At 69.7% G+C, this 56,201-nt stretch carries 59 protein-coding genes (2 of these 59 only partly in view); 46 read left to right on the top strand and 13 right to left on the bottom strand.

The genetic code is table 11. From position 1 onward, the window contains the following. Together ABD401_RS08385 and ABD401_RS08380 are read left to right on the top strand one after the other, a co-directional pair. On the top strand, positions 1-533 hold part of the coding region annotated (locus ABD401_RS08385; RefSeq protein WP_344603533.1) for an ABC transporter substrate-binding protein (this coding region is incomplete at its 5' end). The annotated region extends 758 nt beyond the left edge of the window; 533 of 1,291 annotated nt are visible. Between the two features lie 76 nt (positions 534-609). Then, positions 610-1,380, top strand: coding sequence for an SDR family NAD(P)-dependent oxidoreductase (locus ABD401_RS08380; protein WP_344603531.1), 771 nt, complete (start codon positions 610-612; stop codon positions 1,378-1,380). Positions 1,381-1,409: 29 nt separating this feature from the next. Here the strand turns inward: ABD401_RS08380 and ABD401_RS08375 are convergent, their stop codons facing one another. Then, a complete protein-coding gene (locus ABD401_RS08375; RefSeq protein ID WP_344603529.1) occupies positions 1,410-2,411 on the bottom strand; it encodes a Rieske 2Fe-2S domain-containing protein in 1,002 nt (333 codons plus the stop codon). 136 nt (positions 2,412-2,547) lie between these two features. On the opposite strand from ABD401_RS08375, the gene ABD401_RS08370 reads away from it, so the two are divergent. The 9 genes from ABD401_RS08370 to ABD401_RS08330 are packed head-to-tail and all read left to right on the top strand — an operon-like array spanning position 2,548 to position 10,601. Then, on the top strand, positions 2,548-3,711 hold the full coding sequence (locus ABD401_RS08370; protein WP_344603527.1) for an acyl-CoA dehydrogenase family protein: 1,164 nt from the start codon (positions 2,548-2,550) through the stop codon (positions 3,709-3,711). 11 nt (positions 3,712-3,722) lie between these two features. After that, positions 3,723-4,547, top strand: a complete 825-nt coding sequence (locus tag ABD401_RS08365; RefSeq protein WP_344603525.1) for a mycofactocin-coupled SDR family oxidoreductase — start codon at positions 3,723-3,725, stop codon at positions 4,545-4,547. A gap of 13 nt (positions 4,548-4,560) precedes the next feature. After that, positions 4,561-4,755 carry a ferredoxin gene (locus ABD401_RS08360; RefSeq protein WP_344603523.1) on the top strand — a complete coding sequence of 65 codons (195 nt, stop codon included), beginning with the start codon at positions 4,561-4,563 and terminating at the stop codon, positions 4,753-4,755. Then, positions 4,748-5,986 (top strand): cytochrome P450, encoded by a 1,239-nt coding sequence (locus ABD401_RS08355; protein ID WP_344603522.1) that lies wholly within the window; start codon positions 4,748-4,750, stop codon positions 5,984-5,986. Before ABD401_RS08360 ends, ABD401_RS08355 begins: the two co-directional genes overlap by 8 nt. A 41-nt stretch (positions 5,987-6,027) precedes the next feature. Continuing rightward, the gene (locus tag ABD401_RS08350) at positions 6,028-6,417 is read left to right on the top strand and encodes an SCP2 sterol-binding domain-containing protein (RefSeq protein WP_344603520.1); all 390 of its coding nucleotides are present in this window, start codon (positions 6,028-6,030) and stop codon (positions 6,415-6,417) included. After that, the gene (locus ABD401_RS08345; protein ID WP_344603518.1) at positions 6,414-7,919 is read left to right on the top strand and encodes an aldehyde dehydrogenase family protein; all 1,506 of its coding nucleotides are present in this window, start codon (positions 6,414-6,416) and stop codon (positions 7,917-7,919) included. Before ABD401_RS08350 ends, ABD401_RS08345 begins: the two co-directional genes overlap by 4 nt. Before the next feature lie 50 nt (positions 7,920-7,969). Next, complete coding sequence (locus ABD401_RS08340; protein WP_344603516.1) at positions 7,970-8,809, top strand: Rieske 2Fe-2S domain-containing protein; 840 nt, start codon at positions 7,970-7,972, stop codon at positions 8,807-8,809. Then, the gene (locus ABD401_RS08335) at positions 8,806-9,696 is read left to right on the top strand and encodes a Rieske 2Fe-2S domain-containing protein (RefSeq protein WP_344603514.1); all 891 of its coding nucleotides are present in this window, start codon (positions 8,806-8,808) and stop codon (positions 9,694-9,696) included. The genes ABD401_RS08340 and ABD401_RS08335 overlap by 4 nt, the downstream gene beginning before the upstream one ends. After that, positions 9,693-10,601, top strand: coding sequence for a pentapeptide repeat-containing protein (locus ABD401_RS08330; protein ID WP_344603512.1), 909 nt, complete (start codon positions 9,693-9,695; stop codon positions 10,599-10,601). Before ABD401_RS08335 ends, ABD401_RS08330 begins: the two co-directional genes overlap by 4 nt. Here ABD401_RS08330 and ABD401_RS08325 read toward each other — a convergent pair. Next, a complete protein-coding gene (locus tag ABD401_RS08325; protein ID WP_344603510.1) occupies positions 10,585-11,019 on the bottom strand; it encodes a Zn-ribbon domain-containing OB-fold protein in 435 nt (144 codons plus the stop codon). The two genes, ABD401_RS08330 and ABD401_RS08325, sit on opposite strands and share 17 nt — an antisense overlap. Next, positions 11,016-12,152: a thiolase C-terminal domain-containing protein gene (locus ABD401_RS08320; RefSeq protein ID WP_344603508.1), complete on the bottom strand. Its 1,137-nt coding sequence runs from the start codon at positions 12,150-12,152 to the stop codon at positions 11,016-11,018. The genes ABD401_RS08325 and ABD401_RS08320 overlap by 4 nt, the downstream gene beginning before the upstream one ends. 124 nt (positions 12,153-12,276) lie before the next feature. Here ABD401_RS08320 and ABD401_RS08315 point away from each other — a divergent pair, with 124 nt between their 5' ends. Next, a complete protein-coding gene (locus ABD401_RS08315) occupies positions 12,277-13,077 on the top strand; it encodes a FadR/GntR family transcriptional regulator (RefSeq protein WP_344603506.1) in 801 nt (266 codons plus the stop codon). 58 nt (positions 13,078-13,135) lie between these two features. Then, entirely contained in the window at positions 13,136-13,924 is a 789-nt protein-coding gene (locus tag ABD401_RS08310; protein ID WP_344603504.1) for an enoyl-CoA hydratase/isomerase family protein, read from the top strand. Between the two features lie 6 nt (positions 13,925-13,930). On the opposite strand, the gene ABD401_RS08305 is transcribed toward ABD401_RS08310, so the two are convergent. Continuing rightward, a complete protein-coding gene (locus ABD401_RS08305; protein ID WP_344603549.1) occupies positions 13,931-15,346 on the bottom strand; it encodes an NAD-dependent succinate-semialdehyde dehydrogenase in 1,416 nt (471 codons plus the stop codon). 63 nt (positions 15,347-15,409) lie between these two features. After that, positions 15,410-16,162 carry a FadR/GntR family transcriptional regulator gene (locus ABD401_RS08300; protein WP_344603502.1) on the bottom strand — a complete coding sequence of 251 codons (753 nt, stop codon included), beginning with the start codon at positions 16,160-16,162 and terminating at the stop codon, positions 15,410-15,412. A 95-nt stretch (positions 16,163-16,257) separates the two neighbouring features. Here ABD401_RS08300 and ABD401_RS08295 point away from each other — a divergent pair, with 95 nt between their 5' ends. From ABD401_RS08295 to ABD401_RS08280, 4 genes are read left to right on the top strand one after another with little or no spacing between them, the layout of a single operon-like run. Continuing rightward, a complete protein-coding gene (locus tag ABD401_RS08295) occupies positions 16,258-17,934 on the top strand; it encodes an AMP-binding protein (protein ID WP_344603500.1) in 1,677 nt (558 codons plus the stop codon). After that, on the top strand, positions 17,934-18,707 hold the full coding sequence (locus ABD401_RS08290) for an SDR family NAD(P)-dependent oxidoreductase (RefSeq protein WP_344603498.1): 774 nt from the start codon (positions 17,934-17,936) through the stop codon (positions 18,705-18,707). The genes ABD401_RS08295 and ABD401_RS08290 overlap by 1 nt, the downstream gene beginning before the upstream one ends. A gap of 56 nt (positions 18,708-18,763) precedes the next feature. Continuing rightward, on the top strand, positions 18,764-19,903 hold the full coding sequence (locus ABD401_RS08285) for an acyl-CoA dehydrogenase family protein (protein WP_344603496.1): 1,140 nt from the start codon (positions 18,764-18,766) through the stop codon (positions 19,901-19,903). Positions 19,904-19,911: 8 nt separating this feature from the next. Continuing rightward, positions 19,912-20,886 carry an acyl-CoA dehydrogenase family protein gene (locus tag ABD401_RS08280; RefSeq protein ID WP_344603494.1) on the top strand — a complete coding sequence of 325 codons (975 nt, stop codon included), beginning with the start codon at positions 19,912-19,914 and terminating at the stop codon, positions 20,884-20,886. A gap of 46 nt (positions 20,887-20,932) precedes the next feature. Here the strand turns inward: ABD401_RS08280 and ABD401_RS08275 are convergent, their stop codons facing one another. After that, positions 20,933-21,733 carry an SDR family NAD(P)-dependent oxidoreductase gene (locus ABD401_RS08275; protein WP_344603492.1) on the bottom strand — a complete coding sequence of 267 codons (801 nt, stop codon included), beginning with the start codon at positions 21,731-21,733 and terminating at the stop codon, positions 20,933-20,935. Positions 21,734-21,810: 77 nt separating this feature from the next. Here ABD401_RS08275 and ABD401_RS08270 point away from each other — a divergent pair, with 77 nt between their 5' ends. From ABD401_RS08270 to ABD401_RS08220, 11 genes are all read left to right on the top strand, one after another. Next, a complete protein-coding gene (locus tag ABD401_RS08270; protein ID WP_425566085.1) occupies positions 21,811-22,953 on the top strand; it encodes an acyl-CoA dehydrogenase family protein in 1,143 nt (380 codons plus the stop codon). Next, complete coding sequence (locus ABD401_RS08265) at positions 22,953-23,888, top strand: acyl-CoA dehydrogenase family protein (RefSeq protein WP_344603488.1); 936 nt, start codon at positions 22,953-22,955, stop codon at positions 23,886-23,888. The genes ABD401_RS08270 and ABD401_RS08265 overlap by 1 nt, the downstream gene beginning before the upstream one ends. Then, complete coding sequence (locus tag ABD401_RS08260) at positions 23,885-25,099, top strand: acyl-CoA dehydrogenase family protein (RefSeq protein ID WP_344603486.1); 1,215 nt, start codon at positions 23,885-23,887, stop codon at positions 25,097-25,099. Before ABD401_RS08265 ends, ABD401_RS08260 begins: the two co-directional genes overlap by 4 nt. Next, positions 25,096-25,890 carry an enoyl-CoA hydratase-related protein gene (locus ABD401_RS08255; RefSeq protein WP_344603484.1) on the top strand — a complete coding sequence of 265 codons (795 nt, stop codon included), beginning with the start codon at positions 25,096-25,098 and terminating at the stop codon, positions 25,888-25,890. Before ABD401_RS08260 ends, ABD401_RS08255 begins: the two co-directional genes overlap by 4 nt. A 68-nt stretch (positions 25,891-25,958) precedes the next feature. Next, positions 25,959-27,512 (top strand): AMP-binding protein, encoded by a 1,554-nt coding sequence (locus ABD401_RS08250; protein ID WP_344603483.1) that lies wholly within the window; start codon positions 25,959-25,961, stop codon positions 27,510-27,512. Beyond that, on the top strand, positions 27,512-28,576 hold the full coding sequence (locus ABD401_RS08245) for an acyl-CoA dehydrogenase family protein (protein WP_344603482.1): 1,065 nt from the start codon (positions 27,512-27,514) through the stop codon (positions 28,574-28,576). The genes ABD401_RS08250 and ABD401_RS08245 overlap by 1 nt, the downstream gene beginning before the upstream one ends. Further along, positions 28,573-29,433 carry an acyl-CoA thioesterase gene (locus ABD401_RS08240; protein WP_344603480.1) on the top strand — a complete coding sequence of 287 codons (861 nt, stop codon included), beginning with the start codon at positions 28,573-28,575 and terminating at the stop codon, positions 29,431-29,433. Before ABD401_RS08245 ends, ABD401_RS08240 begins: the two co-directional genes overlap by 4 nt. A gap of 37 nt (positions 29,434-29,470) precedes the next feature. Continuing rightward, positions 29,471-30,259 carry an enoyl-CoA hydratase/isomerase family protein gene (locus ABD401_RS08235; RefSeq protein WP_344603478.1) on the top strand — a complete coding sequence of 263 codons (789 nt, stop codon included), beginning with the start codon at positions 29,471-29,473 and terminating at the stop codon, positions 30,257-30,259. Between the two features lie 494 nt (positions 30,260-30,753). After that, complete coding sequence (locus ABD401_RS08230) at positions 30,754-31,329, top strand: type IV toxin-antitoxin system AbiEi family antitoxin domain-containing protein (RefSeq protein WP_344603476.1); 576 nt, start codon at positions 30,754-30,756, stop codon at positions 31,327-31,329. Continuing rightward, entirely contained in the window at positions 31,316-32,161 is an 846-nt protein-coding gene (locus ABD401_RS08225; RefSeq protein ID WP_344603474.1) for a nucleotidyl transferase AbiEii/AbiGii toxin family protein, read from the top strand. Before ABD401_RS08230 ends, ABD401_RS08225 begins: the two co-directional genes overlap by 14 nt. Positions 32,162-32,416: 255 nt before the next feature. Continuing rightward, on the top strand, positions 32,417-33,658 hold the full coding sequence (locus tag ABD401_RS08220) for an NAD(P)/FAD-dependent oxidoreductase (RefSeq protein ID WP_344603472.1): 1,242 nt from the start codon (positions 32,417-32,419) through the stop codon (positions 33,656-33,658). Between the two features lie 7 nt (positions 33,659-33,665). Here ABD401_RS08220 and ABD401_RS08215 read toward each other — a convergent pair whose 3' ends face one another. Then, positions 33,666-35,198 carry a PucR family transcriptional regulator gene (locus tag ABD401_RS08215; protein ID WP_344603470.1) on the bottom strand — a complete coding sequence of 511 codons (1,533 nt, stop codon included), beginning with the start codon at positions 35,196-35,198 and terminating at the stop codon, positions 33,666-33,668. Positions 35,199-35,298: 100 nt separating this feature from the next. After that, a complete protein-coding gene (locus tag ABD401_RS08210; RefSeq protein WP_019874824.1) occupies positions 35,299-35,499 on the bottom strand; it encodes a cold-shock protein in 201 nt (66 codons plus the stop codon). A 260-nt stretch (positions 35,500-35,759) separates the two neighbouring features. On the opposite strand from ABD401_RS08210, the gene ABD401_RS08205 reads away from it, so the two are divergent. Next, positions 35,760-36,569, top strand: a complete 810-nt coding sequence (locus tag ABD401_RS08205; RefSeq protein ID WP_344603467.1) for a type 1 glutamine amidotransferase — start codon at positions 35,760-35,762, stop codon at positions 36,567-36,569. On the opposite strand, the gene hypB is transcribed toward ABD401_RS08205, so the two are convergent. The 3 genes from hypB to ABD401_RS08190 are packed head-to-tail and all read right to left on the bottom strand — an operon-like array spanning position 36,487 to position 38,736. After that, positions 36,487-37,320: a hydrogenase nickel incorporation protein HypB gene (hypB, locus tag ABD401_RS08200; protein WP_344603547.1), complete on the bottom strand. Its 834-nt coding sequence runs from the start codon at positions 37,318-37,320 to the stop codon at positions 36,487-36,489. The genes ABD401_RS08205 and hypB overlap by 83 nt on opposite strands. Position 37,321: 1 nt before the next feature. Further along, on the bottom strand, positions 37,322-37,663 hold the full coding sequence (locus ABD401_RS08195; RefSeq protein ID WP_344603465.1) for a hydrogenase maturation nickel metallochaperone HypA: 342 nt from the start codon (positions 37,661-37,663) through the stop codon (positions 37,322-37,324). Positions 37,664-37,680: 17 nt separating this feature from the next. Continuing rightward, entirely contained in the window at positions 37,681-38,736 is a 1,056-nt protein-coding gene (locus ABD401_RS08190) for an AraC family transcriptional regulator (protein ID WP_344603463.1), read from the bottom strand. A 193-nt stretch (positions 38,737-38,929) separates the two neighbouring features. Here ABD401_RS08190 and ABD401_RS08185 point away from each other — a divergent pair, with 193 nt between their 5' ends. From ABD401_RS08185 to ABD401_RS08105, 17 genes are all read left to right on the top strand, one after another. Next, the gene (locus ABD401_RS08185) at positions 38,930-39,838 is read left to right on the top strand and encodes a DUF1641 domain-containing protein (RefSeq protein ID WP_344603461.1); all 909 of its coding nucleotides are present in this window, start codon (positions 38,930-38,932) and stop codon (positions 39,836-39,838) included. Positions 39,839-39,900: 62 nt separating this feature from the next. After that, positions 39,901-40,872, top strand: coding sequence for an NADH-quinone oxidoreductase subunit B family protein (locus ABD401_RS08180; protein WP_344603459.1), 972 nt, complete (start codon positions 39,901-39,903; stop codon positions 40,870-40,872). 91 nt (positions 40,873-40,963) lie between these two features. Beyond that, entirely contained in the window at positions 40,964-42,571 is a 1,608-nt protein-coding gene (locus ABD401_RS08175) for a nickel-dependent hydrogenase large subunit (protein WP_344603457.1), read from the top strand. Between the two features lie 3 nt (positions 42,572-42,574). After that, on the top strand, positions 42,575-43,408 hold the full coding sequence (locus ABD401_RS08170) for a hydrogenase maturation protease (RefSeq protein WP_344603455.1): 834 nt from the start codon (positions 42,575-42,577) through the stop codon (positions 43,406-43,408). A gap of 9 nt (positions 43,409-43,417) precedes the next feature. After that, positions 43,418-43,681, top strand: coding sequence for a hypothetical protein (locus tag ABD401_RS08165; protein WP_344603453.1), 264 nt, complete (start codon positions 43,418-43,420; stop codon positions 43,679-43,681). Positions 43,682-43,708: 27 nt separating this feature from the next. Then, on the top strand, positions 43,709-44,929 hold the full coding sequence (locus ABD401_RS08160) for a tetratricopeptide repeat protein (protein WP_344603451.1): 1,221 nt from the start codon (positions 43,709-43,711) through the stop codon (positions 44,927-44,929). Beyond that, complete coding sequence (locus ABD401_RS08155) at positions 44,926-45,831, top strand: NifU family protein (protein WP_344603449.1); 906 nt, start codon at positions 44,926-44,928, stop codon at positions 45,829-45,831. Before ABD401_RS08160 ends, ABD401_RS08155 begins: the two co-directional genes overlap by 4 nt. Continuing rightward, positions 45,831-47,018: an NHL repeat-containing protein gene (locus ABD401_RS08150; RefSeq protein WP_344603447.1), complete on the top strand. Its 1,188-nt coding sequence runs from the start codon at positions 45,831-45,833 to the stop codon at positions 47,016-47,018. The genes ABD401_RS08155 and ABD401_RS08150 overlap by 1 nt, the downstream gene beginning before the upstream one ends. Beyond that, positions 47,015-49,375, top strand: a complete 2,361-nt coding sequence (gene hypF, locus ABD401_RS08145) for a carbamoyltransferase HypF (protein WP_344603445.1) — start codon at positions 47,015-47,017, stop codon at positions 49,373-49,375. The genes ABD401_RS08150 and hypF overlap by 4 nt, the downstream gene beginning before the upstream one ends. Before the next feature lies 1 nt (position 49,376). Continuing rightward, on the top strand, positions 49,377-49,622 hold the full coding sequence (locus tag ABD401_RS08140) for a HypC/HybG/HupF family hydrogenase formation chaperone (protein ID WP_344603443.1): 246 nt from the start codon (positions 49,377-49,379) through the stop codon (positions 49,620-49,622). Beyond that, a complete protein-coding gene (locus ABD401_RS08135) occupies positions 49,619-50,341 on the top strand; it encodes a HypC/HybG/HupF family hydrogenase formation chaperone (RefSeq protein WP_344603441.1) in 723 nt (240 codons plus the stop codon). The genes ABD401_RS08140 and ABD401_RS08135 overlap by 4 nt, the downstream gene beginning before the upstream one ends. After that, positions 50,338-51,012 (top strand): D-sedoheptulose-7-phosphate isomerase, encoded by a 675-nt coding sequence (locus ABD401_RS08130; protein ID WP_344603439.1) that lies wholly within the window; start codon positions 50,338-50,340, stop codon positions 51,010-51,012. The genes ABD401_RS08135 and ABD401_RS08130 overlap by 4 nt, the downstream gene beginning before the upstream one ends. Beyond that, positions 51,012-52,109, top strand: coding sequence for a hydrogenase expression/formation protein HypE (gene hypE / locus ABD401_RS08125; RefSeq protein ID WP_344603437.1), 1,098 nt, complete (start codon positions 51,012-51,014; stop codon positions 52,107-52,109). Before ABD401_RS08130 ends, hypE begins: the two co-directional genes overlap by 1 nt. A 51-nt stretch (positions 52,110-52,160) precedes the next feature. After that, on the top strand, positions 52,161-52,469 hold the full coding sequence (locus ABD401_RS08120) for a HypC/HybG/HupF family hydrogenase formation chaperone (protein ID WP_344603435.1): 309 nt from the start codon (positions 52,161-52,163) through the stop codon (positions 52,467-52,469). Next, positions 52,466-53,599 (top strand): hydrogenase formation protein HypD, encoded by a 1,134-nt coding sequence (gene hypD, locus ABD401_RS08115; protein ID WP_344603433.1) that lies wholly within the window; start codon positions 52,466-52,468, stop codon positions 53,597-53,599. The genes ABD401_RS08120 and hypD overlap by 4 nt, the downstream gene beginning before the upstream one ends. Beyond that, on the top strand, positions 53,586-54,350 hold the full coding sequence (locus ABD401_RS08110) for a DUF6390 family protein (protein WP_344603431.1): 765 nt from the start codon (positions 53,586-53,588) through the stop codon (positions 54,348-54,350). Before hypD ends, ABD401_RS08110 begins: the two co-directional genes overlap by 14 nt. Then, a complete protein-coding gene (locus ABD401_RS08105; RefSeq protein ID WP_344603429.1) occupies positions 54,347-55,195 on the top strand; it encodes a hypothetical protein in 849 nt (282 codons plus the stop codon). The genes ABD401_RS08110 and ABD401_RS08105 overlap by 4 nt, the downstream gene beginning before the upstream one ends. Before the next feature lie 4 nt (positions 55,196-55,199). Here the strand turns inward: ABD401_RS08105 and ABD401_RS08100 are convergent, their stop codons facing one another. Together ABD401_RS08100 and rpe are read right to left on the bottom strand one after the other, a co-directional pair. After that, positions 55,200-55,418 (bottom strand): hypothetical protein, encoded by a 219-nt coding sequence (locus ABD401_RS08100; RefSeq protein WP_344603427.1) that lies wholly within the window; start codon positions 55,416-55,418, stop codon positions 55,200-55,202. Between the two features lie 130 nt (positions 55,419-55,548). Then, on the bottom strand, positions 55,549-56,201 hold the 3' portion of the coding sequence (gene rpe / locus ABD401_RS08095) for a ribulose-phosphate 3-epimerase (protein WP_344603425.1). It continues 31 nt past the right edge of the window; 653 of the gene's 684 nt are visible here — the last part of the coding sequence; the start codon falls outside the window, past its right edge — the gene reads right to left on this strand; the stop codon is at positions 55,549-55,551.

The following is a 56,201-nucleotide window of genomic DNA, read 5'->3' as shown; positions in this document are numbered from 1 at the left end:
TCGATGTCATCTTCCTGTCCCTGGACGGGTCAGGGGCCGCCCGGGCCGCACGATCCTGCAAGGCGCTCGGATTCACCGGTACGACTGCAACGTCCGCGTTGGCCGTGAGCGATGCCGCCGCCAACGACCCGAACCTGCGCGAACTCGGCATGTACCTCGGCAACGGGAACGCTCCCTTCCTTTCCACGGACTCGGTTGGCGGCAAGGAATTCCGGGAGGCCTACCTGCGGCTGGCGCCGGATTCCCCGCTCGACCAGAACACGATGTCGGGCTGGGCCTCCGGCAAGTTGCTCGAGAAGGCCCTCGAGAAGGTGAGCGACCAGGCACGCAGTGGGCCGGTCACCGTCGACATGGTGCTGTCCGGCCTCTGGCAGATCAAAAACGAGAAGCTCGACGGAATCGCTCCCCCGATCACCTTCAACAAGGGCGCGCCGCCGTCCAACAACGACTGCGCGTACCTGCTCGGCGTCACGACGAAGGGATATGTCGCCCCGGTGGGCAGCAAGGTCGAGTGCTTCAAGGGCTTGACCTGAAAAGTTCTGACCTACCCACGTGCCGCCGCGCCGAGGCAAGTCGTGGCGGTCGACCCGTTCAGGAGAAGAGTTTCGGATGAACATCGCAGGCAAAGCAGCCCTCGTGACCGGTGGCGTCGGAGGACTTGGCGAAGCGACCGTGCGCCGGCTGGTGGGCGAAGGCGCCCGGGTCGTCATTGCTGACCTCTCCGACGAGAAGGGGGCCAAGCTCGCGGCCGACCTCGGTGGCGCGGCGGTGTACGTGCGCACCGATGTCACGGACGAAGCGTCGGCGGCGGAGGCGGTCGAGGCGGCGGCGGAACTGGGGGAGCTTCGTCTGGTGGTGAACACCCATGGCGGCCCCGTCGCGGGGATGAGGGTGCTCGCCAAGGACGGCACGCCCATGCCGCAGGAATTGTTCGACCGGACCATCTCCATCTACCTGTCCGGAACGTTTCAGATGCTTCGCCTGGGCGCAGCCGCAATGGCAGTGCTCGAGCCCGATGACTCCGGCGTCCGTGGTCTGGTGGTGAACACCGCGAGCATTGCGGCATTCGAGGGGCAGGTCGGGCAGAGCGACTACAGCGCCGCCAAGGCGGGTGTTCACGGCCTGACGCTGGTGGCAGCGCGCGACCTCGCCGCGGTCGGCATCCGCGTCGTCACCATCGCGCCGGGTACGTTCTTCACCCCGGCCTTCCAGATGTCCGAGGCCGAAGCGCAGGAACGCTGGGGGAACTCGGTTCCGTTCCCGAAGCGGATGGGACGTACCTCTGAGTACGCCGATCTGGTCGCTTTTCTCGCAGCCAATGATTACGTGAACGGTGAGACCATCCGCATCGACGGCGCCCAGCGGTTCGGCCTCAAGTAGCGCGCCGGCCCCAGCCGGGCGCCTCCCCCTTAGCGGGAGGCCGCCCGCTGGGGCCGCGGCTCGTGCGGATAGAACTGAGCGCACCAGCGCCGAAACTGGACGTACTGCCGCTCCTGGCTCCGAAAGGCCGGCTGTTCCATGTAGGCCTGGTTCTCCCAGATGCTGCGATCCACATTTGGTCCGAGAACCTCGTCTCGCTGCGCTCGGATCAGGGCCGCAGCGATCGAGTCCGGACGGTCGCCGGTGTCGTCGGGCGCGCGTTCGACCCAGGCGCTCAACCGGACGTCCATCATCGTGTGGTCGATCGGAGTGGGGCAGATGTAGTGCACGAACTTCCGGATGCTCGTCATGCTCGTACGCATGACGCCGAAGCCCCACGCGGTGTTGTGGAACACCGCGTGAACCGGCCCGCGCGGGGAGGGGAAGTTTCCCTCGTACCCGACCTCGAGTCGTGGCGACGAGTCGTCCCACTCGGTGATCGTCGGGATGTCGAGCCAGCGGTGTGCGTAGCGGACGTGCACGACGTCGGCAATGTTTTCCGCCATCACCTGGGGCTGACACGACATCAGGTCCAAAACGGCCCCGTGGGGCCAGGCGGGGTAGTAGTCGGGGGAGGTCGCCTCTTCGCCGCCCTCCACCGACCAGGATGGCGGATCGCCGTTCTCGTCGTACCAGGCGAGGACCAGGCCGGAGATCTCGACGGCGGGGAACGAACGTAGCGCTCCCACGTCGACGGCGGCGCCGGTGTCGTCGCGCGCGGTCCCGTCCGGCTGCCACTGCCAGCCGTCGAGGATGCACCGGATCGACTCCCCTTCGACCTGGCCCCAGCGGGTCAGGTCGAGGCCCCGACGCCCCTCGTGGGCCTCCATGAGGTGCACCGCGCCCGACTCTGACCGCCAGACGACGAGGTCTCGACCCCAGTACCGGCGTGCTGCGAGTTGTCCCGGTTCCAGCTCGGGTGACCAGGCGACTTGGAACCAGCCCGTCGGGAAGGTCCGACGGTTCCAGCCGGCGATAGCTCGATGGCGCATCGGGGCGTCCTTAAGAGTCGATTTATTTTACTATATGTGCGTGGGGAGCGAGCGAGCAAGGCCGCTGGACACAAGCTGCCCGCGCCATCTACGGTCTAATCAGTTAACTCTTACTACTAGTTCGAGGGTCCACATCATGCAGCGCGGAATTTTCGATCCTTCGCACGATGACTTCCGCGCCACCTGCCGGGAGTTCTTCGAGCGGGACTGTGTGCCGTACGTCGACGAGTGGGAGCGTGCGGGGCAGGTCAGCCGCGAGGCCTGGCGGGCCGCGGGGAAGCAGGGGCTGCTCGCCTGGGAGGCTCCAGAGGAGTACGGCGGGCTCGGCCTGGTCGACTTCCGCTTCAACGCGGTCCTGATCGAGGAGTTCTGGGCCACGGGCACGGTGGGCATCGGGCTGGGCCTGCAGAACGAGATCCTCCTGCCGTACCTGCTCGACCTGACGACCCCGGAGCAGAAAGCACGATGGCTGCCGGGATTCGTCGCCGGCGAGCTGATCGGCGCGATCGCCATCTCCGAACCGGGTGCCGGCTCGGACGTCCGCGCGGTACGGACCTCAGCCCGTCGCGACGGCGACCACTACGTCATCAACGGGTCGAAGACGTTCATCAGCAACGGTCTGCTGGCGGACCTCGTGCTGGTGGTCTGCCGCACGTCCGAGATGGACGGCCACCGAGGCCTCAGCCTGATCGTCGTGGAAAGCGGTACCGAGGGCTTCACTCGTGGCCGACAGCTGGACAAGATCGGCCAGCACTCCCAGGACACGGCCGAGCTCTCCTTCGTCGACGTCCGCGTGCCGGTGGAGAACCTGATCGGGACCGAGGATCGGGGCTTCTACCACCTGATGGCCAACCTGCCCCGCGAACGTCTCGGTATCGCGCTGCAGGCCGCGGGGGCGGCGGAGCGGGCGTTCGCGCTCACGACGCAGTACGCCGGCGATCGCGAGGCGTTCGGGCGGCCGGTCGGTACGTTCCAGGCCAACCGGCATGCCCTGGCGGAGATCCGGATCAAGCTCGACGTCCTGCGTGCCTATCTCGACCGTTGCATCCTCGCTGTCAACGCCGGCGACCTGACCGCCGAGGAGGCGGCCGGCGCGAAGTGGTGGGCGACGGAAACCCAGTGGGAGATCGTCGACCGCTGTCTGCAGATGCACGGCGGCTACGGCTACGTGAACGAGTACGAGATCGCGCGCATCTGGCGGGATTCGCGGGTCTCGCGGATCTATGGCGGGACCAATGAGGTCATGAAAGAGATCGTGGGCCGGTCGCTCGGGTTCGCCGACCCGGTCGCCACGGCGTAGAGAGGGCTGCGGTGTACGGGTTGGAAGGCAAGGTCGCATTCATCACGGGTGTGGCCCGTGGGCAGGGCCGTTCCCATGCGGTGGCGTTGGCCGAGCAGGGCGTGGACATCATCGGCGTCGATGTGTGTCGGCAACTGGACACGGTTAGTTATCCGATGGCGACTCCGGACGACCTCGCGGAGACGGTCGCCCTGGTGGAGAAGCTGGACCGCCGGATCATCGCCGTGGAGGGCGATGTCCGGGATTACGACCAGCTCGACGCCGCGGTGCGCGCTGGGGTGGCCGAACTGGGGCGGCTGGACATCGTCCTGGCCAACGCCGGTGTCATGGCGCACGGTGTGCCCCCGATCGAGAACTCGCGCGAGGCTTGGCGCGACTCCATCGACATCATGCTGACCGGTGTCTGGAACACCCTTCAGGTGACAGTCCCTCACCTCATTGCCGGCGGCCGCGGGGGATCGATTGTCGTCACCAGTTCCTCCGCCGGCCTCCGCGCCTCGGGGACGGACATGGGCGGGGGTACCGACGGCTACTTCGCCTCGAAGTTCGGGGTCGTGGGTCTGGTGAAGGCCTACGCGAATGCGCTGGGCAAGCACGGCATCCGCGTGAACTCGATCCATCCGACAGGAGTGGCCACCCCGATGGTCGTGAACGAGTTCTTCCCGGAGTTCATCGCGGCGAATCCCGAGCTCGGGGAACAAGCGGTCAACGCGCTCCCGGTGCCGGTCATCGAATCGATCGACGTCAGCCGAGCGGTGCTGTACCTGGTATCGGACCACGGCCGGTACGTCACCGGGATCCAGATGCCCGTCGACGCCGGGCTGACGTCCCGTTGAGGGGCCACGAGCGATGAAGGTCGTCATTGACGCTCGGCGGTGCAGTGGACACGGCCTGTGCTTGTCCCATGCACCCGAGATTTTCGAGCACGACGACGCGGGTATGGCCGTCGTCCGGCCGGGTTCCGGGAACGATCTCGCCGCGGCCCGAGAGGCGGAGCAGAACTGTCCTGAACGCGCGATCACCGTGGAGGTGTCGGATGACTGAAAGTGTCGCCGAAATGAACGTCGGGTCCGACGATCCCGAGATCTCTCAGTTCCACTACTGGAACGAGGACGTCCAGGGCGGTGCGGACGCCCTCTTCGACCGGATGCGCGAGCGCTGCCCGGTCGCGAAGAGTGAACGTTACGGCGGCTTCTGGATGCTGTCGAAGTACGACGACGTCTTCCGTGCCTATCAGGAGCCGGAGCTGTTCTCGTCGTACCCGAACCCGATCCCGGCCAACGGAATCGGCAGCGCTCGCCCGGTGATTCCGGTCGAGATCGACCCTCCGGACCACGCGAAGTACCGGGAGATTCTCGCCCCGCTTTTCACGGTCAGGCGGGTGCGTCCCCTGGAGGCCAAGATTCAGGAACATGCCGAAGCGCTCGTCGCCGAGATTGCTGCGAAGGGCTCCTGCGACTACGTCAAGGATTTCGCGCAGGTGCTCCCCACGCGGGTGTTCCTGGACATGATGGGATGGCCGCTCGAGGACGCGCCCCGGTTCCTTGAGTGGACCGAGAAGCTGATGCGTCAGCCTTCCGACGATCCGGAGGAGTCGGCGCGCATCAAGGAGGCGACGGCTCTCGAACTCGTCTCGTACTTCGCCGAGGAGCTGGACCGCAGGGAGGAGCTGGGTCCGCCCAACACCTCTGAGGGCCGCGATTTCATCGACTGGCTTCGCAGCGCCTCGTTCGGTGACGAACGGCCTCTGAGCACGTTCGAGATTCTCGACTGCATCTTCATCGTGCTCATCGCCGGCCTCGACACGGTTCAAGGCGTCCTGAGCATGAGTATGGAGTTCCTGGCCACCCACGAGGACTACCGGCGGGAGATCGTCGAGCACCCGGAACGGATCGATTCCGCCGTCGAGGAGCTACTCCGCTGGTTTGCCCCGGTGCTTCCGGGTCGCCGGTTGACGCGTGACGTGACAATCCGCGGGGTCGACATGAGCGAGGGCGACCGAGTCCTGCTGATGATGAGTTCCGCGTGTCGCGACGAGGACCAGTTCCCGAACGCGGGCTCAATCGACTTCTCCCGGAATCCCAACCGTCACATCGCTTTCGGGGCTGGAGCACATCGCTGCCTGGGCTCCCACGTCGCGCGCCTAGAACTCCGGATCGCTCTGCGCGAGTGGCATCGGCTGATGCCCAATTACCGAATTCAGCCCGGCACCACGCCCGTCCGTCATCTGTCGGCGGTCCGTGGTCACACGGAACTTCTCCTGGAAACGGTCTGAGGTTCACGTCGGCAACTGAACACTGAACGAAGGAGGTACTCATGGCGCAGTTCGGCACCGTCGAGGTGTACGAGGAAATGGCGCGGGCGCTGAACGCCGATCCCGAGTGGACCGGGATGCAAGGCGTCGACATCACCTACACCATGGTCTACGACTACGGATCCCCCGTGGACAAGGCGTTCTTCGTCCGCTACGAGAAGGGTCGTGTCAGCGAAGTTCGCGAACTCGAGTCGCGTGGCGACATCCAGGCCGACTTCGTCATCAGTGGGGACGGCGAGGTCTGGCGGGGGGTGCTGACCAAGACGATCGACCCGACCATCGCCTTGACGCGTGGTCAGTTGAGCGTCAAGGGGAAGATGTCGACGCTGCTCAAGAACATGAGCGCGTTCAAGTACATCATCGACACGATGACGACGATCGAGCTGACATGAGCTCGACCCGCGCCTTGAACTACATCGACGGCGAATGGGTGGACGGTGGCAGCGGAGACTGGATTCCCGTTGTCGATCCGTCCCACCTGACGCCGATCGCCGAGGTTCCCGACAGCGATGTCGAGACCGTCGCGGCGGCCGTGGCAGCGGCTCGCCGAGCGTTCGACGAAGGCCCCTGGCCCCGTCTGAGTGCGGCCGCCCGAGGCGACGTCGTGCTGCGACTCGCGGCCGAGTTGGAGGCCCGCCTGCCGGTGCTCGACGAGCTGATCCCGCGCGAGGCCGGCTGCCCGGCGCGGTTGTCCGGCCTCATGCAGACCGGTACCCCCATCGGGATGGTCCGTGACATGGCGGAGTGGGCGGGCCTGCTGGAGGAGGTCAAGTCCGGACCGATCGTGACTGCTCCGGCCGTCGGTCAGAGTGACGTGCTGCGCGAGCCGGTCGGCGTCTGCGCCGGCTTCGTCCCCTTCAACTTCCCCCTGCTGATGACCATCTGGAAGGTCGTTCCGCCGATCCTGATGGGGAACACGGTGGTCATCAAGTCTTCGCCGCTGACGCCGCTCGCCAGCGTCGAGTTCGTCCGTGCCTGCGAGGCAGCGGGCGTGCCGGCCGGGGTCGTCAACCTGGTGCACGGGGACCAGGAGGCGGGCAAGGCGCTGGTCGCGCATCCGGGTGTCGACCACATCAGCTTCACGGGCAGCACGGAGGTCGGATCGCGTGTCATGGCGGCGGCGGCGCCCACCGTCAAGCGGCTGACGTTGGAGCTCGGGGGCAAGTCCCCGAGTCTGGTGCTGCCGGACGGCGACCTGGAACTGGCCGTCCGTGGCACGTTGTTCGCCGCGTTCATGCACGCCGGGCAGGCCTGCGTCGCGACCACCCGGCTCCTGGTGCCCTCCGGTCTCTACGACGTAGCAGTAGACCTGGTCCGCAAGCGCACGGAGGCGCTGAAGCTCGGCCCCGCCGAGGACTTCGCGACCGACGTCGGCCCGCTGATCTCCGAGCAGCAGTGCCTCCGCGTGGAGGCGATGGTGGAGCGAGCGGTGAGCGAGGGCGCGAAGGTCCTCACCGGGGGCCGGCGCGCCGTCGTCGACGGAGCGGACGGGTGGTTCTTCGAACCGACGGTGCTCACCGACGTGACGCCCGACATGGAGATCGCCCAGGAGGAGGTCTTCGGTCCGGTGCTTGTCGTGCTGCCCTACGACACCGTCGAGGAGGGTGTCGCCCTGGCCAACAACACGAGGTACGGACTCGGAGCGGTCGTCTGGGGTTCGACGCTCGCGGCCCGCGCCGTGGCGCGCCGGATCCAGGCCGGGACGGTGTGGATCAACACGTACGGAGTTCTGGCGCCGGCGCCCTACGGGGGTTACAAGCAGAGCGGATTCGGCCGCGAGTGGGGTCCGGAAGGGATGCTCGAGTACACCCAGATGAAGCACGTCTACACGAGCCTGGACGAGAACGACCTCGACTGCCGGCCGTACGGATTGGTCGGTTCCGAATGGCCGTGATGGGTGCGCCGGCTCCCGTCGACCCGGTGACTCCCCAGGCGGAGGTCCCGGTGAGGCGCTCGGCAAGCAACTGGATCGCGGCGGCCTGGTCGGACGACGTCGTCGCGGGAGCCCTCGTCCCGACGCGGGTGGAGGGGATGGATCTGCTGCTGTATCGCGACGCCGACGGGCATGTCCGCGCGGCCGACCGCCGGTGCCCCCGACGGGGGTACCCCCTGACGGACGGCTCGGTGGAGCCGACCGGCATCCGGTCCTCGGTCGACGGCTGGTTGTGGTCGTTCGACGGCTCGGCCACGGAGCCGAGCGGTGTCGTCCACCGATCCGAACCAGGGCTGGTTCTCCGCCACCACGCTGTCACGGAGGTGCACGGACTTGTGCTCGTGTGCGGCGGGGAACGGGTGCCTCCGGACGTTCCGCGCCTCCCGTCGCCCGAAGCATGGATCTCCCGGCCGACCACGCGGGCCGTGGCCAGCCATCCGCTGGCGGTGCTCGAGTCCCTCGCGGACCCCTGCACCTTGAGTTACGTCCTCGGGGTCGGGGTGACCGGAGAACCTCGCGTGCCGGTGGCGACCGACGACGTTCTGCACCTTCAGTTCGCGGTTGATCGACGACCGGAGTGCACCGTTGACGTCCGCGCGTTCGGCACGCTGCTGATGTCGGTCTCGGCGACCGGCCACAACAGCGGCGGGGCCTTGATCGGGACGACTCCGACCGGAGCCGACGAGTCGCTGGAGCTCCGGACCTGTGCCTGGGGTGGTGGTGCCGACTGGGCCGGGATGGCGGGGCGGCTCGCGGAGGTGGTCGCGGCCGTTCGCCGGGACCAGGAGCGGGTCGTTCCGGCCCGGCGATCGGGTCTCGCTGTCGTTCGTACCTGGATCGGGCGCGCATGACCACGGTGGCGAGTGGAGGCGCGGTACTGCGCGGGTGGTTGCCGGTCTCCGTGCTGTCCGAGTTGCCCGTCGGTGGAGTGATTCCCCTCCGCGTCCAGGGCAAGGAACTGGTCCTGTGGCGTGGTGAGTCCGGTGAGCTGCATGCGTTGGACGCCTTCTGTCAGCACCTCGGAGCGCACCTCGGCTACAACGGGCGCGTCTGTGGTGAGGACGTGCGGTGCTTCTACCACGGGTGGGCGTGGTCGCCGGCCGGCGAGAACACCGACATCCCCTACGACAGCCGTACGCACCGCGGCCGGCGGATCCGTCCCTGGACCGTCGCGGAGCAGGGTGGGCTGGTCTTCCTGTGGTACTCCGGTTCGGCCGACCAGCCGCAACCGCAGCGGCCGGCGCCGGACCTTCCGAACGACGCGACTCGGGCCTGGGTCACGCGCGAGCTCGTCGCCGACCCGCGGCTGATCCTCGAAGCGCTGGTCGATCCGGCGCTGTTGAGATTCCTCGCCGGCGGCGAGATCGATCTCGCCGGGGTTCCGACCAGCTCGGACACCCGCTTCGAGGTCGAGTACCGACGCGACGACGGTGCGGCGGTCCGGACGGCTGTCCTCGACGTGGCCACCGGTGTCGTCGTCGGGCCGGGTTGGTCACTCACGGTCGCCATCCTCCCGGTGGTCGACGACACGGTGCGGATCCTGACGGCGATCACCGGTGATGCGCGTGCGTCGGACCGCGCGATGGATCGAATCCTCGGCCTGGTCGCGGACATGGCCTACCAACCCCTGCCTGGCGGGTCGGGGGAGGAGCCGCTGCGGTCATTCCGGGCCTGGCGTGCGGACCTGGAGTCCTCGCCGATCGGGGAGTCCGGCGATCGGGTCTCCACGACGGCATGAGCGCGGATCTGCGGGGGGTTGATCTGCGGCGCGCGGATCTGCGCGGCGCCGACCTGGTGGGCGCGAACCTGCGGGACGCTGATCTCAGTGGCGCCTTGCTGGCCGGTGCTGACCTGACCAAGGCGGATCTCCGGAACGCCTGTGCGCACGGGGAGGGCATCGCAGCGTCCGGAGCGGTGTTCCGCGACGCCGACCTGCGAGGAGCGGAACTCTCCTTCTCCGACCTCAGCAACGCCGACCTGAGTGGGTGCAATCTGCAGGGGGCCGACCTGGCGTCGGCCAGCCTGACCGACGCGGTGCTGCGCGTGGCCTCCGTGGGGTGGGCATCGGTTCTGAATGATCGTCAGGAACTGAGGACGGTCAACCTTTCGGGCGCCGACCTGCGGCGCGCGGATCTGACCGGCGCCTCCCTGGTCGGTGCCGTACTGGACGGTGCCGACGCCGCACACGTCACGGCTGCGAACGCTCGGCTGTCCAACGTCAGTGCGTGGGGAGCCCGGTTCGTCGGTGCCGATCTGACGGGGGCTGATCTGCTCGAGGCCACTTTCAACGGCGCTGACCTGGGCGCAGCGGACCTCGGGGGTGCCCTTCTGGTGGGCGTCGTCTTTCGGGGGTGCACGTTCGCGCGGTCCCGCTTCGACGACGCCCGGTTCGGTGGGGTCGTGGTGTTGCGGTCGGATCTGGGCGAGGCGCGGGGGTTGGAGCGCGTCGTCGTCCTGGCGCCCAGTGCGATGGACGAGTGGAGCCGGCAACGCCTGCCCCGTCGGGTCGATGCCGCCGCGCTGCTGGGCGAACGCGCCGACGTGGGGTCGACCCTGGATCAGGAGATGGCAGGGTGCGGCAACGCTCGCCGGGCGCTGCCTCTGCTGGCGATGCTGGCGGACGACGTCAAGCCGGCAGGATGACCGGAGCGACGAAGTCGCCGGCCGCGGTCGGTTCCAGGCCGATCGTCACGGGCATGCCGACCTGCGGGCGTAGGTCGGTCGCCGTCCGCAGCACCCCGGTGATGCGGATCGACGGCGCCTCCTCCAGTTCGGCCACGCCGACCAGGTAGGGCACGTCGGGTCCCGGCACGGCCTGCCGGTTCACCGCGATCCAGGTGTGGAGGGTGCCCCGACCGCTCACCGGGGCGAACTCCACCGGACCCATGCAGGTCCGGCAGCGCTCCAGCGGCGCGTGAATCCATTGACGGCAGTCCAGGCACCGACACACGGCGAGCACGCCCTGCGCGGTGGCGGCCCAGAACCCCCGGGTGTCCGGGTCCGGGATCGGCAACGGCCAGAGCGGCCCCCGGTCGGTCGACTGGTCCAAGGTGCTGGTCACGCCGCCTCCCGGCTGTAGATCAGGGCCCCGCCGAACGGCCCCGCGCCCGCGCTGACCAGGGCGACCGACGCGTCCTGGACCTGACGTTCGCCGGCTTCGCGGCGGAGCTGCAGGACTGCTTCGTAGTGGTGGTTCATGCCGTGGATGTACCCCTCGGAGAGCAAGCCGCCGTGCGGATTGACCACGACGTCCCCGCCGTGAGTGCCGCGTCCTTCGCTCAGGAAGGCGCCAGCTTGCCCGCGTTCGCAGAATTCGTAGTCCTCAAGCGTTGCCAGCACCGTGTAGGTGAAGCAGTCGTACATGCAGGCGACGTCGACGTCGGCCGGCGTGAATCCCGTCCGCTGCCACAGGCGAGGGCCGGCCGAGCGGGAGTACATCGACGTCATGTCGTCCCACGTCGTCCACCCCGAACCGCTCCAGGAACCGGAACCACCTCGGTACCAGATCGGCGTGTGCCGGCAGCCGCGGGCGAGCTCGGCACCGGCGAGGACGACGGCCACCGCGCCGTCGACCTCGAAGGCGCAGTCGTTGACCCGGAAGGGGTCGCACACCCACCGACTCGCGAGGTAGTCGTCGACGGTCAGTGGCTCGCGCATCGCGGCGTGCGGATTAGCCTGGGCATGCGTTCGTTGGGTGACGGCCACCGCGGCCAGGTCGAGTTCGGTGCTGCCGTAGGTGTGTTGGTAGCGGCGCGCCCAGGAGGCGACGAACTGTGGAGGCACCAGGAATGCTGACGGAGCGTCGAACTGATGCTTGCCGGTGACCTCGAGCTGCTTGGCCACGGTCCCGAACCGGTAGCCGGACCGGCCGTTCAGCGAACGGAAGGCCACCACCGCTCGGCAGCGGCCCGACTCGATCGCGGCGACGGCGTCCTGGACGACCTGCGCGGCCATGTCACCGCCGCCGAACAGGGTCGGCGCCCACTCGACCTCGTCGCGGCCGGCGGCCCAGGCCACCTCGCCCGACATCGTCGAGTCGTTGTACTGGAAGCTCGCCCAGCCGTCGACGTCGGCCACGGTGAGCCCCGCGTCGGAGATCGCGGCGCGGCAGGCCTCGACGGCCATCGCCTGGGTCGTGCGGCCCGACGCGCGGGTGAAGGAGGTTCGTCCGATACCCACCACAGCGACCGACATCGAACTCCTTCTAGGACGTTTTCTATTTAGATAATTATACGGTATCGTCGGCCAGGACGCGCAACCGTCCGGCGCCGGTGAACCCCGGCGGCCGGGCCGCCAGGCGACCGAGGAAGCGGTGCAAGTGGGCACAGTCGAAGAGGACGTGACGACGCCGACGGCGGCGGCGGAGCCGAGCCAGGACGAACGGCGTGTGCGCCTGCCCAAGATGGCGGAGCTGGTCGCGCTCGACCTGCGCCGGCGCATCATCCGCAACGAGTTGGCGGAGGGCGAGGCGCTGCCGGGGGAAGCGGCCCTGATGTCGCAGTACGGGGTGTCCCGTCCGACCCTGCGGGAAGCGCTTCGGGTGTTGGAGTCCGAGTCCCTGATCGTCATCCAGCGGGGCGCGCGCGGTGGGGCTCGGGTCTGCGCTCCCCGGCGCGAGGTCGCGGCTCGGTACGCCGGCCTGCTGCTGCAGTACCAGGGGACCACGCTGGCCGACGTCTGCGAGGTACGAAGTCTTCTGGAGGTGCCGTGCGTCCGCATGCTCGCTCGACGGGGCCGGGCGGACGACATCGCCCAGTTGCGCGGGGCGCTGGAGGCGGCGGAGGAAGCCGGGCTCACCGCGGAGGAACGCGCGCGCCGGCACAACGACTTCCACCAGCTCCTGCTGAGCCTGACCGGCAACAGCACGCTGGTTCTGCTCGGACAGCTGGTCCAGGAGATCATCGACCAGGCCGGCGTCTCCCGGGCGCAGGGGGAGAGCGGCCCGGACGCCGAGCTCGCTGCGCGCACGGCCGCGGAGGCGCACCGGCGACTCATCGAGCTCATCGACGTCGGCGACGCCGGAACGGCGGAAGCCTTGTGGGACAAGCACCTCGCGGACGGGGCCGCCCACGCGTTCGGTGCGGCTGGAGAGGAAAAGTTGCTCGACATCCTGACGTGAGCCCGTGATCCTCGGGGCGCGTCCGGACTGTCCTGCCCGTCAGATCGGTCGGTAGTACTTGTACGCACAGTTCGAGCCCGAACTCCTCGTGGAGGATCGGGGCAACGGCATTCGCCTGGTCGTGCTCAATCGGCCCGACGCCTTCAACGCCAGCAACGAGCGTCTGCACGACGCACTCATCGAGGTCTGGTCGCCGCTCGGCGCCGATCCCGAGGCCCGTGCCGTCGTGCTGACCGGAGCCGGGCACGCCTTCAGCGCCGGCGGCGACATGCATCACCTGGCCGCCTGCCGGACCGATGTGCACATGCGGCGCAAGGAGATCGAGAACGCGCGCCGCCTGGTGCTGGCGATGGTCGATTTCCCGCTGCCGATCGTCGCCGCGGTGAACGGCCCGGCGGTCGGTCTGGGCTGCAGCCTGGCGGCGCTCTCGGACATCGTCCTGATCGCCGAGGGCACCTACATGGCCGACCCCCACGTCTCGGCCGGCCTCACGGCCGCGGACGGAGGGGCCCCGGCGTGGCCGTTGCTCATGAGCCTGCTCCGCGCGAAGGAGTATCTCCTGACAGGTGATCGCATCCCGGCCGCGGAGGCCGTCGCGATCGGACTCGCGAACCGTACGGTTCCCGGCGCGGACCTGTTGCCGGAGGCCCTCGCCCTCGCGGGACGGCTGGCGGCGCAGCCGGCGCATGCGGTGCGGACGACGAAGAAGGCCCTGAACATGCATCTCTCGCGGGCCATGACCGGGGTCCTTGAGTACGCCCTCGCGGAGGAGTTCGCCTCCTTCGACACCGACGATCACGAACGGATCGTCCGCCGGTTCCTGACGAAGAGCGGTTCGGCCGGCTGACTTCCGTCAGACCGCGATGTACTTCGTCTCCAGGAACTCGTGGACGCCGTCGAGTCCTCCCTCGCGGCCGAGTCCGCTCTGCTTCACGCCGCCGAACGGAGCCGCCGGGTCCGACAGGGTTCCGCGGTTGACGGCGACCATGCCGGACGAGAGCCGCTCGGCCACGCGTAACCCGGCGCCGATGTCGGAGGCGTAGACGTAGCCGGCAAGCCCGAACTCCGTGCCGTTCGCGAGAGCGACCGCCTCGTCCTCGTCGGACACGGTGACGATCGGTGCCACCGGACCGAAGATCTCGACGCCGAGAATCGAGGCGTCACGGGGCACCTCGTCGAGCACGGTCGCCGGATAGAACGCTCCCGGACCCTCCGGCGTCCGGGCACCCGCCCGTGGGCGAGCGCCTTCGGCGATCGCCTGCTCGACGAGGGCTGCGACCTTGTCGCGCTCGCCCGGCGACGCGAGCGCGCCCAGCTGCGAGTCCCCGGCCAGCCCCGGGCCGCAACGCAGCTTCGCCATCGCCGCGCTGAGGTTCGCGGTGAACTCCGCGGCGAGCGACTCGTGGACGTAGAACCGGTTGGCCGCGGTGCAGGCCGCACCGCCGTTACGCAGCTTCGCGATCAGTGCGCCGTCGACCGCCGCCCGCACGTCCGCACCTTCCAGGACGAGGAATGGCGCGTTGCCGCCGAGTTCCATCGAGCAGCGCAGCACCTGTGACGCCGCCTCGCGGAGGAGGTGCGAGCCCACCCCGGTGGAGCCGGTGAAGGAGAGGTGGCGCACCCGCGCATCGCGGAGCATGGCGCGGACCGGCGGCCCGGCGGGCGAGGCGAGAACCACGTTGACGACGCCCGCGGGGACGCCGGCCTCCTCCAGGACGGCCGCGATGGCCAGCGCTGTCAGAGGTGTCTCCAGTGCCGGCTTCAGAACCACCGTGCACCCGGCGGCGAGTGCCGGCGCGATCTTTCGCGTGACCATGGCGGCGGGGAAGTTCCACGGTGTGACGAGCAGGGAAACACCGATGGGGTCGTGGGTCACCACGATGTGCTTGTCGCCGGACGGTGCCAGGCGGTAGTCGCCGCGGATGCGGGTCGCTTCCTCGGAGAACCACCGGAAGAACTCGGCAGCGTAGGTCACCTCGGCCTGCGCATCGGCCAATACCTTGCCGTTCTCCCTCGTGATCAGTTCGGCCAGGGCGCGACCGCGCTGGGTCATCAGCTCGAACGCGCGCCGGAGAAGCTCGGCCCGGTCCCGGGGTGGGGTCGCGGCCCAGGGTGCGGCCGCGTCGGCGGCAGCCTCCACCGCGAGCGTGATGTCAGCATCGCCGGCCAGGGACACGCTCGCGATGGGAGCCCCGGTCGCCGGATCCAGGACCGGGACGCGATCGGGCGACTCCACCCAGGTACCACCGATGAAGAGATCGGTAGGGATGTGCACTCCGCGGTGCTCCTTCGAGACGGGTGGATCTGACTGGACATCAGTGATGCCCGAACTTCAGAAGGTCCACTCCACGCGGCGATCGAACCACTCCGGAAGGTTCTCGTTCACCCAGGAGCGGTACTGGGTCAGGTGGCGGCGGCTGGTGCGTCGCGCCGCTTCGGCGTCCTGCTTCTCGACGGCCGTGAGCAGGCGCTGGTGCGCGCGCACCACGGCGGCTGCTGTCGCCGAGTCGTTCGCGGCGTTCTCGGGATGCAGATTGCTCCAGATGCGCCGGAACGTCAGGCCGGTCATGAACAGCAGGGGGTTCTGGCTGCACTCGCCCAGTAACACGTGGAAGCGGTCGTAGGGATCCTGGAAGTTGCTGAGCTTCGTGGTCGCAGCCTTCATGTCCTTCACGGCTGCGGCGAGAGCGCGGACCTGCTCCGGCTTGCGATGCTCCGCGGCGGCAGCGGCGATCTCGGGCTCGATCGCGATCCGCGCGTCCATCACGACGCCGAACCGGACCTTCATGAACTGCAGGAGCATCGTTGTCGAGCTCGCGTAGTCCTCGGGCCCCACGTTCCCGACCACGGGGCCGCCACCGCGGCCGCGTCGGATCTCGAGCACGCCCTGAGCCTCGAGGAGGCGCAGCGCCTCGCGCAGGGTGGTCCGAGCGACGCCCAGCCACTCGATCATGTCCCGCTCGATGGGCAGGCTGTCGCCGGGCTGCAGGTGATTGGTGTCGATGTAGTCGAGCAACGCCTTCGCGGTGCTCACCGCGACTCTCGGTCGGGGCGCGCCCTCGGAGCTCTCGTCTGGTGCGGTCACAGTGCGACCTCCTCCTGACGATCAGATTAGCGCTCTTGCGTCCGTACCCCGCCATAAAATATGTTCATATTAATATCACAGAGGAGAGCGGGTACATGACGGACTGGTCGAACACGGCTTTGTTGAGCATCCCGACCGTGCTGCGCGAGCAGGTGGTGCGCACGCCGGCGAAGACGGCCCTTGTGCTGAACGGCGAATCGATCAGCTACCAGGCGCTGCTCGAGCGATCGGTGGCCGCGGCCCGTGGTCTCCAGGAGCTCGGCGTCGGCTTCGGTGACTCCGTCGGGGTGCTCTCCCCGAACACGCCGGAGATGATCTACACGTGGATCGGCGCCTCGATGCTCGGCGCCGTGTACGTGCCGGTGAACGTCGAGTACAAGGGCACCTTCCTCATCCACCAGTGGACGACGGCCGCGGTCGGTGTCGCGGTTGTGGACAGCTCGTGCATCCCGGAAGTGGCGGCCGTGGCGACGCGCCTGCCGGACCTGAAGCACGTGGTCGTCGTGAATCGGGGTACGGATCGGGTCGACCTCGGCCGCGCGGATCTGCAGGTGCACGACTCCGCCGAACTGATGACCCCCGCCCGCTTCGACGGAGATCTGACTGCGGTGCCCGGCGTGGCCGACCCGCCGGGCGACGCGATCGCCGCGGTCATCTTCACGGCGGGCACCACCGGTCCGTCCAAGGGCGTGGCGATGAGCCACAACTACATGGTCCGGTCGGCTCGTCAGGTGTTCGACCTCCGTGGTTGTACGCAGGATTCGGTCGTCTACGGCGCTCTTCCCTTGTTCCACCTCGCGGCGATCAGTGTCGTCGTCCTGGGGCCGATCCTCGCCGGTGCCACCGCTGTCCTGGACGCTCGATTCTCGCCCAACAACTTCTGGAGCCGAGTACGGGAAACGGGTGCGGATCAGACGATCCTGCTCGGCGCCATGAGCACGATGCTGTGGAACCGGCCGGAGGATCCCGGCGACGCGGACAACCCGCTCAAGGTGGCACTCATCGCTCCGATGCCTCCGGCGCTCCACCGCCAGTTCGAGCAGCGATTCGGACTGACGGTACTTCAGATGTACGCACAGTCCGAGGTCTACCCGCTCACGGTGGCTTCGGCCCACGACCCCGCGCCCCCCGGCTACTCCGGCCGACCGAACCCACTCCTCACCGTCAGGTTGTTCGACGAGAACGACAACGAGGTGCCGCCGGGGCAGGTCGGTGAGGTCTGTGTACGACCCAACCAACCGCACGTCATGTTCGAGGGCTACTTCAAGAACCCGGAGGCGACCGCGGCGACGTGGCGCAACCTGTGGATGCACACGGGCGACCTGGGCCGGTTCAACGAGGAGGGCTTCTTCGAGTTCGTCGACCGGAAGAAGGACTACCTCCGCCGCCGTGGGGAGAACATCTCGAGCTTCGAGGTGGAGCACGCGGTGATGCAGTTCGAGGGCGTCGCCGAGGTCGCGGTCGTCGCGGCACCCAGCGAGCTGACGGAGGACGACGTCATCGCCTGCGTCGTGCCGGTGCCGGGGGTGTCGATCGACCCGGTCGCGCTCATGGACCACTGCGTCGCGGAGATTCCCTACTTCGCAATCCCGCGTTACCTCTGGATCCTCGACGAGCTCCCTCGGAACCCCGTCGGACGGGTGGAGAAGTACAAGCTGCGCGAGCGCTTCGCTCTTCGCCAAGGCGTCGACGGTCTCTGGGACCGCGAGGCGGCGGGGTTCGTCATCGAGCGCCGTACGTTCACGCCGGCGAAGGTCGGGGGTGGGTCCTGATGACTCGACCTGAGAACTGGGCACCGGACATGTCCGGTCTCGGCTTCGACCGGGACGCGGTGCTGGTCGTCACGGGTGCCGCCAGTGGCATCGGCCGAGCGGCGGCGGTCACGGCGGCCCGGGCGGGTGTGCACGTCGCGGCCTGGGACGTGGACAAGGACGGATGCGAGTCCGTCGTCGAGGAGATCACGGCGGCGGGCGGTCGTGCCCACCTGGCGATCGTGGACGTGGCGGACACCGCGGCGGTGGAAGGAGCTTGGCGGCAGGCGGCCGAAGCGGGACCTTGTCGCTACCTGTTCAACAACGCGGGGCCGGCCAGCGTGACCGACGCGCCGATCATCGACAGCGTCTCGCGGGCGATCGGGGCCATGATCAACGTGACCGAGTCCTGGCTCACGGTGTGCCCGGAGGACGCGGAGAGCGTGGTGTTCACCTCGTCGATCGTGGGCACCTGGTGGGGCGGGAGCTCGTTGGTCCAGTCCTTCTATCCGGTGGCCAAGGGCGCGATCGCCTCGTACTCGCGCCATCTGGCGGTCCGCGAAGGGGGTCGGCCGAGGGCCAACACCATCGCTCCTTCCTACACCCTGACGCCGCGCACGGAGTCGTGGATCAACCTCCCTGGCTACCAGGAGCAGATTCGGCGCAATCCGATGAACCGTCCCGCCCTGGCGCAGGAGCCGGCGAACGTGGCGTGCTTCCTCCTCTCACCCGCAGCATCCTTCGTCAACGGCACGCTGATCGCCGTCGACGGCGGGCTCGTCGCCGCGTCATGACCATGAGTGAAGTGCCGCCGAGAACGCGCCCCACCCCGGCGCAGGAGCCGGAGAAGTTGAACGAAGTCGGTACCGACGAGCTGCGGGAGTGGTTCCGGGAGTGGCTCGCGGCGAACGCGGATCGGCTGATTCCCTACCGCGAGCCGGAACCGGCGTCGTACGAGGAGGCGGACGAACTCCACGTCGGTCTCCTGCTCCTGCTGGCGGAGGCCGGCTGGTCACTGATCGGCTGGCCGGAGTCGATCGGTGGGCTCGGCGGCAACCTGGTGCTGCGCGGCGTCGTGTACGACGAGTTGGCGGCGGCCGGCTATGTGCTGCCCGAGCGCTGCTACCCCGTGGAGATCCTCGGACCGACGCTCCTCCGCTATGCGCCGGACCTGGCCGTGAGCTACCTTCCGGGTCTGATCACCGGTGCCGAGATGTGGTGTCAGGGCTTCTCGGAACCGGAGGCCGGGAGTGATCTCGCATCGCTGCGCTGCCGGGCGACCGAGCGTCCCGGGGGATGGGTCGTCAACGGCCAGAAGCTCTGGACCAGCAACGCCCAGATGTCGACGAAGTGCGTCCTGCTGGTCAGGACCGGGACGCCCGAAAGTCGGCATCGCGGCCTGACCATGTTGCTGGTCGACATGAACACCCCAGGCATCACCGTGAATCCCATCCGTAGTGCCGCCGGTGCGAACCACCTGTGCGAGGTCTTCCTCGACGACGTGGAGGTGCCCGCGGACCGGCTGATCGGCGAGGTCGGCAAGGGCTGGGAGGTGGCGATGTACCTGCTGCAGTTCGAACGCGGCATGTACGCCTGGATGCGCCAAGCCGTTCTTCACCACCGGGTCGAGTTGGTCCGCCATCAGATGCCCGGTCCCCCCGGTGATCTGGAGGCGGCGGTGCTGGGTGAGATGTACGCGGCGGTCAGTACCCTTCGTGCCCGCACCGCGAGCACGTTGAGCCGCCTGGCGGCCGGCGCGCGGCTCGGCCCTGAGGCATCGATCGACAAGCTGCTGCTGTCCCGCGCGGAACAGTGCGTGACCGACGGTGCACGACGGCTGCTCCATCCCGCCGTGGAGACGGGATCCGGTGAGTGGGCGGCCTACTGGCGGTCCGCGTGGTACTTCGCGCGGGCGGCCACCATCCTCGGCGGCGTCGCCGAGGTTCAACGATCAATCGTTGCCCAGCAGTTGCTCGGGCTCCCACGGTAGGACTGCGGATGGACACCGAGACGACCCTCTTCCTGCGAGAGCGGCTGCGTGAACTCACACGGACTGCCGAGGCGCGATCAGACATCGGTGCGGCTCTGGAGGATCTCGGGTGGGACGACGTCGTTGCCGAGGATCCGACGGAGGCGGCTGAGCTGTTGTTCGACGAGCTCGGGCGGGCCCGGACGGGTCTCGAGGCCGTCGACGACGCGGTTCGACGTGTGCTGGACCTGCCGGCGACGTCGAAGGTGATCTGGCCCGACGCGTGGTCGCCGTCGGGCGACTCGTTCGCGGCTTCCCGCGAGGGTGACGTCCTCACGGTCGCGGGTGTCGCGTTCGGGACGGTCGGAGACCACCTCCTGTTCCTGCCTGCCCTCTTCGGGTGCTCGTCCGCGGGAGCTCTCCTGCCGGTGGAGTCCGGACGGCTGGACTGCCGGCCGCGGGATGCCTGGTCCGACGAGGTCGGCCTCACGACGGTCCGTGGAGAGCTCGACGCGGCCGGCATCGCAGCCGCCGGCCCCGACGGATCGCGATGGGTCGACGCCCTCGCCTACGCCCGGACTGCCGTCGCGCAGATGATGGTCGGGGCGGCTCGAGAGATGCTGGACATCGCCGTCCAGCACGTGACCACACGGCACCAGTTCGGCCGTGCGATCGGGGCGAACCAGTGCGTCCAGCACGGCCTGGCCAACGCGTACGTGGAGATCGAAGGCGCAGCAGCGCTCACGGCCACAGCGTGGCGGACGGCCGATCTGTGGTCAGCGGATTTGGCGAAGCTGGCCGCCGGTCGCTGCGCGGCCGAGGTGACAGCCGCCTGCCAGCAGGTCCTCGGTGCCACGGGGATGACGTGGGAGTTTCCGTTCCACCACTTCGTCCGCTACACGGGGACCCTCGACGTCGTGCTGGGGTCGCACCATCAGCTGCAGCCGCAGCTGGGCCGGCTCGCGTCGTCGGTGCCGGCGCTGCCCCGCGTCTCGTCGTTCTGACCGGAGTGCTCGGCGTCGGCGTTCCCGCCGACGCCGAGCACCGGCGTCAGTGCCGGACCTTCTTCAGGTACGACAGGTAACCGACCGAGACTCGGCTGCCACCGTTGACCGGGATGATTGCTCCGGACACCCACGCCGACTCGTCGGAGGCCAGGTACACGCACAGCGGGCCGATGTCGTCGACAACTCCGAGGCGGCCGGCCGGGATCAGTTCGATCTGTCGCTGACGGCGCTCGGCCGAGTACATGACGCCGTCGGGCGTCTCGTCGAGTTCGGTGAGGACCAGGCCGGGGGCGACTGCGTTCACGCGGATGCCGAGATGCCCCCACTCGACGGCCATGGTCATCGTGAGGTTCTCCAGAGCCGCTTTGGACGCCCCGTACTGGCCGGTGTTCGGATTGGGTTGCGAACCGCTGCGGGAACTGATGTTGATGATCGATCCGCCCTTGGGCATGGCGCGGCACGCCGCCTGGGACGCGAAGAAGGCGCTCTTCAGGTTCAGGTCGACGACGCGGTCCCACCGGTCCTCGGTGATGCTGAGCAGTGGCCCGACGTCGGAGGGCATGGCACTGCCGGCGTTGTTGACCCAACAGTCCAGCCGTCCGTGCCAGGTCAGCACGGATTCGATGATCCGATCCGGTGCCGACAGATCCCGGAGATCAGCCTGCAGGTAACGGGCTTCCCCGCCGCGGTCGTGGATCTCCTCGACGGTGCGGCGGAGAGCGACGGTGTCGCGACCGACGATGACAACGGTCGCCCCTGCGTCGGCGAGCGCTCGGGCGATGCCGCGCCCGATTCCCTTGCCACCGCCCGTGACGACCGCGACCTTGCCGTCCAACTCGAACATCGGCTTCCTCGTGGTTGTGGACCGTTTTCAGCTCCGCTAAAATATCATCATATTTAGCGCGGGTGGTAGGAGATTCTTTGGACTTCACGTTCCCTTCGGACGCACGACAGTTGCGAGAGCGGATCCGCGGCGTCATCTCGGACTGCGTTCCCGAGGACTTCACGGGCGCCTTCACCGGGCGCGCTTCCGACCACCAGGTGGCCCAGCAGTTCTGTAAAGTGATGGCTAGTCAGCAGTTGCTCTGCATGGCCTGGCCGGCGGAGTACGGCGGTCAGGACGCCTCGGTCTGGGCGCAAACCGTCGTCCGGGAGGAGATGTGGGCGCACTTCGAGCCGCGGGGCGCCCAGTATATGGGTGTGAACTGGGTCGGCCCGGCGCTGATGCTTCACGGCACGAAGGAGCAGAAGAAGGAGCACCTGCCTCGCATCGCGCAGGGTGATGTCATCTGGTGTCAGGGCTTCTCAGAACCTGATGCAGGCTCAGACCTGTTCGCGCTGCGGACGCACGCCCGCGCTCGCGACGGCGGGTGGGTCATCGAGGGCCAGAAGGTCTGGACCTCCTACGCGGACATCGCGGAGTGGTGCTTCCTGCTTGCGCGCACCTCCCGGGACCCCGGGAACAAGCGTTCCGGGATCTCGGTGTTCCTGGTTCCGATGTCCGCGCCCGGCGTCTCGGTGCGGCCCCTCAAGTCTCTGGTCGGTCCCCGTCATCTCAACGAGCTGTTCTTCGACGAGGTCGTCGTGGGGCCGGAGAACTTGCTCGGCACCCTCGATGAGGGCTGGCGGATCGTGCTCGACGTCCTCGCCTACGAGCGGTTCGGCATCGCGCGGTACGCGAAGTGCGACCGCCTGCTCTGGGAGGCGCGCCGGCGTACCGGCGAGCAGTGGGACTCGCTTCCCGGGTCCTTGCGGTCGCGGTGGGTCGCCGCTCTCGTGCACACGCGGGAGGCCCAGTTGTTGGCGTACCGGGTCGTGTCCGAGATCGAACGAGGCAACCGGTCACCCGAGGTCGCGGCGGCGTACCGCATCGCCGTCACCCAACTCGATCAGGAGGTCGGCGAAGTGGTCGGCGAGATGTGCGGTCCGGGGGTACTGGCGCCGGTCGGTTCGTTCGAGCGATCGGTCGAGGATCATTGGCGCTACGCACAGGCGGCAACGGTGTCGTCGGGCACCATCGAGATGCAGCGGCGGACGCTTTCCCGCGGACTGTTGGGCGAGTGATGGACACCAAACTTCCCCGCAGCGCCGTCGAGTTCGAGCGCGTGGTGGTCGATGCCATCACGAGCCTGGGTGGCAATCTGACCGAGCGGTGCGCGCAGGACCCGACGTTGCGTGAGCACCTGGTGGCGCCGATGCTGTCCGCCCTCGGCGTCTTTGACGTCGACCCACGCGAAGACCTGGAGCAGTTGGCGGTGGCGGCGGCGGTCTGCCGGGCGGCCGGGGCCACCGCCCTGCCCTACCCGGTAACCGGGGCACTGAGCGGGCCCGGCGGCGCCGGCGCGACGGTGCTCCATCCGAGGTCGCCGGTGATGGATCACGGCGACCTCATGGGGGGATGGACGGCGCTGCTGCCCGACGGGACCGCTCGGCTGGTCCGGGACGCGGTGGCGGACTCGTCGTCGCTGTCGAGCCCCTTCGCCTGTCATCTGGTCCTGGGCGACCAGGTGACGGCGGACCCCTCGACGATTCCGTACCACCTGCTGTTCCAGTCCTGGACGGTGCTCGGCGCCATGCGGGCGGCCACGGACGCCTCCGTCACGCACTGCCGTGACCGGGTGCAGTTCGGCCGCCGGTTGGCGGACTTCCAGGCCGTGCAGTTCAAGTTGGCCGACATGGAGGTGGCCGTTGCGGGACTCGACGAACTCGCCCGGTTCTCCTTGTTCCGCCTGGCGTCGGACCCCCAGGCCGCGCTCCCTGACGTCCTCAGCCTCCGCCTGAGGATGATCGAGAGCTCGGAGACCGTCTTCCGTGCTGCCCATCAATTGCACGGGGCCGGCGGGTTCTGCGACGAGACGCCCCTGTCCTGGATCTCGCGATGCACCCTCTTGCACCGGCGCGTCCCGACGGCGCTCGCCGAGACGGTCGACTGGCTGGGCGAGTCCATCGAGGTCCACGGCTTCGACGGACTCTTCGCCCCCGCCCGGGTCGAGGCGTGAGCCGGCGAGGGCGGTCCGGCCTCGCCGGCGAGGTGCTGGCGTCGGACGAGGACGAGTCGGTCACCGACATCCGGCAAGCGGCCCGCGAGTGGATCGAAGGCGCCTTCGTCGGCGAGTTCGAGGCGCTTCGCGGACGCGGCGGGCCGACCGACCTCGATTCCTGGGACCTCAGCGTCCGTTGGGAGCAAGCGGTCGCCCAGGCCGGATGGTCGTGCATCGACTGGCCTCCGGCGTACGGCGGTCGGGGCGCGACGATCAACGAGCTGTTCGCGTTCCGGGAGGAGTGTTATCGAGCGGGCGTACCCGATCGTGTCGGGTTCGTCGCGGAAGACCTCCTCGCGCCGACCATGATGCGTTTCGGGACCGCAGCGCAGTGCGAGCGATTCCTGCCGGGCATCCGTGCGAGGACGGAGTTCTGGTGCCAGGGCTACTCCGAGCCGGAGGCCGGCTCGGACCTGGCCAACATCTCCACCCGCGCACGGCTGGTGGGAGGGCGCTGGCAGATCGACGGTCAGAAGACGTGGACGAGCCTGGCCGAGAAGGCCGACTGGTGCTTCGCCCTCTGCCGCACGCAGCCCGGCTCGCAGCGACACCAGGGTCTGTCCTACCTGCTCATCCCCATGCGGCAACCGGGGATCACCGTTCGCCCGATCCGGCAGCTGACCGGGACGGCCGAGTTCGCCGAGGTCTTCTTCGACGGCGCGGTCACCGACGAGCACAACGTGGTCGGTCCGGTCGACGAGGGCTGGCGCGTGGCAATGTCGACACTGGGCCACGAGCGGGACTGGTTCCTGTCCCGCTATCCGCGCTTCGAGCGGGATTTCGAACTGGTGCGAGAGGTCGTGCGCAGCGCGCCGGCCGGGGCCGAATCGGGCCGGCCCGCGCGGCTCGCCGCCCTGTTCTCCGAACTCCTCGCGTTCCGTGCCGTCGGTCTGACGACCCTGGACCTGGCGAGGGCGGGCGAAGGCCCCGGCGCCCTCACGGCGATCACGAAGGCGTACTCGAGTCGTTGGCACGAGCGGCTGGGGGATCTGGCCATGGACGCCCTCGGCAGCCGGGCCCTGAGCGCGCACCCCGAAGGCACGGTCGAGGAGGCGTTGCAGCGGATCTTCCTCTACAGCCGAGGCGAGACCATCTTCGCCGGCACGACGGAGATCCAGCTCGACCTGATCGCGAAGCGCTACCTGGGTCTGTCGGGGGGCCGGTCGTGACCGCGACGCCGGTGGCGGTGGAGATCCGCGACCACATCGCGACCGTGACGGTCTCCCGTCCGCCGGTGAACGCCGTCGACCGCGCCACCAACGAGTTGCTCCGGGACACCTTCCGGTCCTTCGCCGACAACCGCGACGTCCGCGTGGTCGTGTTCACCGGCGCCGGTGACCGTGCCTTCATCGCCGGAGCGGATCTGAAGGAGCAGCAGCAGCTCGCCTCGAGCAGCCCGCCGATCCTGCCGGCCTCGGCCGAACTCGATCGCGGACGCGCAGTGCGGGAGGCCTTCCTCGCGATCCGGGACTGCGCAGTCCCGGTGATCGGCGCGATCAACGGGCCGGCCATCGGCGCGGGTATGGCGTACGCGGCGATGTGTGACGTGCTGTTCGCAGTGGAGACCGCTACGTTCTCGGCGCCGGAGATCGGTGTCGGCCTTCTCGGCGCGTACTCCCACCTTCAACGACTCGTCGGCCCCTACCGCGCGCGCTCCCTCTTCCTCAGCGGAGGCAGCGTCAGCGCCCACGAGCTCCAGCGGCTCGGCACGGTCGAGGAAGTCGTCGGGTCGGCGGATCTGCTCCGCACGGTGTACGAGCTCGCCGGTCGGATCGCGGCCGCGAGCCCGATCGCGGTGCGACTGGCCAAGGAGGTGATCGCGCGGACCGAGGGCCTTCCGCTGGGGGACGCCTATCGACTCGAGCAGGACTACACGACCCGGCTGCGTGGGTTCGCCGACTCGAAGGAGGCGCTGCTCGCCCGAGCAGAGGGCCGGGCGCCGCGCTGGAGCTGGGAATGAAGCCCGGCCGCGAGATTCGAGCGACGTCCCCCAACCCGCGTCGCGATCTCTTTCGACAGCAGGGCGTGTTGGCCGACACGCTGACCTGGCAGCTCGTGGCAGCGGCGGCCGCCGACCGTCCCAGGGCCACGGCGATCTGTGACGGCGAGACGCGTCTGGACTATGCCGAGTACTGGGCCAGGTCGCTCCGACTCGTCGGAAGCATGCAGGCGCTCGGACTCGGACCGGGCCAGTCGGTCGTGTACCAGGTGCCGAACTGGTGGGAGTCCCTCGTCGTGCATCAGGCCGTGGCGGCCGCCGGCGGGGTGTCCGTTCCGGTGCCGACCACCTTTGCGCGGCGTGAGCTTCTTACGGTTCTGGAACAGGTCCGCCCGGTGATGATCATCGTCGCCGATCACTTCCGGGGCGTGGACCTGCGCACGCAGATGCAGGACGTGGCCGTCGAGCTCGGCCTCGAGGTTCCGCTGGTGGTGGTGCGGCCGGCGGCCCCCGGCTCGGAGTCCGACCTCGCCGCGCTGCTCGGACCGGATGTGGAGTGCGGTTGTCCGGTCCCCCGGGCCCCGGACGACATCTGCGCCGTGATCTACACCTCGGGCTCGACCTCGGTCCCCAAGGGTGTCCTGCACACCCACGAGGCGCTGGTCCACGAGGTCCGGAGCCGCGTAGCCCCGTTCTCGCTCAACCGCGACGACTCGGTGTTCATGCCATCCTCCTTGGCCCACATCGCCGGCCTGTCCTACGGAGTGCATCTCCCAGCGCTGTTGGGAATCCCGGTCGTGCTCCAGGAGGTGTGGGACCCGCCGGCCGCCGCCGAACTCATCGAACGGCACGGCTGCACCGTCATGAACGGTGTCACGGTGATGCTGGCCGGCCTTGTTGATGCGTACGAGCGTCGGCAGAGCGACTCGACGCTGCGCGTGTTCGCCTGCGGAGGTGCGCCCATCGGTACGGAGCTGGTGCGTCGAGCGACCGAACGCCTGGGCGCGCACGTCACCCGGGCTTATGGGTGCAGCGAGTTTCCGACCCTGACGTGGAGTACTCCAGGAACAGACCTTCATCGCGTGACGTCGACGGAGGGCCGACTCGTCGATCACACCTGTGCCCGGGTCGTCGACTCGACCGGTTCGCCGGTCGAGACGGGAGCCGTCGGCGAGCTCGAGGCCTTCGGTCCGGAGCGGTGCGTCGGCTACCTCGACGCAACGCTGAACGCGGAACTGTTCACAGACGACGGCTGGGTCCGCACCGGGGACCTGGCATCGCTCGACGCGGACAACTACCTGACGATCCGCGGGCGCAAGAAGGACATCATCGTGCGGGCCGGGGAGAACATCAGCGCCGCAGAGATCGAAGCCATCCTCCGTGAGCGCGACGAGGTACTCGACGTCGCCGTCCTCGCTGTGCCCGATCCGGTCGTGGGTGAGCGAGCCTGCGCCGTCCTCCAGGTTCCCCCGGGCGCAGAGGTCACCGTGGCCACCGTCGCGCGATGGATGGCGGAGAGCGGCCTGTCCAAACGCAAGTGGCCCGAGGTGGTCCACTGCCTTCACGATCTGCCGCGGACGTCCTCGGGAAAGGTCGCGAAGACCGCTCTGCTGGATGTCGTTCTGCAGGGTCAGGAGATCTGATGAGCCACGAAGAAGAGCGCCTGGCGCTCACGGAAACGGTGCGCTCGGCGCTGGCGAAGCCGATCTCCGGCGGGTCGCCCCGAGACGTGCTGTGGACGCGGCTCGCTCGTGAGATCGGGCTGAGCGCGCTGGGGTTGCCGTCCTCGTGCGGCGGGGTCGGCGGCCTCACCGAGATCGTGCTCGTCATGGAGGAGATCGGTCGCGCGTTGAGCGACGTACCGTTCCTCGCGTCGACGGTGCTGGCGGCGCCGATCCTCGCCGAGCACGCGACCGATCACCTGGCCAAGGCGGCGCTGAACGACGTGACGGCCGGACACCGGTCCGCCGCCGTCGCCTTCGACCTCTCCGGGTCCGTCGTCGTCGGCCCGTCGGAGTCCGACGGCGCTCGCCAACTCTCCGGTCTCGTCGCCGATGTCGTCGACGGCATGACGGCAGACGTCCTCCTGGTCGTCGGTCAGGTCGCGCACGAGGACGTCGTTCTCCTGGTGGAGGAGGGCGGCGCAGTGCGCCGCGAAGCGGTGCCGTCCTTCGAGCCGGGCCGGGACCTGGCCACCCTGATCCTCGACGGAGTGCCGGCGCGGCAGTTGAGCCTGGGACCGGACGCACAGGCGCTGCGGTTGAGCGCCCTGGACCGGGCCGCCCTGGCGCATGCGGCGGAGTCCGTCGGCATCGCCGCCAAGGTGCTGGACCAAACGGTGGAGTACGTCAAACAGCGGCGACAGTTCGGGCGCCCGGTGGGAGAGTTCCAGGCCGTCCGGCACGCCTGCGCGGAGATGTTCATCGCGGTGGAGACAGCCCGCGCGCTGGTCCGCCAGGTGGCGCAGGCCGCGGATGCCGGCATCGGCATCCAACCGCTGGCGTGCTCGAGCGCCTTGCACTACTGCAGCGAGATCGCGCGGTCGGTGTGCAGCACGGGGATCCACCTGCACGGGGGTATCGGCTTCACCTGGGAGTACGACCTCCATCGCTACTTCAAGAGGGCCAGCCTGCTGCGGAACCTCCCCGTCGGGGTCGACACCCATGAGGCGCGAATCCGCGGGGCGCTCGTCGGCGTCGACCAATGATCGAGGGCGTGTCTGTACCGGAGAGTCCGCTGGAGGTGCTGATCCCGCAGCGGCACGAGGGCAATCGGTTCCGCGCGACTGCGCCCTGCCCCCCGGCCCAGTCTCGTGTTTTCGGCGGGAACCTGATTGCGCTCATGGTCAACGCCGCGAGCGCGGTTCATCCGGGTCGGGTACTGCGCTCGGCTCAGGCTCACTTCCTGGCGCCGGTGGCGCCGGAAGAGGAGCTGGAGCTGGCCGTGCACACGGTACGCGCCGGACGTCGCTCGGCGACGGTGGCGGTGGATGTGACCGGAGGTCGAAGTCGGGCCGTCACCGCCATGCTGAACCTCGGAGCGGAAGAGGAGTCCGACGGCTTGATGGCCGAAACGATCGGCCGGGGGGTGACGATCGACGATCCTGCCGACCACCGTGCCGACGTCCCCCTCGAGCTGGACACGAGCTCGATCGATCAGTGGTTCTCCTTCAAGCGTGCCCATGGTGAAACAGACCATCCGATGTGGGTCCGGGCCAAGGCGCCCGTCAACCGAGAGAGCGCCGTCGTCCCGGAGGCGATCCTCGCTGCCCTTACGGACATTGGCCTGGTGCGCGTTGCGTGGCTGGCGGCACGACCGACTGAGGCCGCGCACTCGCTGCCGGCCGGCACGAGTGCACAGCACTCCGTGTGGATCCACTCCGCCACCATTCCCGACGACTGGCTGCTCCTCAGGGCGGCGGCGTTCGCCGGCAACCCGCATCGCGTTCTTGTGCGGGCCACCTTGGAAGCACGAGCCGGTGATCTTCTCGCAACAGCCGTTCAGGAGGTTCGGCTCCGTACGAGCCTGAACTCGACAACTGGCATCGACCCTTCGGCAGGTTAGGGATAACGCCGTGACATCTGAACAAACGTCGTCCACCGTGCTGGAGGAGGACCTCGGCGAAGGCGTCCTTCGTGTGACGCTGAATCGACCGGCTCGACTCAACGCGTACAACTCGACGTTGTGCCGGGACCTGCGCGCAGCGATCGACCGTTACGACCGGGACGACTCCGCCCGCGTGATGATCCTGACCGGGGCGGGGCGCGGGTTCTGCGCCGGTGGTGACGTCGCCGGCGACGACCCGGAGATGGCGCGCGAACTCGCAGGGCAGATGGGGCGGGCACAGAACCTCAAGCATGATCTCCACGCCGTTGCGCTGGACCTGATGCGTCTGGACAAGCCCGTGATCGCGGCAGTCAACGGGGCGGCCGTGGCGGGTGGGCTGACCCTCGCACTGCTTGCGGACATTCGCATTGCGGGGGAGAGCGCCAAGCTGGGCGACACGAGCGGTCGAGTCGGTCTGTTGCCGGATGAGGGTGGGGCCTGGCTCTTTCCACGAGTTATTGGCTTCGAGGCTGCGTTCCGGATGGTCGCGGTCTCCGAGGTGTACGACGCGAGACGTGCTCAAAGCCTCGGGTTGGTCAGTGAGGTCGTTCCGGACGTTGGCCTGCAGGAACGTGCGGTCGAACTGGCGCGGACCCTGGCGCTGCGGTCCCCGATCGCGGTACGCGTGGCCAAGAGGCTGATGCGGGACGCCATGTCGAGCACGTTCGAAACCGCGTTGTCGGAAGCCGCACTCGCGGTGATGTTCGTCAACACCGGACCAGACGCTCAGGAAGGGATGCGGGCCTTCCGGGAGCACCGGCCGCCCCGCTTCGGTGGCCAGTAGTCAGACACCGCGAGCCGACGGGGTGAAGCCGCTCGCTCTTCGGGCTTTGCGTCCGGACCCTTCGATCCGAGGCCGTTGCTGGCCGGCTGAGGCGACCAGCGCCTACCTTGCCCAGACGGCACGCGGGCGGGATGGCGCACCTGAACAGCGCGGGTCCTTGGACGTTATGTCTGACGTTGAACCTGGGTGGGATCGGCGTGGTTCCAGCGGACTATGGGGCTCAGCCGAGACTCTCGCCCGCTCGTGGGGCGAGGTGCGGTGACCGTCGGCCGCCTTGCTATCGAAAGGTTGCCGGTTGAAATCCGGCCGCCGGCTCTCTTGACCTGCGGAAACGCGCGGTCCTCGCCGTTTCGCGACATGCCTGACGTTAAGGATGCCCACCCGCTGTCGAGTGGTTGTGTCCACTCTGACCGACGAGCGTGACACTCGCGCGCCGAGGTGGGTGTGGGAGGCGTCCGTGTGCGGAAACGTATCATTCTGATACGATTCTGCACATGCGGTTGTGGGACCGTCTCGTGGAGCGTGCTGCCGAGCAGCATGGTTACCTCACGACCCGGGACGCACGAGACTTGGGAGTCGACCCGACACAGTTGCGGCTGTTGGCTGCTCGGGGGCGCCTGGAGCGGACCGGACGCGGGGTTTACCGAGTGCCGGTGCTACCGCGAGGCGTTCACGACGAACTCGCCGCAGCCATCGCGTGGACGCTCGGACGGGGTGTGGTCTCCCACGAATCAGCGCTCGCATTGCACGGGCTCGCCGACGTCAATCCCTCTCGGGTCCACCTCACCGTTCCCCGGGACAACCATCCGCGGGCGGCGGGCGGTGCGCTCTACCGAACCCACCGGCGCGAACTCGACCCTGCTGATGTCACGCGGGTCGACTCCCTTCCAGTGACGACGGTGGCGCGCACGATCCGGGACTGCGCCGCCACGGGAACGGACCCGTACCAACTGCGGCGTGCGATCGACGCCGCTGAACGCGAGGGCACGCTGCGACGCGCTACCGCCGCGGAACTGCGTGCCTCGTTGGACCGGGCGAAGCGGGGCAGACCTCGTCGTGAGCCGCTATGACAAGCCGCCGTCCAACCTGCGGTCGTTGCGCGATCGCCTCACCCAGACCGCGCAGCGCGAGGGCCTGGTGTTCGGTCGACTCCAACAGCATGTGGCGGTCCTGGTCGTCGCGCAGTTCGCCTCGCGGTCGGCTGGTGACACCGGCCCTCCGATGCTGTTGGTCAAGGGTGGGTCCTCGTTGGAGCTGCGCTGCGGAGTGGCTGATTCGCGAACCTCGCGTGACCTTGACGTCGTCGCCCGCCGGGATCTCGCCGAGGTTCACGAACGTCTTGCCGAGGCCGGCGAGCGTGGCTGGTCGGGCTTCACCGCGACGTTCACCGCGCCGGAGGAGATCGAGGTGCCTGGTCTGCCGATCAAGCCTCGGCGCTTCGTCGCCAAGCTGAGTTACCGCGGACAACCCTTCGCCTCGGTGCCCATCGAGGCGGCAGCCGTGGAAGCAGGTAACGCGCTCTCGTTCGACGCCATCAGCTCCGAAGCGCTGAGCCTGATCGGGATCCCCGGCGCCGGCGCCATTCCGTGCATGACCGTTCCATGGCAGATCGCCCAGAAGCTGCACGCCTGCACCGCTACCTTGTCGCCGCCGAAGTCGAACGACCGGGCCCACGACCTGGTGGACCTCCAGCTGCTCGAAGCCCTTCTCGGCGAGGTCGAACTTCACGAGACCCGAGCAGCTTGCATCGCGGTCTTCGCAACTCGAGCCCAGCAGTCCTGGCCGCCGGCGATCTCGGTGTATCCCCATTGGGCCGCCATCTACCAACGCGCGCTCGAAGGGCTCGATCACCTCGATCTCGCCGCGACCGTCGACGAGGCTGCCGATCACGTGGGGGATTGATTCGCCGGGTCGACTCTGCGCGAGACATCGGGTAGTCGACCGCCGGGCAGCGGCCGATAACCACGCGGACGGCACGGCTGCGCGCGTGACGTTAAGGATGACGTTAAGCCTGTGAGGCCGACGCGGGCTCGTTAGAAGAGCGGGGCTCGAACCACGATTTGTCCGCGGCTAGTTGTGCTCCGACCACAGAACCGCCGCCGCGGTTGGTGGGAAAAGCGCAAACGGTCCCGGGCCGATCGGGCCGACGATCGAGGTATGGGAAGCAGGCAGATACCTCCGCGTCGGGTAGGGGTCCTCGGGGCGGGGATGGTGGGGCTCTCGACCGGGTGGTTCCTGCAGGAGCACGGGGTCGAGGTGACGGTGCTCGACCGGGCCGGGGTGGCGGCGGGGTCGAGCTGGGGAAACGCGGGCTGGCTGACGCCGAGCATGGCGGTGCCGCTGCCGGAGCCGTCGGTCCTCCGGTACGGAATACGGGCGGTGCTCAGTCCGTCGTCCCCGGTCTACGTCCCGCCGACGACGGACCGGACACTTCTGACCTTCCTCGCCCAGTTCGCCCGCAACTGCACGCCGGCCCGGTGGCAACGCGCGATGCAGGCACTGATCCCGCTGAACAACGGCGCACTCGCGGCGTTCGAGGAACTGGAGCACGGCGGCGTGCGCGCCCGCACCCGCGAGGCCGAGCCGTTCACCGCGGCCTTCCGCACGGAAGCCGACAGTCGCGCGCTGCTCGAGGAGTTCGCGCACATTCGCGCGAGCGGCCAGGCCGTCGACTTCGAGGTCATCAGCGGCGCCGCGGCGCGCCGTGACGAGCCCGCGCTGTCCGCCGAGATCGGCCTCGCCGTCCGCATCCACGGCGAGCGGTTCCTCGACCCCGCGGCCTACGTCGACGCACTCGCCGAGTCTTTCCTCGCGCGCGGCGGCGAGATCGTCGTCGACGAGGAGGTCGCCCACGTGCACGCCGACGCGAACGGCGTCAGCATCGGCGAGCGCCGGTTCGACGCCGTCGTCCTCGCCACTGGCGCTCGCCTCAACCACCTCGCCCGCCGCTTCGGCGTCCGGCGCATCGTGCAGGCCGGGCGGGGCTACTCGTTCACCGTCAAGGTCGACGACCTGCCGCGCGGGCCCGTCTACTTCCCGACGCAGCGCCTCGCCTGCACGCCGCTCGGCGAGCGGCTCCGCATCGCCGGAATGATGGAGTTCCGCGACGTCGACGCCCCGCGCGACCCCCGCCGGATCGGTGCCCTGGTCGACCAGGCACAGGTGCTGCTCCGCGGCGCCCATCTCGACCAGCGCGAGGACGAATGGGTCGGCGCGCGCCCCTGCACCGCCGACGGGCTCCCGCTGATCGGCGTCACGACGGACCCGCGCGTCTTCGTCGCCGGCGGCCACGGGATGTGGGGCATGACGCTCGGACCGGTCACCGGCAAGCTCCTCGCCGCCCAGATCGCGACCGCCGAGCGCCCCGCGGCGCTCGACGCCGTCGACCCGCTGCGCTGACGGTTCGTCAGGTCGAGCTGGGCCGCCACCGCTCGGCCAGGAACTCCAGCTTGAGCGCGAGGCGCTGCACAGGGTCCTCGAGGTCGGCGTCGCACACCTCGTCGATCTGCCCCATCCGGTACCGGACGGTGTTCGGGTGGACGTCCAGCGCCCGCGCCGCGCGCTGCGGCTGGCCCCAGTGGTCGATGACCGCCTCCAGCGTCGCGAGGAGCTGCTCGTCGCGGTCGTCCTCGATGCGCAGCGGCGCGACGGGCGACGATCCCGCGACCCCGGCCATCGCCCGCGCGATCACCACGTGGGCCCACGCCGACTCGACCGCCGCGACCGGCTTGCTCACCTGTTCGTCCGGAAGTCGGCTGACCTCGTCGGCCTCGGTCCGCGAGAGCGGCAGCCGGTCGAGCGTCGCCACCGGGCGGCCCGCGACGGTCCAGATCGTCGGGTCGTCCGCGCGTTCCTGACGCACCATCATCGCCAGCCACTGCCAGCTGCCGGGCGCGGCACCCTCCTCGCGCAGGATCCCGTAGACGACGCCGTCCGCATCCGCGACCAGCGGCCGTCCCCAGCCGTTGCGGCGGGCCAGGGTGGTCCACAGCTCGCACCGCGACTCCGCGGTCAGGTGGTCGGGACCGTGCAGGACCGCCACCCGCCACGGTCCCTCCTCGAGGCCCACGGGCCGGTCCCCGGCGACCCCGCGCAGCAGCGACCGCACGCGGTCGAGCTCGAGGTGATGCTGCAGCTCGCTCTGCGCCCGGAGCCGCAGCAGGAGCAGCGCCAGCGTCTGCGTCGCGGCCGCGAGCTTCGCGTTGCGCTGCGGGCTCACCGGCTCGTCCACCACCGCCCACACCGATCCGAGCCATTCGCTGCCCGCACGTACGGGGAGAACCAGACGCGGCTTGGTGCCGTCCTTCCCGGCCGGGACGGCGAGCGGCTCGTCCGAACTCGCGAGATGCCGGAAGACGCCGAGCGACCGGAAGTGCTCGCGCACCTCCCTCGGCACCTGGCGTCCGACGATGCTGAGCAGCCGCGCGTCGTCGACGTCCTCCTGGCCCGTGGAGTACGCCAGGACGCGTGAGGTCGCGTCCTCGACGGTCACCGGCGCGCCGAGCAGGGTGCTGATCCGGTCGGCCAGCTCGAACAGGTCGCCGTAGACCTGGTCGACCGACTCCGCGGGGCCCGCGGTGGCGTCGAGTGCCGACCGCATTCCCGCGAGCACCCGGGACCACGGGGCGTCGTCCGCGACCGCCAGCAACGCCAGGCCGAGCTCGTCGCAGCGCCGCTGCACGGCGGCGTCGTCCGCCCATTTCCGCCGCAGCGCAACGCCTGCCGCGTTCCCGAGCTCACCCAGCCGGTCGAGCACCTCGCCGGCGTCCCGGTGACCCACGACGAGGACGAGCTCCCCGTGGTGCGCGACCGTCGGACCCCCGGCCTCGATGATCTCGACCCCGAGCACGGGACGGTCCGCTCCCGGCCGCGCGAGCGTCACGACCTCGGTCGGCAGGATCTCGACCAGATCTCTAGCGGTGATCCTGGGCGCTCCCATCGACCGATTGTGCCTGTCGCCCCGTGACGGGATCGACGGGTCCGGGAACGCCGAACGGGCCCCGGACGTGAGGTCCGGGGCCCGTTCGGGTGGTGCGAGGTCAGACCGGGCGGACGTTCTCCGCCTGCGGGCCCTTGGGGCCCTGGGTGATCTCGAGCTCGACGCGCTGGTTCTCGTCGAGGGAGCGGTAGCCACTGGCGTTGATCGCCGAGTAGTGGACGAAGACGTCGGGCTGGCCCTCGACGGCGATGAAGCCGAAGCCCTTCTCGCCGTTGAACCACTTCACAGTGCCCTGAACCATGGTGTTCCTCCTGCCGCATCCGACGGTGAGTCGCCTGCCCCGAATGGGCGTGCTGGGCTCCGTCGTTCGTGATGCGTTGTGCGCCCTGCGGATCTACAAATCCGCGGTCGTCAGGAACGGCGTGGATCGTAAACACTTGCAACTGGCGTCAACGATAGCAGTCACCGAACCGGCCTACGCCTGACGAATCGTCATGTGATCTGCGTGACCCCAGAACCGTGCCGCTGACCTGCAGGAACGGGCTCACTACAGTCGGCGCCGTGGGGGAGATCCTGGTCGTCCAGCCGGATCCGAAGACCGGTATGGACCGATTTGAGACCTGGCTCGTCGACGCGGGCGCCAAGGTGCGGACCCTGCACCCCTATGACGGCGATGCGCTGCCCGAGCGTCTGGACGTCGACGGGCTGATCGTCCTCGGCGGGCGGATGAGCGTGGCCGGTCCCGACGCCTCCCCGTGGGTGGCCGGCGTCCGCGATCTGCTGCGTCAGGGCGTCGAGACCGGCACCCCGACCCTCGGCCTCTGCCTCGGCGGTCAGCTGCTCGCGCAGGCCGCCGGCGGGACGGTCACCGTCGGCGGATCCGGGCTCGAGGCCGGCGCGATCGCCGTCGACCTGACGCCCGCCGCCGCGGACGACGAGCTGTTCGCCGGCGTTCCGGCGCCGTTCCTCACCGGCTCCTTCCACAGCGACTGCATCTCCGAGCTCCCGCCCGGCGCGGTCCTCCTCGGCGGGACCGCGCGCTACCCCCACCAGGCCTACCGGGTCGGCGAGCGCGCCTGGGGGCTCCAGTTCCACCCGGAGCTCACCCCGGACCGCTACCTCTCCTGGCTCGGGTTCGTGAGCAACCCGAGCCCGCAGTTCGCCGACGAGCTTCGGCGCGGACACGAGGATCTCGTGCGTTGCGACGCCGAATTCGCCGCCGCGAATGCGATCCTCGCGCGCCGCTTCGCCGGGGTCGTGCGTGCCGCCTCGCTCGGTCGACGGTCTCTCAGGCCATCGCGACGGGTCGCGCGCGGACGCTCTCGATCCAGGCGGTCCAGTCCTCCATGCCCTCGCCGGTGCGGGCGCTGAGCCGCAGGACGAGGGCGTTCGGGTTGACCTGGCGCAGGTTGCGCTCGAACAGGTCAAGATCGAAGTCGAGGTGCGGCAGCAGGTCCATCTTGTTGATGACGACGACCTCGGCGCTGCGGAACATCACCGGGTACTTGAGCGGCTTCTCCTCGCCCTCGGTGATCGAGTAAACCATCACCCGGTGGTGGGCGCCGACGTCGAACTCGGCCGGGCACACGAGGTTGCCGACGTTCTCGACGATCACCAGGTCGAGGTCGTCCAGCGGCAACTTGTCCAGCGCGGCCGCGACCATCGGGGCGTCGAGGTGGCACTCCCCGCCGAATCCGTTCGCCGTGTTGAGCAGCGACACCCGGGCGCCGGCCTCGCTGAGGCGGTCCGCGTCGATGCTCGTCTCGATGTCGCCCTCGATCACCCCGATGCGCTCGGGGTTCTCGAGCCGGCGGAACGTCGCCGCGAGCAACGAGGTCTTGCCCGCGCCCGGCGAGGACATCACGTTCACGGCCGCGATGCCCGCCGCGTCGAACACCTCCCGGTTCCGGGCGGCGGCCCGGTCGTTCTCGTCGAAGATGCGTTCCAGGACCAGCACGCGCTCCGGGCCGGTGTCGTACCCCTGGTGGTCCCCGTGGTCGTGGTGGTGCTCGTGGTCGCCGTGGTCGCCGTGGTCGCCGTGGTCGCCGTGGTCGCCGTGGTCGCCGTGGTCGTGGTCGTGGGCGTGCTCGGTGCCGTCGTCGTGACGGTGGAAGCGGCCCATCTCAGGCACTCACCAGATCGATCGAGGTGAGCAGGAACTGCTCACCGCCGACGACCGCGACGTCGGTCGATCCGCACTGTCCGCACAGCACCATCAGCACATCCTCCAAGTGGGTCTCGGTGCCGCAGGCGCGACAGGAGACGACGGCCGGCATCGACTCGACCTCGAGCACGGAACCCTCCAGGCCGGTGGATTGGACCACGAGGTCCCAGCAGTACTTCAGCGTGTCGGGGACGACCTGGCGCATGCGGCCGACCTGGAGGTGGATCACGCCGACGCCGCGGCCGTGCGCGGACTGCTCGACGATGCCGTAGATCGAGCGGCACAGGGAAAGTTCATGCATCCGGGCCTCCTGAACACCTAGCGCCGCAGCGTTTCTGACGGGGATTCACCGAACCGCTTCCGGTAGATCGCGGAGAAGTTGCCGAGATGGCCGAATCCCCACCGCTCGGCCACCTCGGTCACCGTGACCCCGTCGCTGGGCACCGCGTCCGCGAGCTCGGCCCGGACCCGTTCCAGGCGCCGGTCGCGAAGGTAGTTCATCGGGGTGGTGCCGAGATCGTCGTGGAACGCCTTCTGCACCGACCGCACGCTGACGTCCAGCGCCTTCGCGATGTCCGGAAGGCCGATCGCCCAGGACAGGTTCTCCTCCATGTACGCGATGGCGCGTCGCACGGTCGTGCCGCGCCGCTGCGAGTTCCCGGCCATCAGGTCCTCGTGGACGTTCGACGGCTGCACCCACAGCAGGGAGGAGATCACGAGCTCCTCGATCGGGCCGGCGCCGATCCCCTGCTGCACGAGCGAGTTCGGGGTCATCACCTCGCTCGACAGCAGCTGCAGCGCCCCGTGCCAGCGCACGGCCGGGTCGGTGGTCAGGTCCATGGCCGGGTCGAACACGACCGGTTTGGTCACCGTTCGACCGAGCATGCGCGCGAGCTGGCGCTCGAGGGCCTGCACCTCGATCCGCACGATCAACTGCGGGGAGTCGAACTCCATCGCCATCTCGAGGTTGATCCCGGGATTCACGACGAGCGCGAGGTAGGAGAGCGCCTCCAGCGGCTTCTCGTCGTACATGCAGCGCGCGCGCCCGGACATCGGCATGTGCACGCTGTAGTGGTCGCCGGTGCAGCCGATCGTGAGCTTGGTCGCCGTGTGGAAGTCCAGGTACGCCAGCGTGACGTCGCGAAGGCGAATCCCGTTCATGGTGGCCTGGAACGGGCCCTCGGCGGTGTTGATCTCCAGGTGGCTGGGGCCCAGGAACTGTCCGACCAGCTCTCTCGCCTCGTCCGGGTCGTCGGTGCAGAAGATCTCGTGCCCGATGAGCGCGGTCGGCACGCCGCGGGAGCGGATGCGACGCCGCGGGGGACCGCCGGTCCGCCGCGTGTCGATGAAGCCCAGTTTGGACAGGCGCCCCACAGGACTTCCTCCTTCCACCGGGCCTAGAGTGCGCCCGTCTGCGCGAATGAGGCAAGAAAGTTGCGCGAATCGGATAGCGCGTGCGGCGTTGCGATAGCCGGTGGCCGGAGAACCCGTCTACGGTCCCGTGACCTGAGTCACGGATCGCCCTCCGGAACTCAGGGTCAGGTCCAGAACTGCGGAAAGGGCCACCATGACGTCAAGTCCCCCTGTCGCACGCCAGGAGTCCCTGGAGACGCTCAAGGCGCGCTTGGACGATCCCCAGGTCGCGGCCGCCCTGTCGAACCTGCTCGATCACGCCGATCTGCTCGCGGTGCTGCTGGTCGGCCTCGACGGGTTCGTCAGTCGCAGCGAGATGATCGGCGACGCGCTCGCCGAGGGTGTCGACGACTTCCGTCAGATCGCGGCGTCGATCCCCAAGCCCGACGGCGTCAGCGGCGGGGACGTGGTCTCCAGCCTCATGACGGTCTCGGCGGTGCTGCCGCGGCTCGCCGAACCGATGGCGCGTCTCGCCGAGTCCGGGCTCATCGAGCGCGTTCTCGACTCCGGCGTCATTGATCACCTCCTCAAGCACGCCGACCTGCTGGGCGTGCTGCTCGACGGCCTCGACGGATTCGTCCGCCGTGGCGACACGATCAGCGACAGCGTCGCCGACGGTGTGGCCGAGCTGCGCGGGATCACCAACTCCGTGCAGAAGCCGGCGGGCATCGACGGTGCCGAGCTCGTGTCGAACCTCGTCTCGCTCGCCTCGCTGCTGCCGGCCCTCACCGGCACGCTCACCCGCGTGGTGGAGTCGCGAATCCTCGACCGGGTGCTGGAGAGCCGCGTCATCGACAGCGTGCTCGACTCCCACGTCATCGAGAACTTCCTCGACTCCGGCATGCTCGCGCCGCAGACCGTCAATCAGTTGGCGATGGTCGGCCGGGCCCTGTCCAACGCCTCGGCCGAGACCGCCGACCCCGCATCGGTGCCGGGCCTCTTCGGCCTCCTCCGACTTCGCAAGGACCCGGAGATCGCTCGGGCCCTCGCCTTCGCCATCGCCATGTCGCGCTCCCTCGGAGCCGAGCTGGAAGCCGGATCGCAGCAGCGGCCGGCCTCGTAGACCCTGCCTCCCCCGCCAGCGCGGGACTTGCCGCCCACGACCCACGGAAGCTGGTTTCGACAATGACCTCAGTGCTCTGGTTCCAAGGGGGCGCCTGCTCCGGGAACACCATGTCGTTCCTCAACGCCGAGGAACCCAACGTCGTCGACCTGATCGTCGACTTCGGGTTGGAGGTGCTCTGGCACCCCTCCCTCGGCCTCGAACTCGGGAACAACGCGCAGAAGTTGTTCTGGGACTGTGCCCGCGGCGAACGTCCCCTGGACGTCTTCGTCTTCGAGGGCACCGTGATGAACGGCCCGAACGGGACGGGCCGCTACGACATGTTCGCGGACCGCCCGATGAAGGACTGGGTGACCGATCTCGCCAACGCGGCGTCGATCGTCGTCGCCATCGGTGACTGCGCCTGCTGGGGCGGTATCCCGGCTGCGGACCCCAACCCGACCGACTCCACCGGCCTGCAGTTCCACAAGCGCGCCAAGGGCGGATTCCTCGGCGCCGACTGGCGATCGAAGTCCGGTCTGCCGATCATCAACATCCCCGGCTGCCCGGCGCACCCGGACTGGATCACGCAGATCATCGTCGCGCTCGCCACCGGCCGCGCCGGCGACATCGCCCTGGACGACCTGCACCGGCCCCAGACCTTCTTCAAGACCTTCACGCAGACCGGTTGCACCCGCGTGCAGTTCTTCGAGTACAAGCAGGCCACGATGAACTTCGGTGAGGGCACGCGCACCGGGTGCCTGTTCTACGAGTTCGGCTGCCGCGGCCCGATGACGCACTCCCCCTGCAACCGGATCCTCTGGAACCGCCAGTCGTCGAAGACCCGCGCCGGGATGCCGTGCCTCGGCTGCACCGAGCCCGAGTTCCCCTTCTTCGACCTCCGTAAGGGGACGGTCTTCAAGACCCAGAAGGTGTCCGGGGTCATCCCGAAGGAGATTCCGGAAGGTTCGGACCACCTGACCTACATGGCACACGCCTCGGCCGCCCGGATCGCGGCCCCGCAGTGGTCGAAGGAGGACATGTTCGTCGTCTGACCCGTCCTGCGGACGTGCGTCACGCGACTGATGCCCTCTCAGATCACTGCCCCTCCTCAGCCCCTGTACTGGCCACGAGAAAGGCCGAGCCATGACTTCAGTCGACCTCTTCGTCTCTCCACTGGGTCGCGTCGAAGGCGACCTCGACGTCCGGGTGACCATTACCGACGGCGTCGTAACGTCCGCCTGGACGGAGGCCGCGATGTTCCGCGGCTTCGAGATGATCCTCAAGGGCAAGGACCCGCAGGCGGGTCTGATCGTCACGCCCCGCATCTGCGGGATCTGCGGCGGCAGCCACCTGTACAAGTCCTGCTACGCGCTCGACACCGCGTGGAAGACCTACGTTCCGCCGAACGCGACGCTGGTCCGCAACATCGCCCAGGCCTGCGAGACGCTTCAGTCGATCCCGCGCTACTTCTACGCGCTGTTCGCGGTCGACCTGACCAACAAGAACTACGCCAAGTCGAAGCTCTACGACGAGGCCGTGCGCCGCTTCGCCCCGTACGTCGGCACCTCGTACCAGTCCGGTGTCGTGCTCTCCAACAAGCCCGTCGAGGTCTACGCGATCTTCGGCGGTCAGTGGCCGCACTCGTCGTTCATGGTACCCGGCGGCGTCATGAGCGCCCCCGGCCTCGCCGACGTCACCCGAGCCACGGCGATCCTCAACCACTGGAAGGACAACTGGCTCGAGAAGCAGTGGCTGGGATGCTCCATCGACCGCTGGATGCAGATCCGCACCTGGGACGACATGATGGCCTGGGTCGAGGAGAACGAGGCCCAGTACAACAGCGACTGCGGGTTCTTCATCCGTTACGCCCTCGACGTCGGTCTGCACAAGTACGGCGCCGGTGTCGGCAACTACCTGGCCACCGGTACGTACTTCGAACCGAGCCTGTACGAGAATCCAACGGTGGAAGGTCGGAACGCGGCGCTGATCAACCGGTCCGGCGTGTACGCGAACGGCCAGTTCAGCGAGTTCGACCAGGCGCGCGTCTCCGAGGACGTCACGCACTCGTTCTACGAGGGCAACCGCCCGCTGCACCCGTGGGAGGGCGAGACCCGGCCCATCGACCCCGAGGTCGGCCGCAAGCAGGGCAAGTACAGCTGGGCGAAGTCCCCGCGCTACGAGGTTCCGGACATGGGACGCGTGCCGCTGGAGGTCGGTCCGCTCGCCCGTCGCGTCGCGGCGGCCGCTCCCGGTGCGGCTGCGCACCAGGACGACGACCCGCTGTTCCTCGACATGATCCAGAAGCTCGGCCCGTCGGTGTTCGTGCGTCAGATGGCGCGCATGCACGAGGGGCCGAAGTACTTCACGTGGGTCATGGACTGGCTCGCGCGCCTCGAGCTCAAGGAGTCGTTCTACGCCAAGCCGGTGGAACCGCTGTCCGGCAAGGGCTTCGGCTCCACCGAGGCCGCCCGCGGGGCGCTGTCCGACTGGATCGTCCTCGAGGACGGCAAGATCGAGAACTACCAGGTGGTCACCCCGACTGCGTGGAACATCGGCCCGCGCGACTCGCTCGAGGTGCGCGGCCCGATCGAGGAGGCGCTCGTCGGCTCCCCGATCGTCGACCAGGAGGACCCCGTGGAGCTCGGCCACGTCGCCCGTAGTTTCGACTCCTGTCTGGTCTGCACCGTCCACGCCTACGACGGCAAGACCGGCCGCGAGCTGAGCAAGTTCGTGGTCAACGGAATGGTCTGACTGATGTCAGCGCCGGCTCCGCACGAGCTGCTCGACGACGGCTTCGCACCCCCTCCGTGCGAGGTTGTGATCATCGGCTGCGGCAACCTGCTGCGCGCCGACGACTCCGTCGGGCCCCGTGTGATCCGGCTGCTGTGGTCGTCCGAGTTACCGGAACAGGTGCGTCTGGTGGACGGCGGGACGGCGGGAATGGACGTCGCCTTCCAGATGCGCGGGGCACGACGAGTGGTGATCGTCGACGCCTCGAACACCGGCGCCGCGCCGGGCACGGTGTACCGCGTGCCCGGCGCGGAGCTCGCCCACCTGCCCTCGCTGCCCGACGTCCACACTCACGCGTTCCGCTGGGACAACGCGCTCGCACTGGGCCGGTGGCTTCTCGGCCCGGAGTTCCCGGAGGACATCACCGTCTTCCTCGTCGAGGCCGCGAACGTCGCGCCGGGGGAGCACCTCACCCCGGCCGTCGAGCAGGCCATGCACGCCGTCGCCGAGACCCTCCGCGAGGAGTTCGTGCGCCCGTACGAGCGGACGGTCGCCACGGTCGAGCTGACGGGCAACGCGTACCTGCGCATGGACGCGCAGCTCGCACGTCGCTACTTCCCCTCCGGTGTGTGCACCGGGTTGCGTGAGGGGTCGGACGTGCTGCTCGTGCCCTTGCACGCCGAGGCGAACGGTGGTCTCGTACTCAAGGAACGCAACCCGGCCGGTGATCGCGCCGTGTTGCTCCGGGAGGTCCTCGGGAACGACGCGCCAGTCGGCGTCTTCCCGGTCGAATGGGATGCCGCCCGGGGACTGCTGCGGATCGACCTGTCTCCGGAGGTGATGCCGGCGAGACCCTGAGGAGGCGGGATGGGGCCCGACAGCGAAGGTCCACCGGCGCGAGAACCTCTCAACCCGGACGGGCCGATCAGCGCCCAGCATGCCGACGCTGTCGAGGTCGAGGTGGTGCCGGACCGAGGCAAGTGGGCGGTGGAGCTCATCGTCCTCTTCGCCGACGAGGTGGTCCGCAAGCGGATCGCCACCTATCGCACCGAACGCCTCGCCCGGATCAGCGCCGATCTGATGAAGAGATCGGCGGAAAGAGAAATTGGCGGAGGTCCCCTCAACGGCTGAGGACCCCGCGGAAAGGTAGCGGTCGCCATGCCCGAACGACCCCACGCCCTGGCTTGTTTCCCCAGCCCCCTGTCTTACGTACTCGTCGACGCCAGGACCGACCCGGAGGCACGGAGATGCCTCGACCTGCTGGCCGCCGGCCGACAGCCGGAGAGCTGGCCGGCCTCGCTGCGGGGCGTCCAGCTCGCCGTCGAAGGTGACGTTGCGTCAGCTGCTGCCTGCTTCGCCGGGCCGTCGCTGGTCGACCGCATCAACCGCTTCGTGCTTGCCCCGGACCCGGCCGACCTCCCGGGCCTGCGGACCGACGCCCCGCCCGAGCTGCTGGGTCTGATCGACGCCTTCGCCTTCGAGGTCGGACTGAGCGACGATCCGCCCGCGCTCGTCGCCGCGAACGGCGAGATCGCCGCCCTCGTCCTCGCGGCCCAGGCCTCGCACGCCGCCGCCACCGGGAGCCCCGACGTCGCGATCGACCTGCTGCGGCGCGCCGCGGCCGAGGCGTCCGCCGTGTCTCCGGCGACCCAGGCGGTCATGCTGGGCACCGCGGGCATGCTCGCCGCCGGGGACCCGGCCGCCGCCACCGACCCGGTCGCCGACCTCACCCAGGCCGTGACGCTGCTGGCCGACTCCGACCTCGCCGTCTCGGCGGCCGAGCTGCATCTCCAGCTCGGGTCCGTGCTCCACGAGCGGGCGGCCGCGGAGGAGCGGCCGCCGCGCGAGGCCATCCACCACTACCAGTCCGCGCTGCAGCTGATCGACGAGGCGAGCGCGCCGTACCTGTGGGCCTCCGCGCACCTCAATCTCGGCACGGCCTACCTCGTGATGCCGATGGTGCAGGCCAGTGACCAGCTGCGCGTGGGCATCGCGACCCAGTCGCTGCGCTCCGCCCTCCGTGTGTTCGCCAAGGAGGCGCACCCGGAGCAGTGGGCGAGCGCGCAGATCAACCTCGCGAACGCCCTCGTCTACATGCCCTCGACGCACCGGGCGGACAACCTGGTCGAGGCCGTCGGCCTTTACGAGGAGGTGTTGGAGCACCGCGACGGCACGGCCGACCCCTCCGGCCGCGCCCGTCTGCTCACCAACATCGGCAACGCGCTCGCGCACCTCGGCGTCTTCGAGGAGGCGAAGGCGCGCCTGGTCGAGGCCCGCTACCTGTTCGAGACCGAGTCCGACCTGGCCGGCGTCATGACGGTCCGTTCGATCCTCGACGAGATCGCCCGGGAGACGGTGCCGTCGGCGGTGTCGTCGTGACCGCCGTTGCCGAACGGCCGGCTCCGACCGCGGTGCCGCCCGAGGACCGCCCGATCGAGGACCTCGCTGCCGCGCTCGACGCGGCGACCGCGGGGCTGACCGAGCTGGACGACGACGCCCGGCGGACGGCCGAGGGCCTGCGGCACGCGCTGGACGACCTGCACCGCGCCGCCCTCGTCCACGTCATCCGGACCTTGCGTGCCGACGAGCGCGGCAAGGAACTGCTGTTCGCGCTCGTCGACGAACCGGCGGTGCGGATGGTGCTCCTCGCGCACCAGCTCATCAAGCCCGACCCCACCACGCTGGCGCGGAGGGCACTGGAGCAGGTGCGCCCGCAGCTGCAGTCCCACGGCGGCGACGTGAGTCTCGACCGCGTCGAGGAGGGCGTGGTCTACGTCCGCCTGTCCGGCGCGTGCAACGGCTGCTCGATGTCGGCCGTGACGATGCGCAACGGTGTCGAGGAGGTGCTCCGGCAGGTGCTGCCGGGGTGCGCGGTCGAGGTGCTGCCGAACGAGCCGGGGCCCGCGCTGATCCCGCTCGGGGAGGTGGGGCTGCGGCCGGGCGCGGCCGACCCGAACTGGCGCCGCACCGGCCCGCTCGACGAGTTCCCGTCCGGCCGCCTGGTCCGGGTCGTGCTGCCGGGGCAGCCGGGGGAGGAGGTGCCGGTCGTCGTGATCAACGTCGACGGGCAGCTCGCGGCCTACCGCGACTCCTGCGCGCACCTCGGGCTGAGCCTGGCCGATTCCGAGGTCGACCCCGCGACCGGCGAGATCACGTGTCCGTGGCACGGCCACCGGTTCGACGGACTCTCCGGGGAGAGCCGCACTCTCCCTGGGGCACAGCTCGATCCGCTGCCGTTACGGGTCGAGGACGGTCACGTCTGGGTTCGGACACGATCCTGATGCGTGTTCAGATCATTCCGGACGGTGGCCAGGCGTCGCCGGTCTGGGCCGGCCGGGCACCGTCCGGACCGGCGGCGTCCTCCTTGGGTTGGCGGCCGTACGTGGAGCTCGGGGCGTCGTCCCCGGGCGCCCTGCGCCTGCCCGACGCGCGTGCGACGGCGACCGGCATGTACGGGCCTCGTGGGGTCTGTCTGCACGACGGTGGTGTGATCGTCGCCGACACCGGCAACCACCGCGTCCTGATCTTCCGTTCGGTCCCGGACTCGCCGGAGGCCCCGGCCGACGTGATCCTCGGCCAGCCCGACGCGACCTCGGAGGCGCCTAACGCCGGCGGCCGTCCCGAGATCGGCATGCGCATGCCCACCGGCGTGCTGGTGACCACCGACGGCCGTCTCGTCGTCGCCGACGCCTGGAACCACCGCCTGCTGGTGTGGGACGGCGTTCCCGACTCGCCGCGGCCCGCCGACCTGATCCTGGGCCAGGCGAGCCCGGACGCGATCGACGAGAACCGCGGCGGCGAGCCCGACGCGACCACGTTCTACTGGCCGTTCGGCATCGCGGAGATCGCCGGGCGGTTCTTCGTCACGGACACCGGCAACCGGCGGGTCCTGATCTGGCGCGCCGGGCTGCCGGCCTCCGCGCAGGTCCCGGCGGACGTGGTGCTGGGCCAGCCCGACGCGGTCTCCCGCGACGAGAACCGCGGCACCGGAACCGGGCCGGACACCTTCCGGTGGCCCCACGCGGTGGCGAGGTTCGGCGACGGCATCTTCGTGGCCGACGCCGGAAACCACCGGCTGCTCGGGTGGCGTGCGATCCCGGAGCAGGATCGACCCGCCGACGTCGTCGTCGGGCAGCCCGACATGGTCACCGCGGACGACTTTCCCTACCGGCCGCAGTCGGCCACCTCGATGCGGTTCCCGTACGCGGTGACGAACGTCGGCGCGGGGATCGCGGTCGCGGACACGGCCAACAACCGGGTGCTGCTCTGGGAGTCCCCGCCGACCGGTCCGGACGCCGGTGCCGACGGTGTCCTCGGGCAGGTGACCTTCAGCGGCAACGGGGAGAACCGCTGGGAGGCGGTCACCTCCGACACGCTCTGCTGGCCGTACGGCATCGCGTGCGACGGGAGCCGGCTCGCGATCGCCGACTCGGGCAACAACCGCGTCGTGATCTGGGCGCAACCGTGAACCGCTCGCCTGCCGTCCTCGCGACGCCCCTCGACCCCACGAGCGTGACACGGCGTCAGATCGTGGTGCGCGGCGTCGTCCAGGGCGTGGGGTTCCGCCCGTTCGTCGCTCGTCTCGCCGCGGAGCTGGGTGTGGTCGGCTTCTGCGGCAATGACGTGACCAGCGTCTTCGTCGAGGCCGAGGGGCCCGAGTCCGTCCTCGATCGTTTCGTCGAGCGACTGCACCGCGACGCGCCTCCGGCCGCCGTGGTCGTCGCCGTGGAGACCTGGACCGTGCCGACGCGCGGGGAGGCGGCCTTCACGATCGTCCCCAGCCGGCACAGCGAGGGCCGCCGGACGCTGGTGCCGCCGGACACGGCGGTGTGCGCCGACTGCCTACGTGAACTGTTCGACCCCGCCGACCGGCGTTACCGGCACCCGTTCATCAGCTGCACGAACTGCGGCCCCCGGTTCACGATCATCACCGACCTGCCGTACGACCGCCCGGTCACGACGATGACCGGCTTCCCGCTCTGCCCGCGGTGCCGAGCCGAGTACGACGACCCGGCCGACCGCCGGTTCCACGCCCAGCCGGTCGCCTGTCACGACTGCGGGCCCCGCATCCGTCTGGAGTTCGACCAGACGGCGGTCACCGGTGACGACCGGGTGCTCGGGGCCGCACACGCCCGGCTGGCCGCCGGCGAGGTGCTCGCCGTCAAGGGCATCGGCGGCTACCACCTCGCCTGCCGCGCCGACGTCGAGGACGTGGTCCAGCGGCTCCGCGACCGCAAGCACCGCCCGGACAAGCCGTTCGCGCTGATGGTCCGCGACCTGGAGGTCGCCCGCAGACTGGTGGAGGTCGGCAGCGCAGCCGAGCGCGCGCTGACCTCCACCGCCGCGCCGATCGTGCTGCTGCGCCGGCGGCCCGGGAGCGGGATCGTCGACGCGGTCGCGCCCCGCCTCGACGAACTCGGCCTGATGCTGCCCTACACGCCGCTGCACCACCTGCTGTTCGCGTCGGTGCCCGGCTCCGACGTGCCGCCGCCCGACGTCCTCGTGATGACGTCGGCGAACCTGTCCGGCGAGCCCCTGTGCTGGCAGGACGACGACGCGCGGACCCGCATGGCCGGCATCGCCGACGCATTCCTCATCAACGACCGCCCGATCGCCGTGCCGTGCGAGGACTCCATCGTCCGCATCGAGGACGGGGTGCGGCCGGACGTCGAGGTCGTGCTCCGCCGTTCGCGGGGGATGGCCCCGTTGCCGACCGAGATCCCCGCGACGGACACCGTGGTGCTCGCGGTCGGTGCGGAACTGAAGAACACGATCACGATCGCCGCCGGGCCGAACGCCTACACCTCCGCGCACCTCGGTGACATGTCGACGCTGGAGGCGCGCGAGGCGTTCCTCCGCTCGGTCGACCACCTGATCGCGCTGCACGGCGTGCCGCCGCAGGCCGTCGCCGCCGACCTGCACCCCGGCTTCCTCACCAGTCGCTGGGCGGCGGAGCGGGCCGAGGCCGAGAACCTGCCGCTGCTGCCGGTTCAGCACCACCACGCGCACCTCGCGTCCCTGCTCGCCGAGCACGGCCGGGTCGGCCGCCCGGTGATCGGGGCGGTCTTCGACGGCACCGGCCTCGGCTGCGACCGCCACGTGTGGGGCGGGGAGATCCTCGCGATCGGCGAGGACGTCACGACCGCCGAGCGCGTCGGCCACCTGGAGGAGTTCCCGTTGCCCGGTGGCGACGTGGCGGTCCGCCAGCCGTTCCGTGTCGCGCTCGCCCTTCTCCACCACGCCGGTCTGGCCGGCCGGGACTGGACGCCGGCCGGGGTGCCCGAGGCCGCCGTGGCGGCGGTGCGCAGCCAGCTCCGCTCCGGCATCGCGTGCGTGCCGACCAGCAGCGTGGGCCGGCTGTTCGACGGTGTCGCCTCCCTGCTGGGCGTCCGGCACGCGATCACGTACGAGGCGCAGGCGGCGATCGAACTCGAGGCCGCGGCCGCGACGGCGAGCGCCGCCCATCCGCTGTCGGCGCCGGTCGTCGACGGCCGAATCCTGGTCGGCCCCCTCGTGGCGGCGGTCGTGGCGGCCCGCGACGCCGGTGTGCCGGTGCCGAACATCGCGCTCGGCTTCCACGAGGCGCTCACCGCTGCGACGGTCGAGCTGCTGACGGCGACGGCCGACCGGACCGGAGTGCGCACCGTCGGGATCTCGGGTGGAGTGTTCGCCAACCGCATCCTGGCGCGTGACCTCGCGCGGGCGCTGGCCCGCCGCGACCTGGATGTGCTGACGCACAGTCGGATTCCCGGTAACGACGGTGGACTGGCCCTAGGCCAGGCCGTCGTCGCCCGAGCAATGCTGCGCAAGGGAAGGAGGGACTGAGATGTGTCTTGCGGTGCCCGGTCGCATCACATCGATCGAGTCCGGCGGAGGACGAGTCATGGCCGACGTCGATTTCGTGGGGGAGTCGCGCGCCGTGTGCCTCGACTACCTGCCCGATCTCGCCGTCGGGGACTACGTCATCGTCCACGCGGGGTACGCGCTCACCCGGGTGACGCCGGAGGAGGCCGAGCGCACCGTCGGCCTCATGCAGGAGTTCGGCCTGCTCGACGAGATGAGCGAGTCATGACCGCGACGCTCCCGCCCGTCTCCGACGCCGCACTGTCCGAGGACCTGGCGGCGGCCGCGCTCGCGATGGCTCGCCGGTTCCACGCCGGCGCGACGCTGTGGGTCGCGGCGCCCGACTGGCCCTCGCACGCCCACCACGTCGCGGTGGAGTTCGTGCACCCGGTCATCGTCGGCACGCGTGCCCTGCCCGCGTTCGTTCTCGCCGAGGCTGACCGTGCCGCCCAGGCCCGCGTCCTCACCCAGGCGGGAGACCTGCTCTGCGTCATCGCCCGCGCCGACGACCCCGTCGCCCGCGACCTGCTGCTCCGCGCGCCGGCGTGGGGTCTGACCACCGTGTGGATCGGTTCCGGTGTGCGGCCCGAGCCTGGCGCGGCCGACCACGTGCTCTGGCTCGACACCGACGACCCGGCCGCACCGCTGGCCGGCGGCTACGTCCGGCTCTACCACCTGCTCTGGGAACTGACCCACGTCTGCTTCGAGCACCCGGGGCTGCTCGAACCGGAGCCGCCGACCGCCGAGGGTACGTGCATCACGTGCAGTGACGAGGGCCGCCTCGGTGAGGTCGTCACCCCGCCGCTCGGTCCGGGTGAGGCTGCGCGGGTGCGTGCCGGTCTGGGCAGCGAGGAGGTCGACGTGACCCTCGTCGGCGAGGTTGCGATCGGCGACCTGCTCCTCGTCCACGCCGGCTTCGCGCTGGCGCGCGTGGGGAGCCCGTCATGACCGCGGTGAACGAGACCGGCTTCCTCTACCCGTTCCTCGACGCCAGCGAGGACAACCCCGAGAAGCTGCTGGCCGACCTGGCGGCGTCGGCCCGCGCGAAGATCGACGAGAGCTCTGCGCTGCAGCGGCGGACCGTGGCCGAGCACGCCGAGAGGATCGGCGCGGCGGCGCAGGCCATGGTGGCCCGGTTCCGGGCCGGCGGCCGCCTCTACACGTTCGGCAACGGCGGCTCCTCGACCGATGCGACCACCGTGGCGTCGCTGTTCGCGCGGGCACCGCGCGGCCAGTCGCTGCCCGCCTGGTGCCTGTCCGACGACCAGGCGATCCTCACCGCGCTCAGCAACGACGTCGGTTTCGACCTCGTGTTCGCCCGGCAGCTCGTCGCCTGCGGCCGCTCGACCGACATCGCGCTCGCGCTGTCCACGTCCGGCTGCTCGGAGGACCTCGTCGTCGCGATGGGCGAGGCCCGGCGGCGCGGGATGCTCACGATCTCGTTCTCCGGCTACGACGGTGGCCGCCTCGGCGTCAGCGACGACGTGGACTTCAGCTTCACCGTCGCGTCGCAGAGCGTGCACCGGATCCAGGAAGCACAGGCGCACCTCGCCTGGCACCTGTGGTCGACCGTCCAGGAAACCCTGTCGTCACCGGCCCACGTCAACGGAGGTGCGTGATGTCCCCGGATCCAGCGACCCAGGTCGACGCCGAGGGGCGGATGCTCCTGCGCATCGAGGAGTTCCGTAAGCGCCGCCCGCGGTTCACCGACTCCGTCGTGACGATGGCGCACGGGGCCGGCGGCAAGTCCTCGGCGGCCCTGATCGACCACGTCTTCGTCGAGGCGTTCCGCAACCCCGAGCTGGAGAACCTGGGGGACGGGGCGGTCCTGGAACTGCCGTCGGGGGAACGGCTCGCCTTCTCGACCGACTCCTTCGTCGTGCAGCCGCTGTTCTTCCCGGGCGGCTCGATCGGGCACCTCGCCGTGCACGGGACGGTCAACGACCTCGCCGTCTCCGGGGCCGTGCCGCAGTGGCTCTCCGCCGCCTTCGTGCTGGAGGAGGGCTTCCCGGTCGAGGACCTCAAGCGGATCGTCGCCGACATGCGCGAGGCGGCCGCGAACGCCGGCGTCCACGTCGTCACCGGCGACACCAAGGTCGTGCCCCGCGGCACGGCCGACGGGCTGTACATCTCCACGGCGGGTGTCGGCGTCGTCCCGGCGGGCGTCTCGCTCGCGGCCGACCGGGTCCGGGCCGGCGACCGCGTCGTCGTGTCCGGTCCGCTCGGCGCCCACGGCATGGCGGTGATGCTCGCCCGCGGCAACCTGGACATCGAGGCCGACATCAGCTCGGACACCATGGCGCTGCACGAGCAGGTGGCCGCCCTGCTGGTGGCCGCCCCGTCGACCCGCTGGATGCGCGACGCCACCCGTGGGGGCCTGGCCACGGTCTGCAACGAGCTCGCCGGTCAGACCGGGCTCGGGGTCGTGCTCGACGAGGGTCTGCTGCCGGTGGCGCCGGCCGTGCTCGGCGCCTGCGACATGCTCGGCATCGACCCGGTCCACGTCGCGAACGAGGGCGTGTTCACCGCGATCGTCGCGCCCGAGGAGGCCGAGGCGGCGGTCGTCGCGCTGCGCGAGACCGCCGGCGGCGGATCCGCGGCGGTGGTCGGCGAGATCGTCGAGAACCCCGGCGGCATGGTCGCCATGCGGACCCCGTTCGGCGGCACCCGGATCGTCGACATGCTCGTCGGCGACCCGCTGCCCCGCATCTGCTGATCACCCGCTGATCGCCAGCAGTATCTGTCGGAACGTCAGAAGGAGCGCGTCATGTGCCTGGGGATCCCCGGTCAGGTCGTCGAGGTCGTCGACGCCGCCGGTCATCTCGCGAAGGTCGACGTCAGTGGCGTACGCCGCGTGATCAGCACTCGCCTGCTCGCCGCCCAGCCCCCGGACGTGGGGGACTGGGTCCTGGTGCACGTCGGCTTCGCGATGGCGCTCATCGACGAGGCCGAGGCCAAGGCGACCCTTGACCAGGTCCAGCGCATGGGCCAGGAGTACGTCGACGAGATAGCCGCGTTCGCGTCCTCCGATTTCGGCGCCGCCAGCGGCGCGCTTCCCGAAGGGAGTGTCCGATGAAGTTCGTCGACGAGTTCCGTGACCCCGCGGCGGCGCGCAGCCTGGTCGCCGCCATCGCCGACCTGGCGGGCGAGGACAGGTTCGCGTTCATGGAGGTCTGCGGTGGCCACACGCACACGATCTACCGGCACGGCCTCGAGCACCTCCTGCCGTCGAACGTGGAGCTCGTGCACGGGCCGGGCTGCCCGGTCTGCGTGATCCCCATGGGTCGCGTCGACGACGCCATCTGGCTGGCGGAGCAGCCGAACGTCATCTTCACGACGTTCGGCGACATGATGCGGGTGCCGGGCTCGAACGGCAGCCTGCTCGACGCCAAGGCCCGCGGCGCCGACGTGCGGTTCGTCTACTCACCGCTCGACGCGCTGAAGATCGCGGTGGAGAACCCGGACCGCGAGGTGGTCTTCTTCGCGGTCGGCTTCGAGACCACGGCTCCCTCGACCGCGGTGACCCTGATGCGTGCCGGCGACCTGGGCGTGACGAACTTCAGCGTCTTCTCCAACCACGTCACGATCGTCCCGCCGATCAAGGCGATCCTCGACTCGCCGGACATGCGCCTCAACGGGTTCCTCGGCCCGGGCCACGTCTCGACCGTCGTCGGCACGCGGCCCTACGAGTTCATCCCGAAGCAGTACGGCCTGCCGATCGTCGTGGCCGGGTTCGAGCCGCTCGACATCCTCGCGTCCGTGCACATGCTGCTCACGCAGATCCGTGAGGGCCGGTGCGAGGTGGAGAACCAGTACAGCCGCGTGGTCCGGCCCGAGGGCAACCCGGCCGCGCTGGAGCTGCTGGCGCGCACGTTCGAGCTGCGTCCGCACTTCGAGTGGCGAGGTCTCGGCTTCATCTCCCAAAGCGCGCTGCGGGTGCGCTCGGACCTCGCGCAGTTCGACGCCGAGGCACGCTACGGCATGCCCGGCGTCCGGGTGGCCGACCCGAAGGCGTGCCAGTGCGGCGAGGTGCTCAAGGGGGTCATCCGCCCGTGGGAGTGCAAGGTCTTCGGCACGGCGTGCACACCGGCCACCCCGATCGGCACGTGCATGGTGTCCTCCGAGGGCGCGTGCGCCGCGTACTACAACTTCGGGCGGCTGCACCGCGAGACCGCGCAGATGGTGGGCGCGGGTGCCGCGCGCTGACCGGCTCCTCGCCGAGGGCGTCAGCGGATCCGTGCTGTTCGCCCGGTACGCGCACGGCCCGAACGCGCTCGGGTACTGCGGCCCGGCCGGGGCCGCGGTGCTCGCTCGGGCCGCCTGCGGTCAGGACGAGCCCGCTGCGGTCGAGGCCGCCGCGCGACGCTTCTCGGGGGCGTGGCCGTACCAGGAGACCATCGCGAATCTGACGGGCCGTTCGCCCATGGACCCGGACGTGGTCCGCGGGTACTGGGTGGGTAACCAGTTGACCGACGAGCTGCCGCGCGAGCAGTTCGCCGAGGTTCTGCTGAGCAACCTCCGTGCGCAGGCCGGGCACTACTGGCCGCACCTGTCGGAGGACCTGAGTGCGGAGGTGGCGCCCTCGCACACCTTCCACGTCTTCGGGGTGTACCCATGGTCCCGGCTGCTCGACGCCGGCCGCCCGGAGCCGCTGCACGTCCTGGAGTCCTGCCGGATCGGCTGGGGCCGGGTCATCGCCGTCCACGCGGACCAGTTGACCGTGCGCACGCGCCGACTGGACCTCACCGACGGGCGGCTGAGCCTGAGCGCGGAGTACGACCGTCGGGTGGACTACCGGGTCGACGGTGACGCCTTCGTCGCCGACCCCGTCGAGGGCGACCTCGTGGCGCTGCACTGGGACTTCGCGTGCGACCGCCTGACCGAGTTCGAGGTGACACGGCTGGAGGCCGATCTGATGCGGCAACTGGAACTGGTGGCGCAGCGGGGGACGTCGTGACGCGGCCGGTGATCGTGCAGGACGAGGGCCAGATCGGGTTCCACTGGTCCACCCCGACCGGTGTGCCGGTCCGGCTCGACGCGTTGGTGAAGACCGACGACGAGCCCCGCCGCCTGCTGCCGACCCACCTGGAGGCGTTGGACGACGCGCTCATCATCGCCGCCGGGCGTTTCGGCGAGATCCTCGGCGGCGGCCGTGGCCCGGCGGACGACGCCGAACGCACCGGGCTGCGCGAGCTGCACCGCGCGATGGACCGGCTCAGCTGGGAGTACCACGCGGCCGTCGAGTCGATGGGAGCGGTGATCTCGACCCGAGCGGGCCAGATTCTCGGGACGGCGTTCCTCATGAGCGTGATGGCCCGTCGCCCGCTGTCGCTGCTCGGGCCGGCCCCGTTCGAGGGTGAGCTCGACGAGCCCGGGATCGGTGTCGTCGCCGGGTACGGCGACCTGGTGTGGGTCGACGGCGACCGGCCCTGGCGCGGCGCGCGCTGGGTCGTGCGCACCGAGGACGGCCGCCGCCTGCCGGCGACGCTGTCGATGCTCCTGTTCGACAGCTCGGGAGTGCAGAAGGACGCCGCCCGCGACGAGCACCGCGCGGCGATCGGCGAGGTGCTCGCGGCGCTCCCCACGGACGACCTCGACGCGATGACCGCGGCGAGTGCGCTCGACTGGATGCTCTACGACTGGCTCATGGCCCACCGGGACGGCCCGGACAGCGCGGCGGTCGACGTGAAGGACCGCCCCGACGACGCGGTGATGATCGTCCGCGCGGCGGCCGCCTCCACCGAGCTCCGGGCCCGGTTCGACCCGGAGCTGTTGCGGATCCCGGCCCGCTGTCCGGCCTGAGGAACTAGCTCCGGCGGTCGGGCAGGGGCGTGATACCCCGCTCGTCCTGCAGGCCGGTCGGCGAGTGCCAGTAGGGCACCGCCGGCCGCCCGGTCAGGTGCCGATGAGCCCGGGGTCGACGGGCCCCCACGGCACCGACGGCCCACGCCATGGCCAGGGCAACGCAAGCAAGTGAGCCGGAGAAGACGATGATCCACGCACTGAGGTCCGAAGTCTCGTTCATTGTTATCCTCCCGGCATCAGCGTGATCCCCGACTGTCTGACGGGTCCTCACACCAGTGGGTGAACAAGGGGGTGGATCGTTCTCCCCCCAGCGGGCAGCGCGGCCGACCCGCCCGCGCGACGGCTCCCCCTCACACAGCGAGGGGGAGCGCCGTCGCCGCCCGGCGCAGTTCCGCGGCGCGGTCGGCCAGGGAGTTGCCCGCGAACAGGGCGGAGCCTGCGCAGAACACGCGAGCCCCGGCCCGGGCGGCCGCGGCGATCGTCGCCGGCCCGATACCGCCGTCCACCTCCAGTTCGATGTCGAGCCCGCGCCGGTCGATCTCGGCGCGGGCGGCGGCGATCTTCGGCTCCATCGAGGCCAGGTAGGCCTGCCCGCCGAACCCCGGGTTCACAGTCATGATCAGCAGCAGGTCGACCAGGTCGAGCACGTGCTCGACGGTCTCGAGGCCCGTTGCGGGGTTGAGCGCGACGCCCGGCCTCGCCCCGAGCTCGCGGATCGTCGACAGCGTGCGGTGCAGATGCCGGCAGGCCTCGGCGTGCACGATGACGATGCCGCAGCCGGCCTCGACCCAGCGCGACAGCATCGGGTCGGGGTGCTCCACCATCAGGTGGGCCTCGAAGCCCATCGTGACGCGGTCCCGGCACGCGGCGATCACGTCCGGCCCGAACGTCAGGTTCGGGACGAACCGGCCGTCCATCACGTCCCACTGGATCCGGTCGATCCCGGCCTGCTCGATCGCGACGACCTGGTCGCCGAGTTCGGCGAAGTTCGCGGGCAGGACTG

Source organism: Sporichthya brevicatena, assembly GCF_039525035.1.
In the GTDB taxonomy this organism is placed as follows: Bacteria; Actinomycetota; Actinomycetes; order Sporichthyales; family Sporichthyaceae; genus Sporichthya; species Sporichthya brevicatena.
Note: the sequence above shows the minus strand (reverse complement) of the source record. Positions and strands in the feature narration are given on the sequence as shown.

Coding starts and splice junctions, on each gene's coding strand:
- ABD401_RS08170 (WP_344603455.1), top strand. CDS start 42,575: ATGTCAGCGCCGGCTCCGCACGAGCTGCTCGACGACGGCTTCGCACCC.
- hypE (WP_344603437.1), top strand. CDS start 51,012: ATGTCCCCGGATCCAGCGACCCAGGTCGACGCCGAGGGGCGGATGCTC.
- ABD401_RS08150 (WP_344603447.1), top strand. CDS start 45,831: ATGCGTGTTCAGATCATTCCGGACGGTGGCCAGGCGTCGCCGGTCTGG.
- ABD401_RS08355 (WP_344603522.1), top strand. CDS start 4,748: ATGACTGAAAGTGTCGCCGAAATGAACGTCGGGTCCGACGATCCCGAG.
- ABD401_RS08175 (WP_344603457.1), top strand. CDS start 40,964: ATGACTTCAGTCGACCTCTTCGTCTCTCCACTGGGTCGCGTCGAAGGC.
- hypB (WP_344603547.1), bottom strand. CDS start 37,320: ATGGGCCGCTTCCACCGTCACGACGACGGCACCGAGCACGCCCACGAC.
- ABD401_RS08360 (WP_344603523.1), top strand. CDS start 4,561: ATGAAGGTCGTCATTGACGCTCGGCGGTGCAGTGGACACGGCCTGTGC.
- ABD401_RS08265 (WP_344603488.1), top strand. CDS start 22,953: ATGGACACCAAACTTCCCCGCAGCGCCGTCGAGTTCGAGCGCGTGGTG.
- ABD401_RS08210 (WP_019874824.1), bottom strand. CDS start 35,499: ATGGTTCAGGGCACTGTGAAGTGGTTCAACGGCGAGAAGGGCTTCGGC.
- ABD401_RS08230 (WP_344603476.1), top strand. CDS start 30,754: ATGCGGTTGTGGGACCGTCTCGTGGAGCGTGCTGCCGAGCAGCATGGT.
- ABD401_RS08240 (WP_344603480.1), top strand. CDS start 28,573: ATGATCGAGGGCGTGTCTGTACCGGAGAGTCCGCTGGAGGTGCTGATC.
- ABD401_RS08130 (WP_344603439.1), top strand. CDS start 50,338: ATGACCGCGGTGAACGAGACCGGCTTCCTCTACCCGTTCCTCGACGCC.
- ABD401_RS08140 (WP_344603443.1), top strand. CDS start 49,377: ATGTGTCTTGCGGTGCCCGGTCGCATCACATCGATCGAGTCCGGCGGA.
- ABD401_RS08380 (WP_344603531.1), top strand. CDS start 610: ATGAACATCGCAGGCAAAGCAGCCCTCGTGACCGGTGGCGTCGGAGGA.
- ABD401_RS08345 (WP_344603518.1), top strand. CDS start 6,414: ATGAGCTCGACCCGCGCCTTGAACTACATCGACGGCGAATGGGTGGAC.
- ABD401_RS08375 (WP_344603529.1), bottom strand. CDS start 2,411: ATGCGCCATCGAGCTATCGCCGGCTGGAACCGTCGGACCTTCCCGACG.
- ABD401_RS08280 (WP_344603494.1), top strand. CDS start 19,912: ATGGACACCGAGACGACCCTCTTCCTGCGAGAGCGGCTGCGTGAACTC.
- ABD401_RS08135 (WP_344603441.1), top strand. CDS start 49,619: ATGACCGCGACGCTCCCGCCCGTCTCCGACGCCGCACTGTCCGAGGAC.
- ABD401_RS08185 (WP_344603461.1), top strand. CDS start 38,930: ATGACGTCAAGTCCCCCTGTCGCACGCCAGGAGTCCCTGGAGACGCTC.
- ABD401_RS08195 (WP_344603465.1), bottom strand. CDS start 37,663: ATGCATGAACTTTCCCTGTGCCGCTCGATCTACGGCATCGTCGAGCAG.
- hypD (WP_344603433.1), top strand. CDS start 52,466: ATGAAGTTCGTCGACGAGTTCCGTGACCCCGCGGCGGCGCGCAGCCTG.
- ABD401_RS08120 (WP_344603435.1), top strand. CDS start 52,161: ATGTGCCTGGGGATCCCCGGTCAGGTCGTCGAGGTCGTCGACGCCGCC.
- ABD401_RS08320 (WP_344603508.1), bottom strand. CDS start 12,152: ATGTCGGTCGCTGTGGTGGGTATCGGACGAACCTCCTTCACCCGCGCG.
- ABD401_RS08215 (WP_344603470.1), bottom strand. CDS start 35,198: ATGGGAGCGCCCAGGATCACCGCTAGAGATCTGGTCGAGATCCTGCCG.
- ABD401_RS08220 (WP_344603472.1), top strand. CDS start 32,417: ATGGGAAGCAGGCAGATACCTCCGCGTCGGGTAGGGGTCCTCGGGGCG.
- ABD401_RS08180 (WP_344603459.1), top strand. CDS start 39,901: ATGACCTCAGTGCTCTGGTTCCAAGGGGGCGCCTGCTCCGGGAACACC.
- ABD401_RS08370 (WP_344603527.1), top strand. CDS start 2,548: ATGCAGCGCGGAATTTTCGATCCTTCGCACGATGACTTCCGCGCCACC.
- ABD401_RS08165 (WP_344603453.1), top strand. CDS start 43,418: ATGGGGCCCGACAGCGAAGGTCCACCGGCGCGAGAACCTCTCAACCCG.
- ABD401_RS08290 (WP_344603498.1), top strand. CDS start 17,934: ATGACTCGACCTGAGAACTGGGCACCGGACATGTCCGGTCTCGGCTTC.
- ABD401_RS08160 (WP_344603451.1), top strand. CDS start 43,709: ATGCCCGAACGACCCCACGCCCTGGCTTGTTTCCCCAGCCCCCTGTCT.
- ABD401_RS08330 (WP_344603512.1), top strand. CDS start 9,693: ATGAGCGCGGATCTGCGGGGGGTTGATCTGCGGCGCGCGGATCTGCGC.
- ABD401_RS08335 (WP_344603514.1), top strand. CDS start 8,806: ATGACCACGGTGGCGAGTGGAGGCGCGGTACTGCGCGGGTGGTTGCCG.
- ABD401_RS08275 (WP_344603492.1), bottom strand. CDS start 21,733: ATGTTCGAGTTGGACGGCAAGGTCGCGGTCGTCACGGGCGGTGGCAAG.
- ABD401_RS08245 (WP_344603482.1), top strand. CDS start 27,512: ATGAGCCACGAAGAAGAGCGCCTGGCGCTCACGGAAACGGTGCGCTCG.
- ABD401_RS08350 (WP_344603520.1), top strand. CDS start 6,028: ATGGCGCAGTTCGGCACCGTCGAGGTGTACGAGGAAATGGCGCGGGCG.
- ABD401_RS08295 (WP_344603500.1), top strand. CDS start 16,258: ATGACGGACTGGTCGAACACGGCTTTGTTGAGCATCCCGACCGTGCTG.
- ABD401_RS08100 (WP_344603427.1), bottom strand. CDS start 55,418: ATGAACGAGACTTCGGACCTCAGTGCGTGGATCATCGTCTTCTCCGGC.